This window comes from Streptomyces sp. NPDC051286 (assembly GCF_044455345.1).
Lineage (GTDB): Bacteria > Actinomycetota > Actinomycetes > Streptomycetales > Streptomycetaceae > Streptomyces.
In genome coordinates, this window is sequence record NZ_JBITER010000025.1 from 56814 (window position 1) to 108239 (window position 51426).

At 70.1% G+C, this 51426-nt stretch carries 49 protein-coding genes (1 of these 49 cut by a window edge); 30 read left to right on the plus strand and 19 right to left on the minus strand.

The features are described 5' to 3' along the window. The 7 genes from ACIBB8_RS24155 to ACIBB8_RS24185 all read left to right on the plus strand — a co-directional run. Nucleotides 1-199: the 3' end of a HipA family kinase gene (locus ACIBB8_RS24155; RefSeq protein ID WP_398955328.1), read on the plus strand. Its footprint begins 701 nt before the window's first position; 199 of the gene's 900 nt are visible here — the last part of the coding sequence; its start codon lies beyond the left edge, outside the window; the stop codon is at nt 197-199. Further along, a complete protein-coding gene (locus ACIBB8_RS24160) occupies nt 196-579 on the plus strand; it encodes a DUF3037 domain-containing protein (protein WP_398955330.1) in 384 nt (127 codons plus the stop codon). Before ACIBB8_RS24155 ends, ACIBB8_RS24160 begins: the two co-directional genes overlap by 4 nt. A 202-nt stretch (nt 580-781) precedes the next feature. Beyond that, complete coding sequence (gene fabG, locus ACIBB8_RS24165) at nt 782-1543, plus strand: 3-oxoacyl-ACP reductase FabG (protein ID WP_398955332.1); 762 nt, start codon at nt 782-784, stop codon at nt 1541-1543. 20 nt (nt 1544-1563) lie between these two features. Continuing rightward, nucleotides 1564-2319, plus strand: a complete 756-nt coding sequence (locus tag ACIBB8_RS24170) for an SDR family oxidoreductase (RefSeq protein WP_398955335.1) — start codon at nt 1564-1566, stop codon at nt 2317-2319. A gap of 118 nt (nt 2320-2437) precedes the next feature. Next, on the plus strand, nt 2438-4018 hold the full coding sequence (locus tag ACIBB8_RS24175; RefSeq protein WP_398955337.1) for an ABC transporter substrate-binding protein: 1581 nt from the start codon (nt 2438-2440) through the stop codon (nt 4016-4018). Nucleotides 4019-4095: 77 nt separating this feature from the next. Continuing rightward, nucleotides 4096-4779 carry a uracil-DNA glycosylase gene (gene ung / locus ACIBB8_RS24180; RefSeq protein ID WP_366691524.1) on the plus strand — a complete coding sequence of 228 codons (684 nt, stop codon included), beginning with the start codon at nt 4096-4098 and terminating at the stop codon, nt 4777-4779. 213 nt (nt 4780-4992) lie between these two features. Continuing rightward, the gene (locus ACIBB8_RS24185) at nt 4993-5478 is read left to right on the plus strand and encodes a hypothetical protein (RefSeq protein ID WP_398955339.1); all 486 of its coding nucleotides are present in this window, start codon (nt 4993-4995) and stop codon (nt 5476-5478) included. A 98-nt stretch (nt 5479-5576) separates the two neighbouring features. On the opposite strand, the gene ACIBB8_RS24190 is transcribed toward ACIBB8_RS24185, so the two are convergent. From ACIBB8_RS24190 to ACIBB8_RS24200, 3 genes are all read right to left on the minus strand, one after another. Next, the gene (locus ACIBB8_RS24190; RefSeq protein ID WP_398955341.1) at nt 5577-6023 is read right to left on the minus strand and encodes a hypothetical protein; all 447 of its coding nucleotides are present in this window, start codon (nt 6021-6023) and stop codon (nt 5577-5579) included. Nucleotides 6024-6153: 130 nt separating this feature from the next. Then, a complete protein-coding gene (locus ACIBB8_RS24195) occupies nt 6154-6675 on the minus strand; it encodes a DinB family protein (RefSeq protein WP_398955343.1) in 522 nt (173 codons plus the stop codon). 31 nt (nt 6676-6706) lie between these two features. Next, nucleotides 6707-7363 (minus strand): TetR/AcrR family transcriptional regulator, encoded by a 657-nt coding sequence (locus tag ACIBB8_RS24200; RefSeq protein WP_398955345.1) that lies wholly within the window; start codon nt 7361-7363, stop codon nt 6707-6709. Between the two features lie 76 nt (nt 7364-7439). Here ACIBB8_RS24200 and ACIBB8_RS24205 point away from each other — a divergent pair, with 76 nt between their 5' ends. From ACIBB8_RS24205 to ACIBB8_RS24215, 3 genes are all read left to right on the plus strand, one after another. Then, a complete protein-coding gene (locus ACIBB8_RS24205; RefSeq protein ID WP_398955347.1) occupies nt 7440-8651 on the plus strand; it encodes an FAD-dependent monooxygenase in 1212 nt (403 codons plus the stop codon). Between the two features lie 16 nt (nt 8652-8667). Then, nucleotides 8668-9567, plus strand: a complete 900-nt coding sequence (locus tag ACIBB8_RS24210; RefSeq protein ID WP_398955349.1) for a Gfo/Idh/MocA family protein — start codon at nt 8668-8670, stop codon at nt 9565-9567. Between the two features lie 92 nt (nt 9568-9659). Then, nucleotides 9660-10007, plus strand: a complete 348-nt coding sequence (locus ACIBB8_RS24215) for a hypothetical protein (RefSeq protein ID WP_398955351.1) — start codon at nt 9660-9662, stop codon at nt 10005-10007. On the opposite strand, the gene lnt is transcribed toward ACIBB8_RS24215, so the two are convergent. The 3 genes from lnt to ACIBB8_RS24230 all read right to left on the minus strand — a co-directional run bounded on the left by lnt (nt 10002) and on the right by ACIBB8_RS24230 (nt 13202). Further along, nucleotides 10002-11627, minus strand: coding sequence for an apolipoprotein N-acyltransferase (lnt, locus tag ACIBB8_RS24220; protein ID WP_398955353.1), 1626 nt, complete (start codon nt 11625-11627; stop codon nt 10002-10004). The genes ACIBB8_RS24215 and lnt overlap by 6 nt on opposite strands. A gap of 108 nt (nt 11628-11735) precedes the next feature. Beyond that, a complete protein-coding gene (locus ACIBB8_RS24225; RefSeq protein ID WP_398955355.1) occupies nt 11736-12236 on the minus strand; it encodes a nuclear transport factor 2 family protein in 501 nt (166 codons plus the stop codon). Between the two features lie 102 nt (nt 12237-12338). Then, a complete protein-coding gene (locus ACIBB8_RS24230) occupies nt 12339-13202 on the minus strand; it encodes a universal stress protein (RefSeq protein WP_398955357.1) in 864 nt (287 codons plus the stop codon). Nucleotides 13203-13712: 510 nt separating this feature from the next. Between ACIBB8_RS24230 and ACIBB8_RS24235 the strand changes: the two genes are divergently transcribed. Beyond that, nucleotides 13713-14537, plus strand: coding sequence for a hypothetical protein (locus ACIBB8_RS24235; RefSeq protein ID WP_398955359.1), 825 nt, complete (start codon nt 13713-13715; stop codon nt 14535-14537). Between the two features lie 102 nt (nt 14538-14639). Continuing rightward, on the plus strand, nt 14640-15476 hold the full coding sequence (locus tag ACIBB8_RS24240) for an SDR family oxidoreductase (protein ID WP_398955360.1): 837 nt from the start codon (nt 14640-14642) through the stop codon (nt 15474-15476). A gap of 331 nt (nt 15477-15807) precedes the next feature. Here the strand turns inward: ACIBB8_RS24240 and ACIBB8_RS24245 are convergent, their stop codons facing one another. The 3 genes from ACIBB8_RS24245 to ACIBB8_RS24255 all read right to left on the minus strand — a co-directional run bounded on the left by ACIBB8_RS24245 (nt 15808) and on the right by ACIBB8_RS24255 (nt 18372). Continuing rightward, nucleotides 15808-16116 (minus strand): thioredoxin family protein, encoded by a 309-nt coding sequence (locus ACIBB8_RS24245; RefSeq protein WP_398955362.1) that lies wholly within the window; start codon nt 16114-16116, stop codon nt 15808-15810. A 440-nt stretch (nt 16117-16556) separates the two neighbouring features. Further along, a complete protein-coding gene (locus ACIBB8_RS24250; RefSeq protein ID WP_398955365.1) occupies nt 16557-17429 on the minus strand; it encodes an undecaprenyl-diphosphate phosphatase in 873 nt (290 codons plus the stop codon). A gap of 229 nt (nt 17430-17658) precedes the next feature. Further along, entirely contained in the window at nt 17659-18372 is a 714-nt protein-coding gene (locus tag ACIBB8_RS24255; RefSeq protein WP_398955367.1) for a TVP38/TMEM64 family protein, read from the minus strand. Between the two features lie 49 nt (nt 18373-18421). Between ACIBB8_RS24255 and ACIBB8_RS24260 the strand changes: the two genes are divergently transcribed. The 5 genes from ACIBB8_RS24260 (at nt 18422) to ACIBB8_RS24280 (ending at nt 22434) form a co-directional block, all read left to right on the plus strand. Further along, entirely contained in the window at nt 18422-19138 is a 717-nt protein-coding gene (locus ACIBB8_RS24260; RefSeq protein ID WP_398955369.1) for a DNA alkylation repair protein, read from the plus strand. A gap of 83 nt (nt 19139-19221) precedes the next feature. Next, on the plus strand, nt 19222-19389 hold the full coding sequence (locus ACIBB8_RS24265; RefSeq protein WP_393308047.1) for a hypothetical protein: 168 nt from the start codon (nt 19222-19224) through the stop codon (nt 19387-19389). Nucleotides 19390-19482: 93 nt separating this feature from the next. Next, the gene (gene tuf / locus ACIBB8_RS24270) at nt 19483-20652 is read left to right on the plus strand and encodes an elongation factor Tu (RefSeq protein ID WP_398955372.1); all 1170 of its coding nucleotides are present in this window, start codon (nt 19483-19485) and stop codon (nt 20650-20652) included. Nucleotides 20653-20720: 68 nt separating this feature from the next. Continuing rightward, nucleotides 20721-21566, plus strand: coding sequence for a patatin-like phospholipase family protein (locus ACIBB8_RS24275; protein ID WP_398955374.1), 846 nt, complete (start codon nt 20721-20723; stop codon nt 21564-21566). 22 nt (nt 21567-21588) lie between these two features. Beyond that, a complete protein-coding gene (locus tag ACIBB8_RS24280; RefSeq protein ID WP_398955376.1) occupies nt 21589-22434 on the plus strand; it encodes a spermidine synthase in 846 nt (281 codons plus the stop codon). Here ACIBB8_RS24280 and ACIBB8_RS24285 read toward each other — a convergent pair. Both ACIBB8_RS24285 and ACIBB8_RS24290 read right to left on the minus strand, forming a co-directional pair. Beyond that, nucleotides 22396-23700, minus strand: coding sequence for an MFS transporter (locus ACIBB8_RS24285; RefSeq protein ID WP_398955378.1), 1305 nt, complete (start codon nt 23698-23700; stop codon nt 22396-22398). The genes ACIBB8_RS24280 and ACIBB8_RS24285 overlap by 39 nt on opposite strands. Before the next feature lie 63 nt (nt 23701-23763). After that, on the minus strand, nt 23764-24795 hold the full coding sequence (locus ACIBB8_RS24290) for a hypothetical protein (RefSeq protein WP_398955380.1): 1032 nt from the start codon (nt 24793-24795) through the stop codon (nt 23764-23766). Nucleotides 24796-24964: 169 nt separating this feature from the next. Between ACIBB8_RS24290 and ACIBB8_RS24295 the strand changes: the two genes are divergently transcribed. Beyond that, nucleotides 24965-25402: a DUF4442 domain-containing protein gene (locus ACIBB8_RS24295; protein ID WP_398955417.1), complete on the plus strand. Its 438-nt coding sequence runs from the start codon at nt 24965-24967 to the stop codon at nt 25400-25402. 153 nt (nt 25403-25555) lie between these two features. Then, nucleotides 25556-26215, plus strand: a complete 660-nt coding sequence (locus ACIBB8_RS24300) for a DedA family protein (RefSeq protein WP_398955382.1) — start codon at nt 25556-25558, stop codon at nt 26213-26215. A 43-nt stretch (nt 26216-26258) separates the two neighbouring features. Here ACIBB8_RS24300 and ACIBB8_RS24305 read toward each other — a convergent pair whose 3' ends face one another. Then, the gene (locus ACIBB8_RS24305) at nt 26259-26789 is read right to left on the minus strand and encodes a gamma carbonic anhydrase family protein (RefSeq protein WP_398955384.1); all 531 of its coding nucleotides are present in this window, start codon (nt 26787-26789) and stop codon (nt 26259-26261) included. Between the two features lie 144 nt (nt 26790-26933). On the opposite strand from ACIBB8_RS24305, the gene ACIBB8_RS24310 reads away from it, so the two are divergent. Beyond that, nucleotides 26934-27671 (plus strand): acyltransferase, encoded by a 738-nt coding sequence (locus tag ACIBB8_RS24310; RefSeq protein ID WP_398955419.1) that lies wholly within the window; start codon nt 26934-26936, stop codon nt 27669-27671. A 42-nt stretch (nt 27672-27713) separates the two neighbouring features. On the opposite strand, the gene ACIBB8_RS24315 is transcribed toward ACIBB8_RS24310, so the two are convergent. After that, nucleotides 27714-28580, minus strand: a complete 867-nt coding sequence (locus ACIBB8_RS24315; protein ID WP_398955386.1) for an EamA family transporter — start codon at nt 28578-28580, stop codon at nt 27714-27716. A 92-nt stretch (nt 28581-28672) separates the two neighbouring features. On the opposite strand from ACIBB8_RS24315, the gene ACIBB8_RS24320 reads away from it, so the two are divergent. The 6 genes from ACIBB8_RS24320 (at nt 28673) to fxsT (ending at nt 38323) form a co-directional block, all read left to right on the plus strand. Next, entirely contained in the window at nt 28673-29245 is a 573-nt protein-coding gene (locus tag ACIBB8_RS24320) for a helix-turn-helix domain-containing protein (protein ID WP_398955388.1), read from the plus strand. 56 nt (nt 29246-29301) lie between these two features. Continuing rightward, nucleotides 29302-29865 carry a YbaK/EbsC family protein gene (locus ACIBB8_RS24325; RefSeq protein ID WP_398955390.1) on the plus strand — a complete coding sequence of 188 codons (564 nt, stop codon included), beginning with the start codon at nt 29302-29304 and terminating at the stop codon, nt 29863-29865. Nucleotides 29866-30204: 339 nt separating this feature from the next. Further along, nucleotides 30205-30399 (plus strand): hypothetical protein, encoded by a 195-nt coding sequence (locus tag ACIBB8_RS24330; RefSeq protein WP_398955392.1) that lies wholly within the window; start codon nt 30205-30207, stop codon nt 30397-30399. Between the two features lie 22 nt (nt 30400-30421). Continuing rightward, a complete protein-coding gene (locus tag ACIBB8_RS24335) occupies nt 30422-32851 on the plus strand; it encodes an FxsB family cyclophane-forming radical SAM/SPASM peptide maturase (RefSeq protein ID WP_398955394.1) in 2430 nt (809 codons plus the stop codon). Nucleotides 32852-33027: 176 nt separating this feature from the next. Then, on the plus strand, nt 33028-34380 hold the full coding sequence (locus ACIBB8_RS24340; protein ID WP_398955396.1) for a TIR-like protein FxsC: 1353 nt from the start codon (nt 33028-33030) through the stop codon (nt 34378-34380). Further along, nucleotides 34364-38323 carry an FxSxx-COOH system tetratricopeptide repeat protein gene (gene fxsT, locus ACIBB8_RS24345; protein ID WP_398955398.1) on the plus strand — a complete coding sequence of 1320 codons (3960 nt, stop codon included), beginning with the start codon at nt 34364-34366 and terminating at the stop codon, nt 38321-38323. The genes ACIBB8_RS24340 and fxsT overlap by 17 nt, the downstream gene beginning before the upstream one ends. A gap of 87 nt (nt 38324-38410) precedes the next feature. On the opposite strand, the gene ACIBB8_RS24350 is transcribed toward fxsT, so the two are convergent. The 3 genes from ACIBB8_RS24350 to ACIBB8_RS24360 form a co-directional block, all read right to left on the minus strand. Continuing rightward, entirely contained in the window at nt 38411-39274 is an 864-nt protein-coding gene (locus ACIBB8_RS24350) for an alpha/beta fold hydrolase (RefSeq protein ID WP_398955400.1), read from the minus strand. A gap of 108 nt (nt 39275-39382) precedes the next feature. Then, entirely contained in the window at nt 39383-40207 is an 825-nt protein-coding gene (locus tag ACIBB8_RS24355) for an aminoglycoside N(3)-acetyltransferase (protein WP_398955421.1), read from the minus strand. A 79-nt stretch (nt 40208-40286) separates the two neighbouring features. After that, complete coding sequence (locus ACIBB8_RS24360; protein ID WP_398955402.1) at nt 40287-40709, minus strand: CoA-binding protein; 423 nt, start codon at nt 40707-40709, stop codon at nt 40287-40289. Between the two features lie 59 nt (nt 40710-40768). On the opposite strand from ACIBB8_RS24360, the gene ACIBB8_RS24365 reads away from it, so the two are divergent. The 3 genes from ACIBB8_RS24365 (at nt 40769) to ACIBB8_RS24375 (ending at nt 45957) form a co-directional block, all read left to right on the plus strand. After that, nucleotides 40769-41395, plus strand: a complete 627-nt coding sequence (locus tag ACIBB8_RS24365) for a YigZ family protein (protein ID WP_398955404.1) — start codon at nt 40769-40771, stop codon at nt 41393-41395. Between the two features lie 312 nt (nt 41396-41707). Continuing rightward, nucleotides 41708-42874: an exonuclease SbcCD subunit D gene (locus ACIBB8_RS24370; protein WP_398955406.1), complete on the plus strand. Its 1167-nt coding sequence runs from the start codon at nt 41708-41710 to the stop codon at nt 42872-42874. Next, nucleotides 42871-45957: an AAA family ATPase gene (locus tag ACIBB8_RS24375; protein ID WP_398955408.1), complete on the plus strand. Its 3087-nt coding sequence runs from the start codon at nt 42871-42873 to the stop codon at nt 45955-45957. Before ACIBB8_RS24370 ends, ACIBB8_RS24375 begins: the two co-directional genes overlap by 4 nt. 132 nt (nt 45958-46089) lie before the next feature. Here the strand turns inward: ACIBB8_RS24375 and ACIBB8_RS24380 are convergent, their stop codons facing one another. Next, entirely contained in the window at nt 46090-47775 is a 1686-nt protein-coding gene (locus ACIBB8_RS24380) for a DUF885 domain-containing protein (protein WP_398955410.1), read from the minus strand. Between the two features lie 121 nt (nt 47776-47896). After that, on the minus strand, nt 47897-48403 hold the full coding sequence (locus ACIBB8_RS24385; RefSeq protein ID WP_398955412.1) for an Lrp/AsnC family transcriptional regulator: 507 nt from the start codon (nt 48401-48403) through the stop codon (nt 47897-47899). 59 nt (nt 48404-48462) lie between these two features. Here ACIBB8_RS24385 and ACIBB8_RS24390 point away from each other — a divergent pair, with 59 nt between their 5' ends. Beyond that, complete coding sequence (locus ACIBB8_RS24390) at nt 48463-49674, plus strand: trans-sulfuration enzyme family protein (RefSeq protein WP_398955413.1); 1212 nt, start codon at nt 48463-48465, stop codon at nt 49672-49674. Here ACIBB8_RS24390 and ACIBB8_RS24395 read toward each other — a convergent pair. Continuing rightward, nucleotides 49610-51043 carry a GNAT family N-acetyltransferase gene (locus ACIBB8_RS24395; RefSeq protein WP_398955423.1) on the minus strand — a complete coding sequence of 478 codons (1434 nt, stop codon included), beginning with the start codon at nt 51041-51043 and terminating at the stop codon, nt 49610-49612. The genes ACIBB8_RS24390 and ACIBB8_RS24395 overlap by 65 nt on opposite strands. Nucleotides 51044-51426 lie beyond the last annotated feature (383 nt).

The window sequence follows — 51426 nt, forward strand, 5'->3', positions numbered from 1 at the left end:
GCCGCTGCTGGCGCGCGCCGCCACCATCCACCAGCGGATCTCGATGGACGCGCCCACGAAGTCGACGCCGTCCCGGGCGCCGGGGTGGCTGACCGAGCATCTCACTCCGTGGCCGCACCCCACGAAGAAGGACCGTGCCGAGAAGGCGGCAGCCGACCGGGCCGACGAGGCACAGAGCAGCAAGGACGACAGTCAGTGAGCAAGCGTGATGTCTTCGAGTACGCGCTGCTGCGCGTCGTGCCCCGGGTCGAGCGCGGTGAGTGCATCAACGCGGGCGTGCTGGTGTACTGCCGCGCCAGGTCCTTTGTGGCGGCCCGCACCCATCTCGACGAGAGCAAGCTGAGGGCGCTCGACCCGGACGCCGACGTGGTCGGGGTCCGGGCGGCACTGCGGGCCGTCGAGGGCGTCTGCGGTGGCGGCGACGCGGCCGGCCAGGCCGCCGGTGACGACGCCGGGCGGCGCTTTCGCTGGCTGATCGCTCCGCGCTCCACGGTGGTCCAGCCGAGCGCCGTGCACAGCGGTCTCACCGCCGACCCGGAGGCCGAGGTCGAGCGGCTGCTCGACCTGCTGGTGCGCTGATCCGGCCACCGTCGGTGCCGCGCGCGGACCCTGAGGTCGCGGCGCCGTCCGGTGTGACATGCACTGCTGCGCCTGTGGGCCGTTGACACCGAGTGTCAGGGCTTCTAGCGTCTCGTCTGCTGAAGGTACTAAGCGGTTGCTCAGTTGTCGGGGGCTTCCTGACGTCCGCTGAGCCGCGATCCAAGGGCGAGGAGAGCCGAGCATGTCCACCACCGAGCAGCGTGTCGCCATCGTGACGGGAGCGGCGCGAGGTATTGGCGCCGCCACTGCGGTACGCCTGGCGGCCGAGGGCCGCACCGTCGCCGTACTCGACCTCGATGAGGCGGCCTGCAAGGACACCGTCGAGAAGATCACCGCCGCCGGGGGCACCGCCCTGGCCGTCGGCTGCGACGTGTCGGACAGCGCCCAGGTGGAGGCCGCCGTGGCGCGGGTCGCCACCGAGCTCGGCGCGCCGACGATCCTCGTCAACAACGCGGGCGTGCTCCGCGACAACCTGCTCTTCAAGATGAGCGAGTCCGACTGGGACACTGTGATGAACGTGCACCTCAAGGGCGCGTTCCTGATGGCCAAGGCCGTCCAGAAGCACATGGTGGACGCCGAGTTCGGCCGCATTGTCTCGCTGTCCTCGTCCTCGGCGCTCGGCAACCGCGGTCAGGCGAACTACTCCGCCGTCAAGGCCGGTCTGCAGGGCTTCACCAAGACCCTTGCCAAGGAGCTCGGCAAGTTCGGCATCACCGCCAACGCCGTCGCCCCCGGCTTCATCGTCACCGAGATGACCGCGCAGACCGCGGCCCGGGTCGGCATGGGCTTCGAGGAGTTCCAGGCCGCCGCCGCCACCCAGATCCCCGTGCAGCGCGTCGGTCGCCCGGAGGACGTCGCCAACGCCATCGCCTTCTTCACCGGCGACGACGCGGGCTTCGTCTCCGGCCAGGTCATGTACGTCGCCGGCGGACCGCTCAACTGACCCGAAGGGCGGCAGACATCATGACTGTGCAGGACAGCGGGAAGGTCGCGCTCATCACGGGCGCGAGCCGGGGGATCGGTTACGGAATCGCGGAGGCGCTCGTCGCCCGCGGCGACCGGGTGTGCATCACCGGGCGCGGCGAGGACGCTCTCAAGGAGGCCGTCGAGAAGCTGGGCTCCGACCGGGTCATCGCCGTCGCGGGCAAGGCGCACGACGAGGCGCATCAGGCGGCGGCGGTCGAGCGCACCATGGAGGCGTTCGGCCGCGTGGACTTCCTGGTCAACAACGCCGGTACGAACCCGGTGTTCGGCCCGATCGCCGATCTCGACCTCAATGTCGCGCGCAAGGTCTACGAGACCAATGTGATCTCGGCGCTCGGCTTCGCCCAGCAGACCTGGAAGGCCTGGCAGAAGGAGAACGGCGGAGCGATCGTCAACATCGCCTCGATCGCCGGTATCTCCGCCTCGCCCTTCGTCGGTGCGTACGGCATGAGCAAGGCGGCCATGGTCAATCTGACCCTGCAGCTGGCGCATGAGTTCGCCCCGGTCGTCCGGGTCAACTCGATCGCTCCGGCCGTGGTCAGGACCAAGTTCGCCGCGGCGCTGTACGAGGGGCGTGAGGCGGAAGCGGCAGCCGCATATCCGCTCGGCCGGCTCGGTGTCCCGGAGGACATCGGCGGAGCCGCTGCGTTCCTCACGTCGAGCCAGTCCGACTGGATCACCGGACAGACGCTGGTGGTCGACGGAGGCATCTTCCTGAATGCGGGCCTGAGCTGAGAACAGCCTGCTCCGGTTTGGCCCTGATTGACTCAAGTGCCCCGTCGGGCCTGCGGATTGACCTGGCGGGGCGCTGCGGTATGGTCTGCCGACCCATGGCTGATCGAGGAGCGTGCACGTGTTCTACCGGGCCAGGCTGCAGGCGGCTGCAGCCCTTGCTTCCCTTTCTTTGCTGGCCGGCTGCGGCCTGCTCTCCGACAACGGCTCGGAGGCGGAGCAGAAGATAGTCGTCGGCACCACGAGTGAGCCCTCCACCCTCGATCCGGCGGCGGCATGGGACAACTCGTGGGAGCTGATGCGTAATGTCTTCCAGACCCTGGTGAGCTTTCCCACCGGCAGTTCGAGCCCCGAGCCCGACGCCGCGGACTCCTGTGTGTTCACGGACCGGACCAGCACGGCCTACCGCTGCACGCTCAAGAAGGGCCTGAAGTTCTCCAACGGGGATGAGCTCGACGCCGAGGCTGTGAAGTACTCGATCGACCGGATCACGACCATCAAGGTCAAGGGCGGCCCCCACGGCCTGCTCGGCTCGCTCGACCGGGTCGAGACCAAGGGCGACGACACCGTCATCTTCCACCTGAACAGGCCGGACGCCACGTTCCCGTTCATTCTGGCCACCCCCGCGATGTCCCTCGTGGCACCCAGCGACTACCCGAAGGACAAGATCCGCGAGGACGGCAAGGTCACCGGGTCGGGCCCCTACCTCCTGAACAGCTACGTGCCGGGCGACAAGGCCGAGCTGGTGAAGAACCAGGGCTACAAGGGCTTCGCCAACCGCAAGAACAACGCCGTGACCATCCGGTACTTCACGGGGTCCGACCCCATGGTCGACGCGCTGAAGAAGAACGAGATCGACGCCACCTACCGCGGCCTCACGGCGGAGGAGGTGGTGAACCTCGAGGACAACGAGGACGAGAACAGCAAGCTGCAGCTGATCGAGACCGTCGGCGCCGACATCCGCTTCCTGGTCTTCAACCCCGAGGACCCGGCTGCCGGGAACCCGGCCGTCCGCCGGGCCGTCGCGCAGCTCGTCGACCGGGACGCGCTCGTCGCCAAGGTCTACCAGGGCACCGCCGAGCCGCTGTACTCCATGATCCCCAAGGGTATCGCCGGCCACACCACCAGCTTCTTCGACAGCTTCGGCAACCCGAGCAAGGAGAAGGCCAAGCAGATCCTGGCCAAGGCGGGCATCACCGAGCCGGTCGCGATGACGTTCTGGTACACCACCGACCGGTACGGCTCGTCGACGGAAACCGAGTTCGGTGAACTGAAGCGTCAGCTGGAGGCGTCGGGTCTGTTCAAGATCACGCTGAAGGGCCTGCCGTGGAAGAAGTTCCAGGAGGGCTTCACCAAGGGTCAGTACCCGGTCTTCGGCCGCGGCTGGAACCCGGACTTCCCGGACCCGGACAACTTCATCGCCCCCTTCGTGGGCAAGGAGAGTGTCACCGGGATGCCGTACGACAAGACCGAGATCACCCGGCACCTGCTGCCGCAGACCCGCCAGGAGAGCGACCGGGGCGCGGTCAGCAAACAGTTCGAGCAGGCTCAGAACATCCTGGTCGACGACGTCCGGCTGCTGCCCCTGTGGCAGGGCAAGCTCTATGTCGAGGCGGGCGAGGACATCGGTGGCGGCGAGCGCGCCCTGGACCCGCAGACGGTCATGCAGATGTGGGAGCTGTACCGCAAGACCAGCTGGTAGGACTCGCCCGGCCGGTTGTCAGTGGCCCCCGGTAGGTTCTGTGATCGAGAACCGATTGCGTACCGGAGGTTGTTGAAGTGACTGACACCGACCTGCTGCCCGAGTCCTGGCGCGGCGTCCTCGGCGAAGAGCTGCAGAAGCCGTACTTCAAGGAGCTCACCGAGTTCGTCGAGGAGGAGCGGGCGAAGGGACCGGTCTACCCGCCCCGCGAGCAGGTCTTCGCGGCCCTGGAAGCCACTCCGTACGACAAGGTGAAGGTCCTGGTCCTCGGCCAGGACCCGTACCACGGCGAGGGGCAGGGGCACGGGCTGTGCTTTTCCGTGCGGCCCGGCGTCAGGACACCGCCTTCCTTGCGGAACATCTACAAGGAGATGAATGAGGAGCTCGGCCTGCCGATCCCGGACAACGGGTATCTGATGCCGTGGGCCGAGCAGGGCGTCCTGCTGCTCAACGCCGTGCTGACGGTTCGCGCCGGCGAGGCCAACTCGCACAAGGGCAAGGGCTGGGAGAAGTTCACGGACGCAGTGATCCGCGCGGTGGCCACGCGGCCCGATCCGGCCGTCTTCGTGCTCTGGGGCAACTACGCCCAGAAGAAGCTCCCGCTGATCGACGAGGAGCGCCATGCGGTGGTGAAGGGCGCACATCCGTCACCGCTGTCCGCGAAGAAGTTCTTCGGCTCCCGTCCGTTCACGCAGATCAACGAGGCGGTCGCGGCACAGGGACACCAGGCCATCGACTGGCGCATCCCCGACCTGGGCTGAACTGCCCGGAGCCGCCCGACGGGCCCGGGGGCCTCTGTCGGGTTATGGCCGGCCGCGCCCGACCCGATAGAGGGTCCTAGCCCGAGCCTGAGCGGGATTGCCGGTGCCAGCCGCTAGCGTCGCCGTGACCGGAATCGAACGGGCTCCACCGGGCCCCATCGACGTCGACCGGGGTGAACCGGTAACAGCTGGACACATGCGAGGGAGACCGCGGTGACGGAGCAGCAGGAGGCGTCGACGGATGCCGTCATGACCAGGATCGGCCAGGCGATCATGCTGCTCCACGGCGGCGACCGGGAAGAGGCCCGTAACCGCTTCGGGGCGCTCTGGGCGGAGATCGGTGAGGACGGAGACGCCCTGCACCGCTGTACCCTCGCGCACTACATGGCCGACACCCAGGACGATCCCGGCGACGAACTGGCCTGGGACCTAAGGGCGTTGACCGCTGCCGAGGGGCTCTCCGGCGGGCGCGTCGCGGAACACGGGGACTCGCTCGCGGTGCGGGCCTTCTACCCCTCGCTCCACCTCAACCTTGCGGCGGACTATGTGAAGCTCCAGCGCCCCGAAGCCGCCCGGGTCCATCTGGACCGGGCCCGGAAGGCGTCCGAGGTTCTCGCGGATGACGGGGTGGACGACGGGTACGAGGGAGGGGTGCGCGCGGCGATCGGGCGGCTGGAGCGGCGGCTTCGGGAGCTGTGAGCCGAGGGCTGCCCCGAATCGTCGCGGCCCGCCGGCGACGGACGGGCCGCAACGATCCGAGTCGGCCGGATCCCGGTGGGATCCGGCCGACGGGGCGTTCAATGGCCGTAGGTGTCCTCACAGATCCGGGCTTCGGGGCTGCCCGCGGACCAGCCTCCGTAGGCCCGGCCGAGCGCGCAGACACTTGTCCCGGTGACGGGGACGGCGGGCGGATTCGGCACCCGCGCGGCTGTGGGCGGGGCATGACGGGGCCGGGGCACGCCGACGTGCTCCCGCTCCTGTGACGCGCGAGGCGCGGTGTGTTGGGTGTCCGAGCGCGCCTTCGCCGGTCGGCCGGACGCCTTCGGCGACGGCTTCGGGTCGGGGATCGCCTCCAGGGTGTCCCGGACCGGCGGCCCCACGATCTGGGGCGCCAGGTCCTGGGCTGGCCTGCTGGTCTCGGGCCGGGGCGCAATGGCCGGCCGGGGCTCCACGGACACACATCCGGTGACGGCTGTGACTGCCACGCCGACCAGGAGCTTCACGGTGATACTGGTTCGCTGCACCTGGGCAACTCTGCTGTGCGGGCAGGGCGCCGCGCGAGCCGGCCGGTGATGATTGGCCCTCACGAGTGACCCCGGTCAGCGCAACGCCCCGGCCGGCGGCGCCTGCACGCCGGGCGCCGTGGCGTGCGGGTCAGTCACCGGTCGTGCCGTCGATCCGCTCCCGGACGAGATCGGCGTGGCCGTTGTGCCGCGCGTACTCCTCGATCATGTGGGTGTAGATCCACCGCAGGTTGAACTGCTCGCCCTTGCGGCTGCGGCCGACCGACAGGTCGTCGAGCCCGTGCTTCGCGGCGATCTCCCGGGCCGCGTCGACCTCCGCCCGCCAGGTGGCCCCGGCCTTCTCCCAGCTGTCCGCCTCGGTGGGATGGAAGTCGCCGTCCTCGTCCTCATCGGTGCAGTACAGCGACTTCGCGTCCTCGCCGGCCATGACGTTGCGGAACCATTGGCGCTCCACCTCCGCCATGTGCCGTATCAGCCCGAGCAGGCTGAGCTGCGACGGCGGTACGGACGCCTCCCGCAGCTGGGCGTCGCTGAGCCCCACACATTTCAGTGCGAGCGTGTCGCGGTGATAGTCGAGCCAGCCCTCGAGCATCGGGCGTTCGGCGGCGGTGATGGCGGGTTCGGAACGTTCGTCTGTGGTCACGCCGGTCATTGTTTCCCGGCGATCACGACCTGGCCAGAGGTTATTCGCCGGAGGGTGCCAGCATGCCGCGCAGCAGTTCGGCGAAGCCGGTACGCAGCTCTTCCTCGGTCGGTACGGACCGGTGGTACGACCCCGCGGCGCACGAGAACATCAGCCCTTCGCACCAGGCCACCAGGGAGAGGGCGTGCCGCTCGGGCTCGGCCGAACCGGCTGCCGTCATCAGTGCCACCAGGGGTTCGCGGAACTGTCCGCCCGTCGCGTCGAAGAACTTCCGGAGCTCCGGCCGCCGGGTGGCCTCCAGGGCGAGTTCGTAGCGGCAGATGAGCAGGTGGGGGTGGCGGGTCAGGTATCGGTGCAGGGCATGGGCGAGGCTGCCGACGAGCGCGGTGACGTCGTGGGGCGGCCCGGTTCCGGCGTCCGGTTCGCCTTCCGGCCCGCCCCCGGCTGCGGGCATCGGAAGTTCGCTCGGAGCCAGGACCTGCGCCTCGCGCTCCGCCAGTCGCCGCACCGTCACCTCCAGGAGCGCCTGCCGGGTGCGCGCGTAATTGGACGTCGAGCCCTGGGGGAGTCCGGCGCGTTCGTCGACCGCCCGGTGGGTGAGCCCTCGCATCCCGCGCTCGGCGAGGAGTGCCAGGGCGGCATCGGCGATCAGATCCGGCCGGGAGGCGCCGCCGGTGCGTGTGGTCCTGGTGGCCATGAGATCACCCTACCGTTGCGACTACAGCTGTAGTATGTTGATCTCGTTACTACAGGTGTAGTTTCGAGGAGGCGTCATGGACAAGCCCCATGCGGTTGTCATCGGCAGCGGAATCGGCGGCCTCACCGCCGCCGTGGCCCTCTGCCGTCGCGGCTGGCAGGTCACCGTTCTGGAGCGAGCCGCTTCGCTGGAGCCCGTCGGCGCAGGCATCGGCCTGGCCCCCAACGCACAGCGCGCCCTGGACGTCATCGGCCTCGGCGACAGGATCAGATCCCTGGCAGCCTGGCAGGGCGACGGCGGTATGCGCAGTCCGAGCAGCCGCTGGATGTCCCGGATGGACAGCGCGACGGCGGCCGAGCGGTTCGGCGGGGCGATGGTCCTGCTCCACCGTGCGACCCTGATCGATGCTCTCGTGGCCGAACTGCCCTCATCCGTGATCCGGACAGGAACGACGGCGGAACTCGTGAACCCGGGCACCGTGGGCGGCGCCCGCGCCGTGGTCAGGACGCCCACCGCGGACCTCGAGGCCGACCTCGTCATCGCAGCCGACGGCATCAACTCGGCCGTACGCACGCACCTCTTCCCCGAGCACGCCGGGCCGTCGTACGCCGGCTTCACCACCTGGCGCGTCGTCGTCCCCGCGCCCGAGCGACCCTTCGCCCCGCACGAGACCTGGGGTCGCGGCGCCCTCTGGGGCACCCAGCCGCTCAAGGACGGCCGGATCTACGCGTACGCAGCCGCGGTCGCCCCCGCCGGAGCCCGGGCCGCCGACGACGAGAAGGCCGAGCTGCTGCGCCGCTTCGGCGCGTGGCACGATCCGATTCCGGGGATCATCGCCGCCGTCGAACCCGACCAGGTGCTCCGCAACGATGTGCACCATCTGATCGACCCGCTGCCCGCGTTCCACCGGGGCCGGACCGTCCTGGTCGGCGACAGCGCCCACGCCATGACGCCCACCCTCGCGCAGGGCGGGAATCAGGCCGTCGAGGACGGAATCGTGCTCGCCCACCATGCGGCGCCCGACGCCGACCTCGGGACGGCGCTCGCCGCATACAGCGCGGACCGGCTCCCCCGGACGAGCGCCATCGTCCGCAAGGCCGCCCGGGTGGCCCGGCTGATGCGGATGACCAGCGCCCCCGCCGTCGCGGTGCGCGACACGCTGATGTCCGCCGTGTCCCGGCTCGGGCCGGGACTGGTGCTGCGTACCTTCGACGGCATCGCGGACTGGCAGCCGCCGCAGCACACGTATGCTGCCCGGGCAAAGGGCATGCATATGACACAGCGTTAGTCAGAGGGAGACCCCAGTGAAGGTCGGCTGCATCGGGCTCGGCGACATCGCGCAGAAGGCGTATCTGCCGGTCCTCACCACCCTGCCCGGGGTCGAACTGCATCTGCAGACCCGCACTCCCGCCACCCTCGCCGCCGTCGCCGCGTCCCACCGGATCCCGCCGGAGCACTGCCACTTGGAGCTCGACTCGCTGATCGACCAGGACTTGGACGCCGCCTTCGTCCATGCCCCGACCTCCGTACACCCGGAGATCACCGACCGGCTGCTCCGAGCCGGTGTGCCCACCTACGTGGACAAGCCGCTCGCCTTCGAACTCGCCGATTCCGAGCGGCTGGTCGACCTTGCCGAGGAGCGCGGTGTCAGCCTGGCCGTCGGCTTCAACCGGCGGTTCGCGCCCGGCTATGCGCAGTGCATCGAGCACCCGCGCGAGCTGATTCTCATGCAGAAGAACCGGGTGGGCCTGCCCGAGGAACCGCGCGCCATGGTGCTCGACGACTTCATCCATGTCGTCGACACCCTGCGCTTCCTGGTGCCGGGGCCGGTCGAGCACACCGTCGTACGGGCGCGGATCCGCGAAGGCCTGATGCACCATGTCGTGCTGCAGTTGTCCGGAGACGGATTCACCGCCATCGGCGCGATGAACCGGCTCAGCGGCTCGACGGAGGAGCGGCTCGAAGTCTCCGGACAGGACTCCAAGCGGGAGGTCGTCAACCTTGCCGAGGTGATCGACCACAGGGGACAGCCGAGCCTGCGACGGCGTGGTGACTGGGTGCCGGTGGCCCGTCAGCGCGGCATCGAGCAGTGCGTGCTGTCCTTCCTGGACGCCGTGCGTGCCGGGAAGCTGCTGAGTGCCCGGGACGCGCTGGAGACACACGAACTGTGCGAGCGCATTCTGCTGGACCTGGACTGCGCGTAGCGGAAATCGCTGGTCAGGGCGGGTCCGGATGCGTCCCGCACGGGCCGGATGCAGGCTGGGGGGATGGACCGCCACCCCGTGGAGGTGACCTGGTGAAGCCCCACGACGAGCCACGGGGCTGGGGTGCTCTCCAGCCGCCGCCCGGCTACTACTCGGCGGACGGGCGGCCACCCGACGCGATGCAGCGCGCCCTGATCCTGGACTGGGCGGTCAATCAGCGGATCGCGAGCGGCTGGCGGGTGGAGTCGCGTGCCGAGACGCAGGTCGTCATGGTCCGCGGGCAGCCGCTCAACCATGTGCTGCACGCTCTGCTCATGGTGTTCAGCTGCTTTCTGTGGGGCGCCGTGTGGGTGGCGCTGGCCGTGACGAACAAGGTCGAGCGGGTCGCCCTCACCGTCGACGCACAGGGGCACATCGTCTCGGTCAACGCCCCGTCATAGCCGTGCCGCCGGAGCGGCCGCACCGACCGGCTCCGCCGAGCTCCGCCGCCGGAGGGCCCGTGCACCCTCATAGGCGCAGAACACCGCCAGCACCCCGAGCGCACCCTGCGCCGGCCAGTCGCCCAGCCGGACATAGAGCGTGCTGCCGGTGGCCAGCGGTACGTCGAACACGGCGGCCGCGCTGGTGTCCGTACCGAGCGGGGTACCGATGCGACGCCCCTGCGCGTCGTACACCGTACTGATCCCGGTGAGCGTGGCGTGCACCATCGGGCGGCCGGTCTCCGCCGCCCGAAGGGCGCCCAGCGAGGCATGCTGGGCCGGCGCCCAGCTGTGCTGGAACGTGGACGTCGACGACTGGGCGATCAGCACCTGGGCCCCGTCCTGGGCAAGGCGCCTGCTCATGTCGGGAAACGCCGACTCGAAGCAGATCAGCGGACCTATACGCAGCTTCTCCGCTCCGCCCGGGGACCCTGAGGAATGCACCGGGGACGGCGGCTCGGGAACGGACATCAGCACCTGCCGGGTCCCGCGCAGCCGGTCCTCGCCCGCCGCCTTGCCCAGCGACGTCACCCAGCCGAGCACCGAACGAGCCGGAATGTACTCGCCGAACGGCACCAGACGCATCTTGTCGTAGCGGTCCCCGGTCGGGCCGTCCGGCCCCACCAGCACCGCACTCTTGAAGATCCCCGTCCGGTCCGAGGCGTGGGCCTGCCGGGCATCCATATTGACCAGCACATCCGCGCCGACCTCGCGTGACACCTTCGCGATCCGGTCTGCGAGATCCGGGTGCTGTGACAGGTCCTCGCCGACGCTGCTCTCGCCCCAGACGACCAGGTCGAGCTGCCGGCCCGCCAGCGTGCGGGTCAGCTGCTCGCTGCGTGCGAAACGCAGCTCCACACTGTTCGGCCACTCGACCACGCCGGGTTGCACGACGGCGACCCGGGCCACTCCCGCGGGCTCCGGCTGCGGCGCCCACCTCCATATCGCGCCCACTGCCAGCGCGCCCACCACGATGCCGGCCGCCGCGGCCGTCCGGGCGGCGGACGTCACAAGCAGCAGGGTGACCGCGATGTTCACCGCCACCACCAGGAGGCTCACCAGCCACACCCCTCCGACCGATGCCACCCGGAGCGCCACGGGCACCTGCCACTGGCTTGCACCGAGCAGCCCCCAGGGACCGCCGAGCGCATCCCAGGAGCGGGCCAGCTCGATCATCAGCCAGCCGGACGGGACCACGATCAGGGCCGCCGCGACCCTTGCGACAGACGGCGATCCGCCCAGCAGCCGGGAGACCAGCAGCCCCCACGGCGCCCAGAGCAGACCGAGAAACGCAGCCAGTATCACGAGGAACACATGCAGGCTCGGCAGCAGCCAGTTGTGCACCGCGATCAGGTAGCCCGTACCGCCGAGCCAGCCGTCGAGTGCGGCCCGCCGACCCGTACCTGCCGACCGGATCAGCAGCAGCCACGGCACCAGCGCGACGTACGCGAACCACCACAGAGCCGGAGCGGGAAAGGCGAGCGCGGGCAGTGCACCCGCGAGCAGCGCAGCACCACCGCGCCACCAGGGCGACCGGAGCAGGCGCTCCCCCTGCTCACGCCGAACGGCCGGAATCCGCATGCCGCGCCTCCTCGTCCTGCCCGGTGAGCAGTCTCCCCCTCCTCCTTCCCCAGTGTGGGGGGAGGGGAACGGCCTCGGCCAGAGGGGAAGTGGGGCCCGAGGCGCGGATCAGCCGGGGGCGAGCTCCCCGGTGAGGCTGCGCCACTTCTCATGGACGGCGACGGTACGGATCCGCCAGCCGGTCTCCGTGCGCAACAGCCCGAACGCGTACCGGCCGCCGGAGACGAAGTTCGGCGCCGTGGTGGTGTCCGCGGCCCCGGGGGCGCCGTCGTCAGGCGCGCCCCGCAGCCGCATCGGGTTGAGGTAGTCGGCCTGCACCTCGGCCCGGTCGCCGGGATAGCCCCCCAGGTCCTGGAGGTCGAGCCGGCGGTTGACGATCAGATGCTGTCGTACGGGGAAGAGGCGCATGGTTTCCGCGAGCCACTGCGCTACCTCGGCGGCGGTCCCCTCGATGCCGCCCGCGCTGCGATAGTCGGCGCGGCCGTCCGGGGTGAACAGCTCCCCGTAGTCCTGCCAGGCGCTGTCGTCCACCGCCACCGCATAGCCGGTGATCACTGCATCGATGGACAACTGGTCCATCACGGTTGCGAGAGCCACGCGCTGCGTCATGCGGTCAGTGTGTGCCCGCCGACCGCCGAGGCCAAGGGCCGTGCACGCGCGGCGGCGGTCCGGTCCTGATCCGGATGCCCGGTGCACGGCACGGTGCGTGCCTCAGCAGGGGACCACGGCCACCGGGCCGAGCGCGTGCGTGAGCGTTGTCTGCGCGACCGGGGACAGCCCGAACCCGAGCTCCTCGCCGCCCTTGCGCCGCCCGATCACTGTGAGCGCGGCGGTTGCCGACGCCGTGACCAGGGTGCGCGACGCGGAGCCATGGATCGGCTCCAGCACGAGCTCGACCTGCGGGTACTTCTCGCCCCGGCCTGCGGTGAGCTCCCCGAGAGTCCGCTCGGCGGCGCCCGCCGCCGCGTCCCGGTCGAAGACGGGTCCGCCGGCGAGCATCGACGAGAACATCGTCCAGCCGTGCACGATCCGCAGCCGCGCGCCGGGCCGGGCTGCTGCCGCCTCGAACGCGAAATCCAGTACCGCTTCGCTGCTCTCGTCGGCAGCCACTCCCGCAACGATGTCCGGAAATGTCTCCGTCGCCTCCACCGCGTCGTCGTCCCCCCGACCGCTGTGGATGACGACGACCGGGCACGCGGCCATCGAAGCCGTCGCAAGGCTGTTTGAGCCGATCAGCAGGGACCGGAATCCGCCCAGACCGCGGGAGCCCAGCACCAGCAGCGACGCGTTCTGTCCGAGCGAGGTCAGCGCGGACACGGGGAAGTCGAGCGGGCTGAGCGTGGCCGGGTGCAGGTCCGGAGCGATCAGCGACACCCGCCGTACGGACTCCGTGAGCAACTCCTCGGCCTGTCGCTGCTGCGCCTCCTGGACGGTACGCCGGGCGGGGGTCCGGGCATGCACGATCGTCAGCGGAAGTCCTCGCCGGACGGCTTCGCGCGCCGCCCAGTCGAGGGCCTCGTAGCTGTGCGACGAGCCGTCGACGGCGGCGATCACGGGAAGCTCGGCGGTGGTCATGGAGTCCTCCAGAGTCCGGGGGGTGCATGTCCCAGGCTGGTATGCGAACGCAGCATCCGGCAGGGCCTTTCGGCCCCTTTCTACCCTGTCCGTCCGAGGGCCGGCCCGGCGGGTGCAGGCCCGGTCGCTTTCCGGTGCCGGGCGGAAGCCGGTCCCGGACCGCCGCTGGGACTTGTTCCGTACGCTACGGCCGGTCGCCCTCCGGCGCTCCGGCACTCCGGCGCGAGCCTGCGCGGCGGTTCCGGCCGCCGGCCGGGGGTGCTCCACGGAGGCCGGGGACTTCGATGTCCTCCTGGCGCAGGATTTCGGACCGGAGGCGGTCACACGCGCGACGCGATGGGCAGCGACAGGTCGGCGCCGGGAAGCAGGTCGTTCAGACCGAGGCCGCTCGTCGTCGTGCTCAAGTCGCGCCACCGGCAGGTGGGTTGACGACCGGTACTCCGACGGGCGTACGTGAGCTGCCTTCCGATGTACGACGACGCCGGGCGCTTTCCGAGAGATGCTCCGGGCATGGAGAACCAGCCCGCACGGGCCATCACGACAGAGCCGGTGCGCGGTAGCGCACCGGGCTCCTTGCCGACCGCGCCCGTGTGGCGGAATGTGCGCCCGGTGGAGCGCCTCTGCTACGTGACTGGCGCGCTCCTCGTCGTCTCCGGGCTGCTGCATCTGATCGTCTTCGCCGTCGACGGCGGCTCCTGGGACGGCCCGGTGTCCTGGCGCAAGCCCGTCACCTTCGGGGTCTCGTTCGGACTGACGCTCATCGCGCTCTGCTGGGTGGCGTCCTACCTGCGCATACGCCCCCGCACGCGTACCGTGCTGCTCGCGCTGTTCGCCGTCGACTGCGTGCTGGAGGTCGGCGGCATCACGCTCCAGGCGTGGCGTGGCGTACCGTCCCACTTCAACATGGAGACCCCCTTCGACACGGCGGTCTCCATGACGTTGGCCGTCGGCGGGGGAGTGCTGGTCGTCATCGTCACCGCCCTCGCGGTCGCCTCGTTCCTCCGGCGCCCGGACGGACCGACGGGCATGGCGTTCGCTCTGCGGGCGGGTTTCGCGATCCTGCTCGTCGGGCTGCTGTCCGGAGCGGCGATGATCGCTCGTGGCGTCTATCTGACACGCACCGGCCATCAACTGGCCGGCTACGACTCCACGGCCTCGGTGAAGCCACTGCACGGAGTGAGCCTGCACGCGATCGTGGTGCTGCCCCTGCTGGCCGGAGTGCTGGCCAGAACATCGTGGAGCGCCCGCACCCGTCGTACCGTCCTCCGCGCCGCTGTGGGGTGTTATGCGGCCGCCGTGGGCGGGGCGCTGGTGTGGGCGGTCGTTGCGTACTGACGACGGCGGTGCAGGCAGCCGGGCGGTGAGGAGGCGGACTCGGAGTACCTGATGCAAGCTGCGGACAAGGCAACGGGCCGGGGCGAACCGCGAAAGGCGATCATGAGCACGAGGGATACGAACGTCCGAAATGCCGGGGCCGTGGCTCCGGTCGGCACAGCGGCGGCCACCGGTGCAGCCGAACCGGCCGAGGCAGCGCTGTCCGGTTGCGCGGCGCTGGTGACCGGCGCCTCCAGCGGCATCGGGGCGGCCACCGCCCTGGCACTGGCCCGGCAGGGCGCGGCTCTCGCGCTGGTCGCCCGTCGAGCCGACCGGCTGGAGGACCTGGCCACCGCGATCCGGGACCGGGGCGGCACGTGCGTCGCCCTCATGGCCGACCTCCGCGAGGCGACACAGGCCCGTCGCGCCGTCGAGGACGCTGCGGACCGGTTCGCACGGCTGGACGTGCTGGTGAACAACGCCGGATACGTGGCGATCGGCGCCGTGGAGGAAGGCGACCCCAAGGAATGGGATCGGATGGTCGACCTCAATCTCAAGGCCGTCCTGCACATGTCGCAGGCAGCGCTGCCGCACCTGCTGCGCGCGGCCGCTGACGGCCCGCGCCGGGTCGCCGACCTGGTGACCGTCAGCTCGGTCGCGGGCCGGCTGGCCCGTAAGAACAACAGTGTCTATTCGGCGACGAAACACGCGGTCGGAGCATTCAGCGAGGCCCTGCGCCAGGAGGTCACGGGGCGCGGTGTCCGGGTGGGCCTCGTCGAGCCGGGCATTACCACGACGGAGATGTCGACCGGCGCCGGGTTCGCGGCCGCGCATGATCTGCCGCAGAGCACCTGGCTGGACGCCGAGGACATCGCCCGGGCCATCGCCTTCATGGTCACTCAGCCCCGGCACGCCGCGGTCAACGAGATCATGGTGCGTCCGACGGCCCAGGAACACTGAACCCTGGGATCCGTCGACCTCGCTGATGTCCAGGGAGCGGCCCGTGACGGGGCCGTCGCCTGTTCCCGCCAGATCCTGTCGTCATCGCCCGGAGGCTGGTGTGCGTGCCAGACGCCGCGCGGCAGACGGCAGTTCGACGACAGGACCTGGCCCGTCGACCCGTCGGCGTCTGGGCTCAGCACGCCGGCCGCCACCAAGGCGACCCCCGATGCCGTCGATCCATCCGGTTCGACAGGCGCCCCGGGTCCGGACGGTCCGTTGTCTGCAGTTGGACCCGTTGGCGCGAGTGGATTCCAGGGATCGTCGCAACACAGGGGGTGTTGCGACGATCTCAGGGCTCGCCGTTGAGTGCCCGGACGAGTTCATCGACTGCGGGTGCGCCGGCGAGCCCCTCGGGCGTGGTGTAGACGCGGCAGGTCAGCCCGTAGGTTTCGGCTGCGGCCGGGAAGGGATCGTGGCCGTTGACGCGGATGGTTGGCGATCCGGGAAAACGTAGGGCCTGGGCCTGTTCGTCGGTTTCCACGGCGAGCAGGCTGACGTGGTGCCCGGGGTTCCCGGTGATCGTCAGAGCCTGGGCGAGGTGCTCCTGGGCGAGGTGCCAGTTCGGGCAGCCGCCGAAGTACAGCAGTTCGATATCCATCTCTTCATGATGCTCCAGGCCCGAGGGGTGTTCAGCATGCACCGCTGAGGACCTGAGCGAGACGCTGAGCCGGGGTTTCCCGGCTCAGCGTCTCGCGTGTGCCGGTACGGCGGTTGATGCCGACGACCTGCCACGTTTTATTGACGTGCGGGTCCCGAAGGCCATCGGGTCCCCAGAGGTCGGGTGTCGTGATGACCGCTGGCACTGGGGCCGACGTCGGAGGGGCATCTGGTTGTGCAGGAGTGCCCATGCCGTCGCCGCCCCGTTGTCATACCGGCCCGGTACCGTGAAGGCATCACATTCGCGCCTATGGCTGGGCGCAGCTACCGAGCCGCCCCGCCCCCGGAACAGCGCCTGGGAGCGGGGCGGACGCACGTCAGTCATCGAGCACGGGATCCTTCCGGCGGATTCGCAGCGGAAGACCGCTCCCGGAAGCCCGGCTAGCCCGTCGGCTCACCCGCGTGGGGGCTCAGGGCACCGGTCGCCACCAGGGCGAACAGCACCAGGCCCAGCAGAACACGGTAGATGACGAACGGCATGAAGCTCTTGGTCGTGATGAACTTCATGAACCAGGCGATGACCGCGTATCCGACGCCGAAGGCGATGAACGTCGCGAAGATCGTCGGCCCCCACGACACATGCCCCTCGCCCGCGTCCTTCAGCTCGAAGACACCCGAGGCGAGCACCGCCGGGATCGCGAGCAGGAACGAGTAGCGTGCCGCGGCCTCGCGGGTGTACCCCATCAGCAGACCGCCGCTGATCGTGGCGCCCGAGCGGGAGACGCCGGGGATCAGGGCCATCGCCTGGCAGAAGCCGAAGATCAGGCCGTCCTTGACGCCGAGTTCCTTGAGGGACTTGCGCTCCCTGATCGCCCGGTGCTTGCCACCTATCTCGTCGCGGGCGGCGAGGCGGTCGGCGATGCCGAGGACGATGCCCATCACGATCAGGGTGGTGGCGATGAGTCGCAGGTCGCGGAACGGGCCCTCGATCTGGTCCTTGAGGGTCACGCCGAGGACGCCGATCGGAATGGAGCCGACGATGACGAGCCAGCCCATCTGCGCGTCGTGGTCGCCGCGCATCGACCGGTTGGTCAGCGAGCGGAACCAGGCCGAGACGATCCGGACGATGTCCTTCCGGAAGTAGATGAGGACTGCGGCCTCCGTGCCGATCTGGGTGATGGCGGTGAACGCCGCCCCCGGGTCTTGCCAGCCGGCGAACGCTGCGGTGAGCCGCAGATGCGCGCTGGAGGAGATCGGCAGGAACTCGGTCAGTCCCTGAACGAGGCCCAGGACGAACGATTCGAACCAGCTCATGGGGCTTTGGCCATCCCGGAAGTGATCGTGCATCGGTCGACGGCCTCCAGGGCCGTCGACAGCGTGCGGATTGCGGTCATATGAGGGACGGGCCACGTCGGGCCCGTGATCGTCTGTGGTGCGCGGGCAGCGTATCGCCCCTGGGTGAACAGGGACACGACTGCCCCCGCACCCACCCCGAACCCCCGGTGATGTCAGGGGGCGCTGGACCGCAGACCGGCATACAGGCTCAGTCCGCAGGGAGACGGTGCCGCTTGCGCCAGGCGACGACGGCCGCACCGACGCCCGTCAGCACGATGAAGCCCATCGCCGCCAGGAACGCGGGCGATGTCGGGGACGAGGCCTCACTGCCCGCGACGACGTAGGCGGCGGTGTTCGGGATCGAGCCGAGACCGGTGGCCACCAGGAACGGCGAATACCCCATCCGTGAGACCGCGGCGCAGTAGTTGGCGGCGGCGAACGGAACCCCCGGGAAAAGCCGCAGCGCCAGCATCGAACGGAAGCCGTGCCGGCTCAGCTGCCCGTCCGCAGCCGTCAGCCAGCGTCCGCGCACCAGCGTACGGAGCGCGTCCTGCCCCAGCAACCTGCCCAGCCCGAACGAGATGCCCGCGCCGAGCACCGTGCCCGCCAGGGCGGCTGCCAGACCGGCCTGCGACCCGAACAGCGCACCCGCGGCGAGATTGAGCAGCGGCCGCGGCACGAATGCCACAGTGGACAGGCCGTATGCGAGGCCGAACAGCAGGACCGCTGCGCCGCCACCGCTGAGCTGCGACGGCCAGCCATGGGCCAGGAGGCGCTGCGGATCGAGGAGCAGCGTGGTCGCTGCGGCGGCCAGCAGCATGGCCACGAGCAGCGAGAACCGGGACCAGGGCGAGAGCAGCGCCCTCGTACAGCGCACGGCGAGGCCGGTGGCGGGCCGGGCGGCGGGGACGGGGTCGAGCATTCGGGGAGAGTAACCGACATCTGCTGGTGATCGCCGTAATGTGCACCGTATGAGCCCCGCAGCCGAAGCCGCTCCCGGCGTGCCGCCGAGCGAGCTCGCCGACACCGTGCTGGCGCGTCTGACGCTCCTGTTTCCCACGGCCGCCGATCGTGGGCGGGCCGCCTCCGCGGCCGTGTACATGAAGCACGTCGCCCCGTTCCTCGGCATCCCCACCCCGCAGCGCCGGGCCCTGTCACGCACGGTCCTGGACGGCACCGGGCGTCCCGACGAGGTGGACTGCGCGGCCGTCGCCCTGCGCTGCTGGCAGCTGCCCGAGCGGGAGTACCAGTACTTCGCCGCCGACTATCTGCGCCGCCACGTGCCCCGTTGCTCCTCCCGGTTCCTGCCCGTCGTACGGCACCTCGTCTCCACCGTCCCCTGGTGGGACACCGTCGATGTGCTCTCCGCCCATGTCGCAGGACCGCTTGTCGCCGCCGACCCGGAGCTGAAGGCGGTGATGGACGAGTGGATCGAGGACGACAACCTGTGGATCGCCCGCACCGCCCTGCTGCACCAGCTGCGTTACCGGGATGCCACCGACACCGAACGGCTCTTCGGCTACTGCCTGCGCCAGGCGGATCATCCTGACTTCTTCATCCGCAAGGCGATCGGCTGGTGTCTGCGCGAGTACGCCAAGACCGATCCGCGGGCTGTCAGGGGCTTCGTCGACGGCGCCCGGGACCGGCTCTCGCCGCTGTCCGTACGCGAAGCCTTGAAGCACCTCTGAGGCGCGGTCGGCTCCGAACTCCCTTTCCGGGCCCGGTGGAAAACCACTCGACGGGGCCGCGGCCGTCGGCCATGATCGGACCCATGTTCCGGTACGCCTTCCTCGCAGCGCAGTCCGCAGTCGCGGACGCGCCGAAGGCTGCCGTCATCCCTTCCTTCCTCGCTGCCGCCGCAATCACCGCGGCAGCAGCCGCAGTCGACGCAGCAGCGTTCACCGCTGCCGCAGCGCCCATCGGCGGCGCCCGAAGCTGACCCTCCCCCGACAGTCCGGCGGACCCCGTAAGGGGAGGGTCGGCGGGGCCCTGGGGTCTTCTCTCTCAGCTTCGAGTTTCCAAGGAATGAGCCATGCCCAAGACGGCATACGTGCGCACCAAGCCGCACCTCAACATCGGCACCATGGGCCACGTCGACCACGGCAAGACCACCCTGACAGCCGCCATCACCAAGGTCCTCAGTGACCGCGGCACCGGCACGTTCGTCCCGTTCGACCGCATCGACCGGGCGCCGGAGGAGGCACAGCGCGGCATCACCATCAACATCGCGCACGTCGAGTACGAGACTGACACCCGGCACTACGCGCACGTCGACATGCCCGGTCACGCCGACTATGTCAAGAACATGGTCGCCGGCGCCGCGCAGCTCGACGGGGCGATTCTCGTCGTGTCCGCGCTCGACGGAATCATGCCGCAGACCGCCGAGCACGTCCTGCTGGCCCGTCAGGTCGGCGTCGACCACATCGTCGTCGCCCTCAACAAGGCCGACGCGGGCGACCCGGAGCTGACCGACCTGGTCGAGCTGGAGGTCCGCGAGCTGCTCTCCGCGCACGGCTACGGCGGCGACACCGTTCCCGTCGTCCGCGTCTCGGGACTGAAGGCGCTGGTCGGCGACCCACGCTGGACCGCGTCCGTCGAGGCATTGCTGGACGCCGTCGACACGTACGTACCGATGCCGGTGCGCTACACCGACGCGCCGTTCCTGCTGCCGGTGGAGAACGTCCTGACCATCACCGGCCGGGGCACGGTCGTCACCGGTGCCGTCGAGCGCGGCACCGTACGCGTCGGCGACCGGGTCTCCGTGCTCGGCGCGGACATCGAGACGGTCGTCACCGGCCTGGAGACCTTCGGCAAGCCGATGGAGTCCGCGCAGGCCGGTGACAACGTGGCGCTGCTCGTACGCGGGGTGGAGCGCGACCGGGTCCGCCGCGGCCACGTGGTGGCGGCGCCCGGCAGCGTGACGCCGAGCCGTCGATTCACCGCGCAGGTGTACGTCCTGTCGGCGCGGGAAGGCGGCCGGACCACGCCGGTCACCACCGGCTACCGGCCGCAGTTCTACATCCGTACCGCGGACGTCGTCGGTGACATCGACCTCGGCGAAGCGGCGGTGGCGCGTCCCGGCGACACGGTCACCATGACCGTCGAACTGGGCCGCGACACCCCGCTGGAGTCCGGGCTCGGCTTCGCGATCCGCGAGGGCGGCCGGACGGTCGGCGCGGGCACCGTCACTGGCCTGCTCTGATCCGGACACCGGGCCCGCCAACCGACCCCAAGGGAGGCGGGCCCGGCGCCATGCGCGAAACTGACGGCATGGCAGACATTGCACTGGTACTTGGATCAGGCGGTGCCACCGGCGGCGCCTGGGAGACCGGAATCCTGGCCGGGCTCGCCGAGGCGGGCGTCGACCTGTCCACCGCGGACCTCGTCATCGGAAGCTCCGCCGGGGCCCTCGTAGGCGCCCAGCTCGCCTCCGGCCTGCTCGGCCTCCCGGAACTGTACGCACGTCAATTGGCCGATCCACAGGGCGAGATCGGCGGAAAGCTCGGCACGGCCAACATCATGCGCTACGCCCGGGCGGTGCTGACCTCGCGTACCCCGGAGGCGTACGGGCAGAAGCTGGCCCGGATGGCGCGGGAGACCCGGACCGCCATCACCGCGGCCGAACGGCAGGAGCTGATCGCGAGCCGGCTCCTGTCGCCCGACTGGCCCGAGCGGCAGCTGCGGATCACCGCCGTCAGCGCGGACACGGGTGAACTCCACATCTTCGACAAGGACAGCGGTGTCCCGCTCGCCGACGCCGTCACCGCCAGCTGCGCCGTCCCCGCCGTCTGGCCGGTCGCCACCATCAACGGGCAGGGCTGGATCGACGGCGGGGTGTACTCGCCGGGCAACGTCCATCTGGCCGCAGGGTATGAGCGCGTCGTCGTCATCGCACCGACGGCCAGTGGCAACAAGGTGATCGTCTCCCCCCGGTCCCAGGCCACCGACCTCGAAGCGAAGGGTGCCCGGGTCGCGGTCATCACCCCGGACGCGGCCGCCAAGAAGGCATTCGGCCGCAACGTGCTCGACCCGAGCCGCCGGGCGGCCGCCGCCCGCGCCGGACTCGCGCAGTCCGCGGCGCACACCGAAGCGGTCGCCGCGGTCGTCGGCAGCTGAACCGGCACCCCACAATGGGGGAGTGAACGAGCCGATACCCGTGATCCGAGACGTGGACCAGGGCACCGCCAGACTCCTTCCCGACGTGGACCGGGACCGGGCCTGGCTGCTCACGGTCGACGGCGCACCACAGTCGTACGTCGACCTCGACGATCCGGTCCACCTGGAGTTCGAGTACGCCCGGCGGCTCGCTCATGTCCTCGACTGTGCCGCGGAACCGGACGCGCCTCTCGACGTACTCCACCTCGGCGGCGGCGGCCTCACCCTGCCCCGCTATGTCACCGCGACCCGGCCGGGTTCCCGGCAGGTCGTCGCCGAGGCCGACCTGGGTCTGCTCGCCCTGGTCGCCGAGCAGCTGCCACTCCCCGACGGCAGCGGCATCACCGTGCACGGCACCGACGCCCGCGGACTGCTGGAACAGACGCCGCCCGGCACCGTCGACGTCCTGATCGCGGACGTCTTCGGCGGATCGCGCGTGCCCGCGCACCTCACCTCCGTCGAGTACGCGCAGGCGGCCGGGCGGGCTCTGCGGGACGACGGTATCTATGCCGCCAACCTCGCCGACGGCGCGCCCTTCGCATTCCTCCGCTCGCAACTGGCCAACTTCGCCGCCGTCTTCGAAGAGCTCGCGCTGATCGCCGAACCGGCGGTGCTGCGGGGCCGGCGCTTCGGGAACCACATCCTGGTCGCCTCCCGCAGCCCCCTCGACACCGCGGCCCTGGCCCGCCGCTGCGCCGCAGACGTCTTCCCCGCCCGGGTCGAGCACGGCGCCGGTCTGGCCCGGCTCATCGGCGCGGCACGGCCGGTCGGGGACGCCGACGCGGTCGCCTCACCCGAGCCGCCCGACGGTTCCTTCGGTATCGGCTGACAGCGTCTTCCCTGACGCAACCTCGATGGTTGCCGTCCGGCGGGTCAGGTTGCGTACGTCGGGTACGAACAGCACGGCCCCCGTGCAGAGCACGACCAGCGCCGCACAGCCCCACAACGCCTGACCGCGCCCGACCAGGTCCTCCACCGGACCGGCTACCGCGGTGGCCAGCGGCAGCATCGCCACCGATCCGAACCAGTCGTAGGCCGATACCCGCGACAACTTCTCCTCCGGGATCTCCTGATGGAGGGCCGTCATCCAGGAGACGCCGAACACCTCGATGGTCACGCCGCTGACGAACATCACCGCGCTGAGCCCGGCCACCGGCAGCGGCACAGCCAGCGCCGCCGACGGCAGGGCCAGCGGGAAGACGCAGAGCGTCCCCGCGAGCAGGAGCCGCCGGGGTTTCCAGCGCATCATCAGTAGCGCCCCGCACAGCGTGCCGACCCCGAACGCGGCGAGCGCGAATCCCCAGGGGCGGGCGCCGCCGAGCTCGTCCCGGGCGACCAGTGGCCCGTACACCGACTCGGCGGCACCGACCACGGCGACCACCACCGAGAACTGCGCCACGATCGACCACAGCCAGGGGCGGCCGATGAACTCCTGCCAGCCCTCGCGCAGATCGGACAGGAGTCCGCCACCCGGCTCCCGCGCCGGGATGTGGGCGACATCCAGGAAGGCGCGCAGCGCGCCGGCCACCGCGAAGGCCGCCGCGTCGACGGCCAGCACCCAGCCCGGATTCATCGCCGCGATCATGGCACCGCCGAGCGCGGCACCACCGATGGCGGCCCCGTGCATCGACATCCGGAAGAGTGCGAAGGCGCGGCCGGCCTGTTCGCCACTGACACTGGACATCAGCATGCCCTCGGCCGCCGGGTTGAAGAACGCCTGCCCGGTACCGCACAACGCGGTGAGCAGCATCATCTGCCACAGCTTCGGGTCGCCGGCCAGGACCAGCCAGGCGAACGCGGCCTGCGAGACACAGTTGAGCGCGTTCGCCGCCACCATCACCCGGTGGCGTGGCACCCGGTCCGCGATGGCGCCGCCGATGAGCAGGAACAGCACCAGCGGCGCGGTACGGGCGGCTGCCACCAGGCCGACGTCGCCGCCGTCGCCACCGGACTGCAGAACGGCGAACGCCGCCGCGATCAACGCACCGTGGGTACCCAGGCCGGTGATGATCGCGGCGGCGGTCAGCAGACTGTAGTTGCGGCCGGCCCAAGCGGGACGGCGGATGCGGGGACGGGGGATGCCGGCAGGAGTCACCGGGGAACTATCGCTGCCGGGCCCCCGTCCTGCCAAGTGCTTTGTCGGAGCAGGGGGAGCAGGTCAGGAGGCGGTGACCTCGGTCAGCCGCACCGTGCTGAGGATCTTCATGATCGTGGCGTCCGGGAGTTCGTCCTTGACGGAGTCGGCACCGTAGAGGACCCAGGACGAGAAGTCACCGTTCTTGTTCTTGAAGGTGAAGGCGAAGGTCTTGCCGTCGGAGTCGCACTTCTTCTTCTTGGTGACATTGGGGGCGGTGGCCGTCACGAGGCTGCCGGTCAGACCCGACTGGGTGGTGTACTTCTTCGCCTTGCTGATCTTGATCGTCTTCTGCGGCATGTGCTGCGCGTAGGCGGCCCATGCCCAGGTCCCGGCCTCGCTGTGGGCGTTGGCGTCGGCGTCCGTGGCGCCCTGGGCGCCGCGGGTGCCCGCACTGGCCAGGCTGTACTCCTCCTTGGTGCCGTCCTTGTCCTCGTCGTCGACGCACCACTTTCTCTGGACGTAGGTCGGCGCGGAGAAGCCGATGAGCGGCGAGCCGTCGCCCTTCTTGTCGTCCTCGAAGTACGAGAACGTCCCGGGCGCCCCGACCTCCCAGTCACCGGGTACGTCGAACTGGGTGCCCCACTTGGGGTTGGTGACGACCTTCCAGCCGGCGACGAGAGGCTTGGCGTCCCCATCGGTGCCCCGCGGGTTCGGCGCAGCGGAGGACGTGTCGGCGGACGGCTTCGCGGGGGACGACGACGACCCGTCGTCGGCGACGTCGCTGCCGCCCTTGTCGTCCTTGTTCATCACGACGACGCCGGTGACCACGGCGGCCACGACCACAGCGGTGGCTGCGACGATCGCGACGACGGTCGTCTTCTTCTTGTTGTTGTCGCCCCCGGGCTGCGGTGCACCGGGCGGGCCCGAGACCGCGTACTGCGGCACGGTGGGCTGCTGGTACGGGTTCGGCTGCTGGTACCCCGGCTGGCCATGCTGCTGGTATCCAGGCTGCTGATAGGGGTTCGGCTGCTGGTATCCCGGCTGCTGGTACGGGTTCTGACTTTGGTTCTGCGGGTTTTGCTCGCCCCCGGGCGGCTGCTGTCCTGGCCACATGGCCAGTAACCATAGAGGGACGGTGGCCGGTCGACTACGCCCGCCCCCGTGAAGGAACGGTCAAGGCGGTGGCCACGCGGATGCCGAGGGGGAGATCGTGCGGGCGTGATCCGGGGATGGCCAAACGCTCCTACCCGTGAGTAACCTTCGGTTCATGAGCACTGAACAGATGACAGTCGGAGACATGCTCCTCGCGACGGTTCCGATGGCCAGGACCCTCAACCTCGAGTTCCTCGAGACGACCTCGGAGCGCGCGGTCGTCCGGATGCCGGACCAGGCCGACTACCACAACCACGTCGGCGGACCGCACGCCGGAGCGATGTTCACGCTCGCGGAGTCGGCCAGCGGTGCGATCGTCATCGCCGCCTTCGGGGACCAGATGTCCGGCGCCGTACCGCTCGCCGTGAAGGCGGAGATCGGCTACAAGAAGCTCGCGATGGGCGTCGTCACCGCCACCGCGACCCTCGGCCGGCCGGTGGCGGACGTCGTCGCCGAACTCGACGCGGGCAAGCGGCCCGAATTTCCCGTCGCCATCGAGATCCGGCGTGCGGACGGCGCGGTCACCGGCGAGATGACCGTCGTGTGGACGCTCCGCCCGAACGCCTGAGCGGCCTGCCTCCCCAGCTGGGCCGTCCCACCCCAGGGGGTGCGGGGCGGCCCATCGCACTGTCCGGGCGGATGGCACGACAGGTAGGCTGCCCGCCGTGCGCCGAGGAGTTGCCCGACGGGTGACGGCACATCAGCACGGGAGGAACCGGCGTTGCACATCCAGGAGTGGCTGGAGACAGTCCCCGCGGTCAGCGTGTACGTCCTGGTGGGCGTCGTCATTGGTCTGGAGAGCCTGGGCATTCCGCTGCCGGGCGAGATCGTCCTCGTCAGCGCGGCGCTGCTCGCCGCCGGACACAGTGGCATCAACCCGGTGATCCTCGGTGCGTGCGCCACCGCCGGGGCGGTCATCGGGGACTCGATCGGATACGCCATCGGCCACAAGGGCGGCCGGCCGCTCCTCGCCCGGCTCGGCGGGAAGTTCCCCAAGCACTTCGGAGTGGACCAGATCGCCTTGGCGGAGCGGTCGTTCCAGAAGTGGGGCATGTGGGCGGTGTTCTTCGGCCGCTTCGTCGCGCTGCTGCGTATCTTCGCCGGACCGCTGGCCGGCGTCCTGCGCATGCCGTACTGGAAGTTCCTGATCGCCAATGTGCTCGGCGGCATCGTCTGGGCGGGCGGGACCACGGCGGTCATCTACTCGGTCGGAGTCGTCGCCGAGGCATGGCTCAAGCGCTTCTCCTGGCTCGGCCTGGTGGTCGCCGTACTGGTCGGGCTGACCTCGATGCTGGTCCTCCGGAACCGGGCAAAGAAGGCGGCGGCCCAGTCCGGTGAACGTATCGTGGCCGAGCCGGGGACGGTACCGGCAGCGGACTGAGCCCGGGCGGCCCGGCTCACCGGGCCGCCCGCTCGTTTGTCACTCAGCCCTCGTGCGCCTGACGGTGCGCCTTGGCCAGCTCCACGTACCCGACGGCATTGAACGTGATGCCCTCGAGCTCCTCCTCGGTCAGCTCGCGCTTGACCTTGGCGGGCACGCCCGCGACGAGCGAGCCCGGCGGCACCCGCATCCCCTGCGGGACCAGTGCCTGGGCCGCGATCAGCGAACCGGCGCCGATGTGCGCACCGTTGAGGACCGTGGCCCCCATGCCCACGAGAACATCGTCCTCGACGGTGCAGCCGTGCAGTACGGCGTTGTGCCCGACCGAGACGCGCTCGCCGACCCTGACGGGGAACCCTGGGTCGGTATGGACGCTGCAGTTGTCCTGGATGTTGCTGCCCGCACCGATGGTGATGGGAGCGCAATCGGCCCGCAGCACCGCCTGGTACCAGACGCTGGAGCCCGCGGCCAGGGTCACCTCGCCGATCACGACCGACGTCGGCGCGGTGAATGCGTCCGCGTCGATGTCCGGCTCGTGGCCGCCCATGCCCGTGATCAACGCCTGCTCTGCCATCGCCCGTTCCTCCGTGTCTGCGACCGTCGTTGTCCGTTCGCGCCAGGGGAACCGTATGTGACAGCCGGGCGGCCGCCGGTGAGTGGGGTGAACATCACAAGGGGCCACGGCGACCGGCCCGGGTATGCCTACTACGGTGAGCGAGTGCCCAAGAACAGCAACACGTTCTCCTCCCTCACCGCCTGGCGACGGCGCCTCCTGTCCCGAGCCGTCCACCGCGGCTGGCGTGCGGTACAGGAGGCCGGCGCGATCACCGCGGAACACCCGGGCGGGCTGCGGTTCGGCCGAATCGGCGAGGGGACCCGGCTGGCGTTCCCCCAGGGCACGGTCTTCGGGGAGCCGTGGATCGAGCTCGGCGACCACTGCATCATCGGCGAACAGGTCACCCTGACCGCCGGACTCATGCCGGACCTGGACCTCGGCTCGGAACCCATCCTGACCCTGGGGGACGGCGTGGTGCTCGGCCGCGGCAGCCACGTCGTCGCCGACACCACGGTGGCCATCGGGTCCAACACGTACTGCGGACCGTACGTCTACATCACGTCGACGAACCACAGCTACGACGATCCGCACGAGCCGGTCGGCCGGCAGTGGCCGCGCATGGAGCCGGTCACCATCGGACCCGGCTGCTGGATAGGCACGGGTGCGGTGGTCCTGCCGGGAGCCAGGCTCGGGCGCAACGTGGTGGTCGCGGCGGGCGCGGTGGTCCGTGGCGAGGTGCCCGACCATGCGGTCGTGGCCGGTGCGCCCGCACGCGTCGTACGCAGCTGGGACCCGGAAAAGGGCTGGCAGCCGCCCCTGCGTACACCCGCCCCGGTGCCGATCCCCACGGGCGTGACGCCCGAGCAGCTGCTGGCCGTCGCGGAACTGGAAGAAAGCTAGCACCCCTCCCGGCAAGGCTTGCCCCGTGCACGAGTCCGCCGGCTACCCGGTGGCGAGCAGCACCGTTCCCACCAGAGCCAGACCGGCCCCCGCCGCCTGCACGGTGCGCAGCCGCTCACCCAGCACCCCGCGCGCGGCGAGAGCCGTGACCACGGGGTAGAGCGAGGCGAGTACCGCGGCCACGGTGACCGGGCCGTGCTGCGCGGCGATCGAGTACGTGCCGTTGGCCGCGACATCGGCGAGGCCGACGAACGCCAGGGCGGGCAGCGAGGCCCGGATCACGGCCGCCCCTCCCTCCTCGGGCAGCGCACGTCCTCCGCGGCGCACCGATACGTACAGGGCAGTACCGCCGACCGCGATATTGGTGAGGCGCTGCACGAAGAGCGCCAGGAACAGCACGGAGACCGTCGTGGAAGCCTCCGCGATCAGCGACATCACCGTCCCGAAGCCGAACGCCGCCACCAGGGTGAGCATCACCGCCCGACGCCGGACCGGCGCCCCGCGCAGCTCCGGCCCGCCCGCCAGCACGATGCCCACGACCGCCACGGCAACGCCCGCGAACTGCAGCAGACCGGGACGCTCGCCGACGATCAGCCCGACACTCACCGGCACGGCGACGCCCAGCGATCCGAGCGGGGAGACGACCCCCATCGGACCGAGCGCCAGCGCCTTGTAGAAGCTCAGCATCGCGACCGGCCCGACCGCGCCCGCCGCGACGGCGAACCAGAGTTGTGGTCCTGCCTCGCTCCAGCCTCCGGTCGCGACCACGACGACGCCCAGCACGAGGGCTGCCAAGGTCTGCGAGACGACGACCACCGTGAGTGCGGGCACACGTCGCGTGAGCAGCCCGCCGCCGAAGTCGGCCAGCCCCCACAGCAGGCTGGTGGCCAGGGCGAACAGTGCTGTCATGGATGCCTCGCAGTACAGTGCGATGAACGAGTGGGTGCACCACACCGTAGTGCAGTATTTTCGACTCTGTCATCCAGAATATTGGACGGAATGTGTCTGACCTCGACCAGCTCACGCAGTCGCTCGCGCGCAACCTCAAGCGCTGGCGCGGCGAACGCGGCTTCACCCTGGACACCCTTGCCGCCCGCGCGGGCGTCAGCCGAGGCATGATCATCCAGATTGAGCAGGCGCGCACCAACCCGAGTGTCGGCACCACCGTCAAGCTCGCCGACGCGCTGGGTGTCAGCATCACCACCCTGCTCGACTACGAACAGGGTTCCCATGTGCGGCTGGTGCCCGAGAGTCAGGCGGTGCGCATGTGGTCCACCGAGGCGGGCAGTTCCACGACCCTCCTCGTCGGTACGGAGGCCAGGGGTCCCCTCGAGCTCTGGTCCTGGCGCCTGATGCCCGGCGAGGGCAGCGCCTCCGACCCGCATCCCGAAGGCACCGTCGAACTCCTGCACGTCACCACGGGCGTACTCACCCTGGTCGTCGACGGTGAGGCGCACTCCGTACCCGCAGGCACCTCCGCCACCTTCGAGGCGCACCACCCGCACGCCTACCGCAACGACGGCGCCGAGCCCACCGAGCTCACCATGGCGGTCTCCATCCCTCCGGTGCGCTGAGTTCACCGGCTGAGACGGTCAACCGGGCCCCGCGCAGGCCTTGTTAAGTTGCATCCATGCGCGCACCCATCGGCTCCTTCGAGAACGCAGGCCCCGCCGTCGACCGCCTCGGCCTTCTCACCCCACCGGTCGCCAAGGCCGTGAGCGAGGGGTGGGGCGACGTCCCCGCCGACCGGATCCTGCACGTCGACACGGACCCGGCGATCGCGGACACGGCCGCCTTCGTCGAACACCACGGTGCCGAGCTGCTCGACAGCTCGGCCAACTGTGTCGTGGTGGCCGGCAAGCGTGGTGGTGACGTCACCCTGGCCGCCTGCGTCGTCCTCCCGCGCACCCGCATCGACGTGAACGGGGTGGTCCGCAAGCAACTCGGCGCCCGCAAGGCATCCTTCGCCCCCATGAACACGGCGGTCGGCGAGACCGGCATGGAGTACGGGGGCATCACCCCGATCGGACTCCCGGACGAATGGCCCCTGCTGCTCGATCTCGCGGTGGTCGACCGGGAGTGGGTCCTGATCGGCAGCGGGAGCCGCCGGGGCAAGCTGATTGTCCCGGGCAAGGCCCTGGCGTCGCTGCCGAACGCGGTGCTTGTCGAGGGGCTCGGCGTGGAGGTGGGCTGAGTCCGAAGACCTTCGGTGATTCGGTTCAACGATTTGGCTCAACCGGCTGACCCGGCCCGCGCTCTGCGGGAGGCTTGGTCGAGTCGTGTGCCGTGTTCGGGTCCGGTTCCTTGTGGGCCGAACGGTGGCTGACCGCTAGCTCGAAAGGGTGCGATGCGTTCTCGGCCGAAACCCGGGAGTCCAGCCGGGAGTTTGCGTGCCGGAGACATGCGCGCACGCATATCAATGCGCCATTTGCCCGTCTTTAATCATATTTACCCCGGTAATGGGGAATGGAGATCTGCACCCATCGGTGACATGCGTGCCGCCGATGGGTCTCCATCGACATGAGAGGTTTAGATGAACACTACACTCGTCTCGGCGGCCGTCAGGCCGGGACTCACCCCGCGGCTTCCGGTCGCGCCTCGGGTGCCGCTCGCCAAGCGGGCGGCCGTCCAGAGCGGCGGGGCCCTGCCCGCATCGCTCAGTCGGCTGCTGTCGACCGACGCCGGGGCGAGCCCACTGGTGATCGCAGCCTTTCAGTCGTCGGTCTGAGTAGCCGGGACAGAATTTCGCCATGGACCGGCCGTCGCCCTCGCTGAGCCAATTCGTACTGAAGATGCACAGTCGCTGTGATCTCGCGTGCGACCACTGCTATGTGTACGAACATGCGGACACGAGTTGGCGCGGCCGGCCCAAGGTGGTGTCCGAGGACACTCTGGTCAGGATGGCGGACCGGATTGCTGAGCACGCCCGGGCACACCGGCTGCCGGCCGTCCATGTGGTGCTGCACGGCGGGGAGCCGCTGCTGGCCGGCCCGGACCGACTGCGCCGCGCGGCCGACGAGCTCTGCCGAGCACTGGACGGCGTCAGCGAACTCGATCTGCGTATTCACACCAACGGTGTGCTGCTCGACGAGAACTTCTGCGAGCTGTTCGCCGAGCTCGGCATCAAGGTCGGCGTGTCGCTGGACGGCGACAAGACCTCCAACGACCGTCACCGCCGCTACGCCGACGGTCGCAGCAGTCACCCCCAGGTGTTGCGAGCCGTCGAGCTGCTCAACCGGCCCGCCTACCGGCGGCTTTTCGCCGGTCTGCTCTGCACCGTCGATGTGCGCAACGACCCGATCGCCGTCTACGACGCACTGATCGCTCTCGACCCGCCACGTATCGACTTCCTTCTGCCGCACGCGACGTGGGACGTGCCGCCGCTCCGCCCCGGGGACTCGGCAACGCCTTACGCGGACTGGCTGATTACCGTCTACCGGCGCTGGGACGCAGCGGGTCGGCCGCTCCCTGTACGGATCTTCGATTCCGTTCTGCGTACCCTGCGCGGCGAGAGCAGCCTCACCGAGTCCCTCGGCCTGGCACCGGCTGATCTCGTCGTCATCGAGACCGACGGCACGTTCGAGCAGGCGGACAGCCTGAAGACGGCCTACGACGCCGCGCCCGTCACAGGCATGGATGTCGTCGCCAACACTCTCGACGACGTGCTCCGCCATCCCGGCATGCGCGCCAGGCAACAAGGCCTCCAGCAGCTGAGCGACGAGTGTCGCGCCTGCCCGGTCGTCAACTCCTGTGGCGGCGGCCTCTATGCCCACCGCTACCGGACCGGCAGCGGCTTCGACAACCCGTCCGTGTTCTGCCCCGATTTGTTGGAACTGATCACGAACATTCGCGACCGGGAGGCCTTGGCGCCCACCCCGTCGGCGGGTTGTACGGAGTCCCTCAATGCCGTCCAACTGGACGAATTGGCCTCTGGTTTCGGTAGCGCGGAGACGGTGAGCCGGCTGGCCGCCGCCCAGTTGGAGCTCAACTGGGACCTGCTGGCCGCGGTGAGCGAGCGCGCCCCGCGGACCGACCGGACAGCCACGACAGCATGGCAGCTGATGGTCGACCTGGACGTCAGAGCGCCCGAGGCACTGGACGCGGCGGTGGCTCACCCGTACACGCGGCCCTGGGCCCTGCGTATTCTGGAGGGCCGAGCTCCGCAGACCATCGCGTCCGGCCTCGCGGAGATCGCAGCTGTCGGTGCGATGCGTGCGCGCCAGGGTGACACGGTCGCGGTGCCCGTAAGGGGCGGGCTGCTTCGGCTTCCGAGCCTCGGGTCGGTGATCGTCCCCGAGGAGGCATCCGTCGCCGAGGTGACGGCGGACCCGGACGGTTTCACGGTCCGGGCGGTCGGCCGCGAGGTGCGCGTCGGCTGGGACGAAGGCCTGGACGGCCTCATCCCGCACTGGCAGCCGGTCCGGATCGTGGAACGGCCCGGCTGGTCCGTCGCTCTGGAGGACACGGACCCCTTGCGTGACAGCCATCAGTGGCCGGTCTCCGACCGGCTCTCCGTGGCCGAGGCGAAGGTGTGGGCGGAGGACCTGGCCGAGGCCTGGTCACTGATCCAGCGCGAACTGCCTGGTTACGCACCGGGAGTGGCAGCAGGGCTCCGGGTCCTCACCCCTCTCCGCGCGCCGGACGGCAGCGATGTCAGTGCCGCCTCCAAGGAGGCGTTCGGGGCGGTTGCGGCGGCGCGGCCCGAGACGCCCGATCTGCTGGCCCTACTGATCGTCCACGAGTTCCAGCACGTCAAGCTGGGAGCGGTCCTGGACAGCTTCGACCTGCATGAGCCCGTTGGCGACCATCGGTTGTTCTACGCCCCCTGGCGCGACGATCCTCGACCGCTGGACGGTCTGCTCCAGGGGGCGTACGCGCATATCGCGGTGACGGACTTCTGGCGCGTAAGGAGAATGACCACGCAGGGACAGGCGGCGCGCAGGGCCGAGGCCCGGTTCGCCCGGTGGCGGGAGCAGACCATCGGCGCCGTCCAGGTGCTTGCCGGGTCCGGCCTCCTGACACCTCTCGGCGACCGCTTCGTCGCCGGGATGGCCCGCACGGTCGAGAAATGGTCGACGGAGGACGTCTCGCCCGCCGCCTCGGCCGAGGCGAGACGCTCCGCCGCACGGCACCGCGCCGACTGGGAGGCGCGCAATCCGGCGCATGTCACGCACCACTGACCGCACCTGGCTGCAAAAATGACGGATATGGCGGTAATTGATTGATCGACAGCGGCATTTGCATGGCCGGATCAACAATTAGGCGCGTTAGTGCGGTTCCGCCGGTGATTCTCTCCTTCCTAGACTGAGGTCCTACACGTGGACCGGGGGAGACGTTGGATCTTGAGGCAGCGGGGGTGCGGGGAGCTGAGCCAAGACCGTACTTCTTTCTCAGTTACGCCCATACGCCCAGGAACGATCCAAAGGACAAGGACCCGAATCTCTGGGTCGAGCGTTTCTACCGGGACCTGTGCGCCCATGTTCTGCAACTGACGTCGCTGCCCGCCGGGGTGCCCGCCGGCTTTCTGGATCAACAGATGCAGCCGGGCGAAGGATGGCAGGAGCGGCTCTCCGAGTCCCTTGCGTCCTGCAGGGTCTTCGTGCCGCTCTACTCGCCCCGCTATTTCCTGAGCGAACAGTGCGGACGTGAGTGGTACGCATTCTCCAGCCGCGCGGTCCACAATCAGGCGGTACGGAGCAACGGCAGTCAGATGTCCGGAATCGTGCCGGCGCTCTGGGTTCCCGTACCGCCGCGTCAGCTGCCGCAACCTGCCGAGCGGCTTCAGTTCAACCATGCGACCTTCGGCGACGACTACGCCGACGAGGGGTTCTACGGACTGATCAAGCTGCGCTATCTGCGCGACCAGTACGAACGCGCCGTCTATCTCCTGGCCAAACGCATAGTCAAGGTGGCGGAACAGACCCGGATGCCCGAGGGGGATCCCCATCAGGACTACGCCTCCGTGCCCAGTGCATTCGGGCCACCGGGGCGGGCGCGGCAGATGGAGATCTCGGTCCTTGCCTGCTCCCATTCCGATCTTCCGGCGGACCGTGCCCCCGACTGCTACGGACCGGCCCAGCGCGACTGGAACCCCTACCACCCCAAGTTGTCGAGGCCGCTGACCGACCATGCGGTCGACCTCGTTCGCAATCTCGACTACCAGGTAAGGGTAGGGGACTTCGAGACCGAGGCGGAACGGCTGCTGGGGAGCGACCGCCCGACGGCCCCCGGCCTGCTCCTCCTCGACCGCTGGGCCCTCGACGCGCCCCACCGCAGGGAATTGGTGCGGCGGTTGGGCGAGGTGGGACGGCCCTGGATCAGCGTCATGGTGCCCTGGAACCGCGACGATCCCGACTCCGGCCGTCGCGAGTCAGAACTGCGTGCCGTGACCGAAGAGGCGCTCGAACCGCGTTCCGAACAGGAGAGCGGCCACCGGTCCCACGGCGGAGGTGTTCCCACGCTGGAGGCGTTCAGCCAGGAACTGCCCGGCGCGGTGAAGGCCGCCGAACGGCACTACGCGGCCCACGCGGAGACCTTCCCTCCGCCGGGTGAGCGCGGCGGGATCCCCAGAATCCTGCCGAACGGCGTCGGTTATGGCTCAACGAACGATTCCGTTCCACCTGTTCACGGAAAGGTCCACGACAAGGGCGGCGCCGACGACGGCGAAGCCTCCGAGGGGGAGGATCCATCGAATGACCGAGAACCGTGACGGGACCGTCGTCACCTTTTACTCATACAAGGGCGGCACCGGCCGCACCATGGCACTCGCCAATACCGCCTGGATCCTCGCGGCGAACGGCTATCGTGTCCTGGCTGTCGACTGGGACCTCGAAGCGCCCGGACTGCACCGGTTCTTCCATCCCTTTCTCGATCTTTCCGATCTGGCGGCCACACCCGGGCTGATCAATCTGATCACCGAATACCAGGAAGAGGCCCGCAGGCCCGCGCCGCGTGATCCGGACTGGCACCGTGAGTACGCTCGGGTCAGACCGCATGCGACCTCGCTCAACTGGGCATTCCAGCACGGTGGAAGCCTCGACTTCCTTTCCGCCGGCCGTCGCAACCGAGACTATTCGTCGACCGTCGGCAGGATGGACTGGGACGATTTCTACGAGCGTTACGGCGGCGGCCAGTTCTTCGATGCCATGCGCGCCGACATGCAGAAGCACTACGACTTCACCTTGATCGACAGCCGGACCGGCCTTAGCGATATCGCCGACATCTGCACCGTTCAGATGCCTCAGGTACTCGTGGTCTGTTTCACTCTGAGCGACCAGAGCATCGAGGGCGCGTCCGCCGTGGCCCGCGACATCGAGGAACGATTCCACGACAAGCACATCCGCATCCTTCCCGTGCCGATGCGGATCGATGACGGGGAGAAGGAGAAGGCCGACGCCGGACGGGCACTTGCGAAGGACAGCTTTCCCGGCTTCCCCAGCGGACTCGGCAAAGAGGAACTCGCCAACTACTGGGGAACGGTGGAGATCCCTTACCGGCCCTTCTACGCGTACGAGGAGATCCTGGCCACCTTCGGGGACGCCCCCAACATCACCAGCTCCATGCTCACCGCCTGCGAGCGGCTCACCTCGGTGCTCACCGAGGGACGGGTGAACACGCTGCCGCCCATCGACGAGGCGGAACGGCTGGCCTATGTGTCGGCCTACACCCGCCGCAGGCCGGTGCCGCCGTCGAACATCGTCCTCACCTATGCGGCGGAGGATCAGATGTGGGCGGACTGGCTGGAAGCTGTGCTGCTCCGCGCCGGGTTCAATGTCATGCCCGTCGACGTCCGTACCCCCCATACGGCGTGGACCGAAGCGGAGTGGGCGTCGGCCGGCGCCTACCGGATCGTGCCGGTCGTCTCGCAGGCGTACCAGAGTTCGAGTCTTGCCCGGAGCCTGTGGGAGTCGGTCCTGGGCTTCGACCCCTCGGACAGCCGACGCCAGCTCGTCCCGGTCCGGATCAGTGACGTACGGCTGACGCTTCCGCTCAACAACCGGGGCATCGTCGATGTGGCCCGGCTGGACGAACGCGAAGCGGCCACCGCGGTGCTCACCGCCCTGGACCGGCCCGAATCCACCGACGGGCCCCCGGTCGCGCCCGGCGGGCCCCGATTCCCCGGAGCCGTCCCCGGGGTGTGGAACGTGCGGCCCCGGCACGCCTGGTTCACCGGACGTGGCTCGGTCCTGGAACGGCTGCGCGACCAATTACGCGGCAGCGGCCGCTCGAACCAGCATCTGCCGCAGGTCCTGTACGGCCTCGGTGGCGTCGGCAAGACGCAGGTGGCGCGGGAGTACGCGCACCGGTTCCGGGCCGACTACGACCTGGTGTGGTGGGTCGAGGCCGAGCAGCCCGACCGGGTGGTGTCGTCACTGGCGGAACTGGCCGAGCGGATGGACCTGAGGGCCGGTGAAGTGGTCGCCGAAGCGGCCAGGGCGGCGTTGAACGCCCTGCGCACTGGAGCGCCGTACGCCCGCTGGCTGCTGGTCTTCGACAATGTCGAGGACCTCGACCAGGCGCTCGCGCTCTTTCCCGAGGAGACCGGTCCGCTCTCCTCGGGTCTCTACGGTCACATTCTCGCCACCTGCCGCAACAAGCCGATATCCAGCCGGGTGGAGGCGGTGGAGGTCGAGGTCTTCACTCGCGCCGAGTCCGTGGAACACCTCTGCCGAAGGGTCCGCAAGCTGCCCGCCAGCGACGCGGACCGGGTGGCCGAAGCAGTCGGCGACCTGCCCCTCGCGGTGGAGGTGGCGGCAGCCTGGCTCGCCGAGACAGCGACCCCGGTCGACGCCTACGTCGAACAGCTCAAGGAGCAGAGCACCAAAGTGCTCTCGCTCGGCAGGCCCGAGGACTACGCGCAGAAGATCGGCGCGACCTGGAACATCTCGATCGCCCGGCTGCGCAAGGAGTCCAGAGCCGCTGCCCGCCTGCTGGAACTGTGCTCGTTCTTCTCCGCCGAGCCGATCTCGATGACGCTCATCGGCAGCGACTCGATGTTCCGGTCCTTGCTGCCGTACGACCCCGATCTCCGGGAGCGGTACATGCTCGGCAGGGTCATCCAGGCACTCAACCGCTTCGCCCTGGCCAAGGTCGACCCGGCGGACAGCAGCATTCAGATCCACCGCCTCGTCCAGGCCGCCGTCCGGGCCGGGCTGAGCGCCGAGGAGCGCGACACGGCGGTGCACGAGGTGCACCGCATCCTGGCGGAGGCCCGCCCAGCGCAGGGAGCGGACCAGGACAACCCGGTCAACGATCCCCAGAGCTGGCCGGCCTTCGAGTTGATCTGGCCGCACCTCGGTCCGTCGGGGATCGCCGACTGCGACGAGGCGGAGGCCCGGCAGCTCATGGTCGACCGGATCCGATACCTCCTCAAGCGAGGGGATCTGGAGAGCGCGCGGGTGCTGGGCACCCAGCTCAACACTGCCTGGACCCAGGAGCTGGGCGAGGACGACCTGCAGACCCTGAATCTCCGCTTCGAACTGGCCAACGCCCTCCGTGCCCAGGGCCGCTACCAGGAAGCGCGGACGATGGACGAGGACACCCTCGCCCGGCAGGCCCGACTGCTGCGCGAGGACCACCCCAGCCTGCTGATCACCACCGGCAGCCTGGCTGCCGACCTCCGGGCACTCGGCCGGTTCGACGAGGCGCTGGCCCGGGACCGGAAGATCCATCACGTCATGGGCGAGACGTTCGGGGACATCCACCCTCGCACCCTCGTCGCCGCCCACAACCTGGCCATCGACTACCGCCTGACCGGCGACAGCGAAGCGGCGCGCAGGCTCGACGAACTCACGGTGGAGCGCCGCAGCACGCTGCTCGGGGTGGACCATCCGTACACCCTGACCACCAAGGGACACCTGGGCCGGGACCTGCGGGAGACCGGGGAGTACGCGTCCTCGGTACAGATCCTGCGCGAGGTCAAAGCCGCATTCGAGCGAGTTCTCAACGCGGATGTGCCGGAGGCGCTGCGTACCGCGAAGAGTCTTGCCGTCTCGCTTCGCAAGGCCGGCCAGCCGCACGAGGCGAAGCGGCTGACAGAGGAGACGTACAACCGCTACCGCGAGCGCTACGGAACGAAGGTTCCGGACGCTCTGGCCTGCGGGCTGAACCTTGCGGCCGACTTCTCCGCCCTCGGTGACAAGCAGGCGGCGCTCGATCTCGCCAATCAGGCGCTCGACGGTTACCGCAACACGCTCGGCGACGAGCACCCGTTCACCCTGGCCTGTCGTAACAACGTCGCCATCTACCTGCGCGGCATGGGCGCGGCCGGGGAGGCGGCGGAATGGGGCGAGGAGGTCCGGGCCGCTCTGGAGGAGAGCCTCGGCGCACACCATCCGTTCACCCTCTGCGCCGCGATCAACCTGGCCAACGCCTATGGCGACCTGAACCGGCCAGACCTGGCCGAGAGGTGGGAACGGGCGGCTCTCGAAGGGCTGTTGGACCGGTACGGGCCGAACCACCCGGACGTGCTGGCCTGCCGCTCCAACCTGGCGAACACCCTGCGCGCGCTGGACAGGGAGAGCGAGGCCGACCAGCTGCGCGCTGAAGTTGTGTCCCTGGCCGTCGAACACCTGGGTGTGGACCATCCCATCGCGGTGGCAGCCCGCACCTGGCGGCGCATCAACCGGGATCTGGAGCCGCAGCCTGTGTGAGCGCGGGGCAGGGGGCAGGAGCCGCGAGGACGGCCGGTTCGTGCGGTACGGACCGGGTCGTCCCAGTCGCCGATGCGGCGGTCGGGGTCACCCGGTGGCCCAGCTGAGCACGCGCGTCAGCACCCGCAACGCGCCGAAGTGCGCCGCACCGCGCTCCACCACCAGCTCCGCACCCGGGATGCGCTCCGCCAGCCACCGGGTGTGTTGCACCGGGGCGAAGACATCGTCCTCGCCGTGCCAGAGCAGCACGGGTGAAGTGATGTCCTCAGGACGGAACTCCCAGTCCTTACTGAACGACATGACATCGTCGACCCAGCCGTCGGCGGAGTTGCGCAGACCCTCGGCGAAGTTACGGACCAGCATGGCCCTGATCCCAGTGTCCGACACGATCCCGCGGTCCGAATCGGGCAGCCTGCGGTGCATATCGGCGACCGAACCCATCGGGTCCGCCCGGATCGACTCGGAACGGCGCTCCAGTGCGGCCGTCAGCTGGTGGTGGCCCGCTGCGGCGTTGATGTATTCACGCACGTTGGATTCGGTCATTCCGTCGAACCAGTCGAGTCCCTGGGCGTCACGCGGCGCCAGGCCCACCAGCGCGGCGGTGCGCGCCGTGCGATCCGGCAGCAGCGCGGCACAGGCGAGCGCGTGCGGCGCCCCACCGGACCGGCCGACCACGGCGAACCGGCCGATGCCGAGGGCGTCCGCGATCGCGGTGACGTCGGCGGCTACATGGGCCACCGGCCGCCCCGGTAATCGGTGCGAGGCGCCGTACCCGGGACGGTCGTAGGTGATGAGATGGATGTCCAGCCGGTACAGGACGGAGCTGCGCGGGGCCGGACCGAGTCTGCTGCCCGGCGTGCCGTGGAGCAGGAAGACAGGCCTGCCGTGCGGATTTCCGTAGTGCTCCACGGCCAAAGCGCGACCGTCCTCCGTGTGGATCAGCTGCTCCATCCGGTGCCTCCCCGTAAGGCCGATACGCGGCAAGTATGAGCGCAGGCTGACGCGTTGGTATATACGCGCACAGGCCTTCTGCCCAGTTGCGGCCGTGCCGACGCGCCGCTACGCCCGCGCCCCCCGCACCGACGGCAGCCGGCGGGTCGCGAAGTCGACCGCGTCGGTGAAGTCGAAGAGGTGGGCGGTTGCCGAGCCCACCGGGCCGGTGCGTACCGCCGCGCCGTTGTCAGTGCGGGTGAACTCCGCCCCGAGCGCGGCGAAGTCGCTGTCGTCCAGTGCCACGTCCTCGTACTCCCACCAGTGGTGTCTGCCCCGGGTGGTCACCACGCAGCGGTAGGTGCGGCGTGGCGGGGTGGGGACCCGGTACTCGCCGAGGTGGAACGCGGTGCAGGAGTCGAAACCGGTGCCGAGCAGCAGCACTTGAGCCCGTACGTCGTAGAGGCAGGCCAGCGGTGACTCCTCCCCGAGGTGACAGTCGGGACGGTGGTGCGCGACCAGCTTGTCGGCGAGAGGGCCGAGGGCGGCGAACGAGGTCTGGGGGTGGCTGCTGCGTGCCGCCCCCGGGGTCAGCCGTACGGTCTCCGCGAGACGGCCCATCGACGGTGCGGCCGTGGTGGCGGGGTCGAACGGTGGCATGCTCGCGCGGACCGCCTCCCGGGCGTGGTCGGTGAGGCCGCGGACCCGGTTGTGGTACTGGGGGGAGGTGTCGGAGTTCTCCGGCGTGAACGACGGGACGATCAGGGTGCCGTCCTCGCCGAGCGCGTCCCGCAGCGCACCGATCACGGCACCGGTCCCGCCGCTGACCGCTCCCACCGCTCGCATCGACGCATGCACCAGGAGGACGGCGCTCCGCTCCACGCCGAGCCGGGACAGCTGACCGGCCAGCCGGCTTCGGCGGTGGGCGACGTTCACGGCACTCGGCGTACTGATGGCAGTCACGAGGGGGCATTCTCCCAGCGGAGTGTCAGGTGTGATACCCCGCACATTCGGCCGAGGGGTGGTATGTCACTTATCGGTCTAGAAGGGGTATTTCAATCGCCGGGCAGTGGTCCATCACCATGTCGAGTCCGGCCGCCCGGGTGCGTTCGTACGCAGCGTCGTCGATCACGCCGAGCTGGAACCAGACTGCCTTGGCGCCGATCCTGACGGCCTCGTCCGCGACGGCGCCCGCCAGTCCGCCGTTGACGAAGACGTCCACGACATCGACCGGGAACGGGACGTCGGCCAGCGACGCGTATCCCTTCTCGCCGTGCACCCGTTCCGCCTTGGGGTGCACCGGGACCACGCGCTTGCCGAATTGCTGGAGGACCGCGGCGACGCGGTAGGCCGCGCGTGACTCGTTGCCGGACAGTCCGACCACGGCCCAGGTGTCGCCCGTGTCCCGGAGAATTCTGCGGATCGTCTCTGCGGTTTCTGCTGCGTCTGCGTACATGATCCGGACAACGGACTGCGGCCGCGGGCCATTCCCGCTGCTGCGCATAGGGTGGACGGATGCAGGAGCAGTACCGGACAGTCGCCCGAGCGGGCGTGCACGAGACCGAGATCAACCGATCGCGCTTCATCTGCGCGCTCGCCCCCGCCGCCACCGAGCAGGAGGCACAGGACTTCGTCGCACACATCCGCAGGGAACACCCGACCGCCACCCACAACTGCTTCGCGTACGTGATCGGCGCCGACGCCTCCGTACAGAAGGCCAGTGACGACGGGGAGCCCGGCGGCACCGCGGGCGTGCCCATGCTGCAGATGTTGATGCGCCGGGAGATGCGGTACGTCGTCGCCGTCGTCACCCGCTACTACGGCGGGGTGAAGCTCGGCGCCGGAGGGCTCATCCGGGCGTACGGCGGAGCGGTCGGCGAGGCGCTCGACGAGCTCGGCACGATCACCCGGCAGCGGTTCCGGCTCGCCACGGTCACCGTCGGCCACCAGCGGGCGGGCAGGCTCCAGAACGATCTGCGCGCCACCGGACGGGCCGTCCGGGAGGTCCGGTATCAGGAAGCGGTGATCATCGAGATCGGGCTGCCGGACGCGGATGTCGAGGGCTTCCGGCGCTGGCTGGCCGATACGACGGCGGGTGAGGCGCTGCTGGAGCTGGGCGGCGAGGCGTACGGGGACACCTGAACGCGCTCGGCGGGGAGGGACGGCCCGGCATCGGAACGTGGATCGGTCTTCTTCGCCGAACGCGTCGGAGGCGGTGCGCGGCGATGGGAGACTGTGAGCTGTGAGGAAGCCGGTTCGTGAGGGATCAGGGGCGCAACGGCGTTAGGGCGTGTTTCGAAAGGAGCGGCGCCTGGCAGGCGGGACTTTCGAAACACGCCCTAACGTGGCCGGTGCCGACCGTGTGCTCCTGCGCCGGTCCGGTGCGGCTCCCGGGCACGGCAGGCGCGGACGCTGGGTGCGAAGGAAGAGAAACATGCAGGTCGGAGCCAGGTCTTGAGGATTCTGCACACATCGGACTGGCACCTGGGGCGGTCGTTCCACCGCGTCTCGCTGCTGGAGGCCCAGGCCGCCTGCCTCGATCATCTGGTGGCGGCCGTCCATGAGCGCGAGGTCGATGCGGTCGTCGTTGCGGGTGATGTGTACGACAGAGCCGTGCCTCCGCTCTCCGCCGTCGAACTCTTCGACCGGGCCCTGCACAGGCTCGCCGACGCGGGCGTACCCACGGTGATGATCTCCGGCAACCACGACTCGGCCCGCAGGCTCGGCGTCGGTGCGGGACTGATCGGACGGGCCGGTATCCATCTGCGTACCGACCCGGCGGAGTGCGCCACCCCCGTCGTCCTGCACGACGAGCACGGCGATGTGGCGTTCTACGGGCTGCCCTACCTCGAACCGGCCCTCGTCAAGGACGTGTTCAAGGCGGAGCGGGCCGGACACGAAGCGGTGCTGACCGCCGCCATGGACCGGGTCCGCGCCGACCTCGCCACCCGGCCGGAGTCCACCCGCTCCGTGGTCCTCGCCCACGCCTTCGTCGCGGGCGGCGAACCCAGCGACAGCGAGCGCGACATCACCATCGGCGGTGTGGCCGCCGTACCTGCCGGAGTGTTCGACGGCGTCGACTACACGGCGCTCGGCCATCTGCACGGTTCCCAGGCCGTCACCGACCGGGTGCGCTACTCCGGCTCACCCCTCGCGTACTCCTTCTCCGAGGTCGCCCACCGCAAGACCATGTGGCTGATCGACCTCGGAGCCACCGGAACGATCACCGCCGAGCGGATCGACTGCCCAGTGCCCCGCCCGCTCGCCCGCCTCCGCGGCCGCCTCGACACCCTGCTCGAAGATCCCGCGCTGGCCCGGCACGAGGAGGCATGGGTGGAGGCGACCCTCACCGACCCGGTCCGTCCGGACGAGCCCATGGCCCGCCTCCTGGACAGGTTTCCGCACACCCTGAGCCTCGTCTTCGAACCCGAGCGGACCCCCGAGGACCCGTTCGCCTCGTACGCACAGCGCCTCAGGGGGCGCGACGACCAGCAGATCGCGGAGGACTTCGTGGCGCATGTCCGGGGCGGGAACGGGGCGGACGACCAGGAGCGCACGGTGCTGCGCGGCGCCTTCGACCACGTACGGGTGGACGACGGCGTGCGCGAGGTGAACCGTTGAGACTCCACCGGCTCACCCTCACCGCCTTCGGCCCGTTCGGCGCCACCCAGGAAGTCGACTTCGACGCGCTCTCCGCCGCCGGGCTCTTTCTGCTGCACGGACCCACCGGAGCAGGGAAGACCTCCGTCCTCGACGCCGTCTGCTACGGGCTGTACGGCGCGGTGCCCGGAGCCCGCCAGAGCCCTGGCACCTCACTGCGCAGCGATCATGCCCCGGCCGGCCTCCCCACCGAGGTCCGGCTGGAGCTGACCGTCGGCGGACGGCACCTGGAGATCACCCGGCGCCCGGCCCAGCCCCGCCCCAAGAAGAAGGGCGAGGGCTTCACCACCGAGAAGGCGCAGAGCTGGCTGCGCGAGTACGACCCCGAGCACGGCTGGCGGGCGCTCAGCCGCTCCCACCAGGAGATCGGCGAGGAGATCACCCAGCTCGTCGGGATGAGCCGGGACCAGTTCTGCCAGGTGGTGCTGCTCCCGCAGGGCGACTTCGCACGCTTCCTGCGCGCCGATGCCGAAGCCCGCGGCAAACTGCTCGGCAGACTCTTCGACACCCGCCGATTCGCGGCCGTCGAGGAGCGGCTCACCGAGCTGCGCCGCACCACCGAGACACAGGTCAAGGCCGGGGACGAGCAGATCCTCGGGACCGCCCAGCGGATCGCCCAGGCCGCTGGACCGGCTGCCGGTGAACTGCCCCTGCCGGACGCCCGGCCCGGCGATCCGGGACTCGCGGACGGCGTACTGGAGTGGGCTGCGGCGGCCCGCAGCAACGCCCGGGAACGGCTCGACATCGCCGAGTGCGTACTCTCCGCCGCCGAGAGCGGGCAGGCCCTCGCCCGCCGCGAACTCGACACCGCGCGCGAACTCGCCAGACTCCAGCGGCGGTACGAGGAGACGCGTCGCCGCGCCTCCGAGCTCGAAGCCCGCCGCCCCGAGCGCGACCGGCAGCGCGAGCGGCTCGAACGGTCGCGCAAGGCAGAACTCGTCGCCCCCGCACTGGAGTTGCGCGACGACGCCGAGTGTGCCCACCGGGCTGCCGGAGGGGCCTGTGAGCGCGCCCGCGCCCAGCTGCCCGACACCCTTGTCGACGCGGGTGCCGAGCAGCTGGCAACCCTGGAACGCAGGCTCCGGCAGGAGCTCGGCGGTCTCGACGCCGCGCGTCGTGCCGAGCGGCGCAGCGCGGAGATCGACACCGAGCGGGCCGAACTGGAACGCCAGGCCCGCGCCGACGACGAACTGGTCCAGGAAGCGGAAGGCTGGCTGGCGGGCTGGGAGTCCACCCGCCGCGGACTGCAGGAACGCATCGAGACGGCCCAGGAGTCCGCGACCCGCGCCGAACACCTTGCGGGACGGCTTGAGCCGGCCCGCCGCCGCCTGGACGCGGCCCGTCGCCGCGACGCCTTCGCGGCCGAGGCGACGGATGCGGCCGACCGGCTGGCCGCGGCCCGCGAGCATGCCCTGGGGGCACACGAGAGGTGGCTTGGGCTGCGCGAACAGCGGCTGCGCGACATCGCCGCCGAGCTCGCGGCGGAACTCGTCGACGGCGAGGCCTGCAAGGTCTGCGGGTCGGGCGACCACCCGGAGCCCGCGCGTGCGGCGGACGGGCATGTCGACCGGGCAGCCGAGGAGACGGCTCTCGCCGTGTACCGGCGGGCCGAGCAGGCGCGTACGGAGGCGGATCGGGAGCTCGGAGCCGTACGGGAGAAGCACGCGGCGGCGCGTGCCGCGGCGCTCCCTGTGGTGGGGGCCGCTGCCGATGATGCCACTGCCCCCGGAGCTGGCGGGACTGCCGATGACGGGCCCCATGCTACTGAACCCGCCGTTGTCGAACTTGAGGCGCTGGTATCCGAGTTGGCGGCCGAGCATGCCCATGCGCACCGTACCGCCGCCGGAATGCACGCCGCGCGCGAGGCCCTTGCGGTGGCCGAGCGGGAGCAGAGCGAGAGGCTCGAAGCGCGGCAGCAGGCCGAGCGCCGCTCCGCCGCCCGGATTTCGCGGCGGGAAGGGCTCGATCGGGAACAGGCGGGACTAGAAGCCGAGCTGACGGCTGCTCGCGGCGAATCCGGCAGCGTCGCCGCGCACGCCGCCCTGTTGGAACGCCGGGTGGCCCTGCTCGCCGACGCCGCCGAGGCGGTGCGCGCCGAGGAGCTGGCGGCGCGGCGTAGCAAGGAGGCCGACGGCCGGCTCGCGGACGCCGCGTTCCGGGCCGGGTTCGACACCCCTGAGGCTGCCGCTGCCACCCTGCTCACGGACGCTGAGCACCGCGACATCCAGCACCGGATCGATGCCTGGCAGGCCGAGGCCGCAGCCGTCGCCGAACGGCTCGCCGAGCCCGAGACCCGCGCCGCCGCCGAGCACCCAGAGGCCGACCCCGACGCCGCACAGGCCGCGTACGACGCGGCCGAGGGGCGGCTGCGCAACGCCGCCGCCACGCTCGCCGCCGCCCGGGAGCGCTGCGCCGAACTCGGCCGGCTGTCCCGCCGCGCGGCGGAGGACGTGCGCACGCTGGGACCGCTGCGCGACGAGTACGACCGGGTGGCCCGGCTGGCCGGGCTCACCGCAGGCACCTCCGCGGACAACGAACGGAAGATGCGGCTGGAGTCGTACGTTCTTGCCGCCCGGCTCGAACAGGTCGCCGCCGCCGCCACCGCACGGCTGCAGCGGATGTCCTCGGGCCGCTATACGCTCGTCCACTCCGACGCCCGCACCGGAGGCCGCCGGTCCGGCCTCGGACTGCATGTCGTCGACGCCTGGACCGGCCGTGAGCGCGACACGGCGACGCTCTCGGGCGGCGAGACGTTCTTCGCCTCCCTGGCCCTGGCGCTCGGTCTCGCCGACGTTGTCACCGACGAGGCGGGAGGGGTCCGGCTGGACACACTCTTCATCGACGAGGGGTTCGGCAGTCTCGACGACCAGACCCTGGACGAGGTTCTCGACGTACTGGACTCGCTGCGCGAGCGGGACCGCAGCGTCGGCATCGTCAGCCACGTCGGCGATCTGCGCCGCCGGATCCCCGCCCAGCTCGAAGTGGTCAAGGAGCGGCACGGGTCGGCGGTGCTCCACCGCGCGGCCGGCGGGGTCCCGCGCTGAGTGGTTCCGGCAACGCCGCCAAGGCCAGCGACGCCGTGAGCGCCGCCTTTGTCTCGTCGCCGGAGGCACTGGGGGAAGCGGTCGGGGCCACCGAACCGGGCCCGACCGCCTTCCTGTCGATAACCGTCCGGGTCAGAGCTTCGACAGCTCGTCGACCAGATCGTCCAGACCCAGCGGCCCCTGCGACAGGGCGGCCATGTGCCAGGCCTTCGCATCGAACGCGTCGCCGTGCGCCTTGCGCGCGTTCTCCCGGCCCAGCAGCCAGGCACGCTCGCCCAGTTTGTAACCGATGGCCTGCCCCGGCATGGACAGGTAGCGGGTCAGCTCGCTCTCCACGAAGTCTGCCGGCCGGCCGCTGTGGTTGCCGAAGAACTCCTGCGCCAGCTCGGGTGTCCACCGCTCACCGGGGTGGAAGGGGGAGTCCGCGGGGATCTCCATCTCCGCGTGCATGCCGATGTCCACGATCACCCGGCAGGCACGCATCATCTGCGCGTCGAGGTAGCCGAGGCGGCGCTCCGCGTCGGGCAGGAAGCCGAGCTCGTCCATGAGCCGCTCCGCGTACAGCGCCCAGCCCTCTGCGTTGGCGCTGACGATGCCGATCGACGCCTGGTAGCGGGAGAGACCGTCGGCGACATGGGCCCACTGGGCGATCTGCAGGTGGTGGCCCGGGACACCCTCGTGGTACCAGGTGGAGACCAGGTCGTACACCGGGAAGCGGGTCTCGCCCATGGTGGGCAGCCAGGTGCGGCCGGGACGCGAGAAGTCCTCGGACGGACCCGTGTAGTACGGGCCCGCGGCGCCGCCGGGCGGTGCGATCCGGGACTCCACCTTCCGTACCCGCTCGGCGAGTTCGAAGTGTGTGCCGTCGAGGGCTTCGATCGCCTCGTCCATCAGGCCCTGCAGCCAGGCCTGAACCTCGTCGACACCCTCGATGTGCTTGCCGTGCACATCGAGATGGGCCAGCGCCTCCCAGGGGCCGACCCCGGGCAGTACCTTCTCTGCCTCGGTCTTCATCTCGCCGAGCAGCCGGTGATACTCGGACCAGCCGTACGCGTACGCCTCGTCGAGATCCAGATCGGTACCGTTGAAGTAACGGGACCAGCGGGCGTACCGCTCGCGGCCCACTGTGTCGGGCGCACCCTCGATCGCGGGGGCGTACACATCGCGCATCCAGTCACGCAGCGCCTCCGTGGCCTCCGCGGCCTGCCGGGCGGCGTCGTCCAGGTCCGCGCGCAGCGAGTCCGGGCCCGCGGCAACGAATCCCTGGTAGAACCCTGTTCCGTCCTGCCCGATCCACTCGTTCAGCTGGCCGATGAAAGTGGCGGTGGCGCGCGGACCGCCGTACAGCTTCCGTTCCAGGCCGAGCGCGAGCGAGGCGCGGTACCCCTCCAGGGCTCCGGGAACCGCGAGCAGCCGCTCCACGACCGCCGCCCAGTCCTCATCGGTCTCGGTCGGCGTCAGCATCAGCACCTGGCGGACGCTGTGCGCCGGTGACTGCAGGTTGGAGACGGCCCGCAGGCCCTCATCGGCCTCATGGACAGCGATCTCCGCGGTCAGCCGCTCGCGCAGCAGGCGGCCACAGCGGCGCTCTGCGTCGCTGTCCGCGCCCGGGAGCTGCTCTGCGGCGTCGAGCTTCACCAGGGTGGCGCGGGCGAGTTCGGCAAGGGCTTCCTGCCCGGCGGGGGAGAAGTCGGGAAGACGGCGGGAGCTTTCCGCCGCACCGAGGTAGGTGCCTGAGATGGGGTCGAGTTCGATGAGCGCGTCGACATAGGCGTCGGCGACCTGGCGGGGCAGTGCGCTGTTCGTAGTGTCTGACATGCGGACATCTTCGTACGGCCAGGGGGCCGGCGTCACTATCAATGGAACGCAGGGAATTGACACAGTTCATTCCGGTTCGGCGTGGAGGACGCGGATCACCTACCGCAGTGGCCGGAACCGGTCATTCGGATTCTGCGGTCCTTCCGGGCGCCGCGGCGGCCGGCGGCAACAGCGGCCCGCACTCCCACTGTTGGAATATCAGCCGCGTCTCCACCCGGGCCACTTCGCGCCGCGAGGTGAACTCGTCGAGCACCAGCCGCTGCAGATCCGCGGTGTCGGCAACGGCCACGTGGACCAGATAGTCGTCGGGGCCGGTCAGATGGAAGAGCGCACGGGACTCCGGCAACGCCCTGATCCGCTCGACGAACGGGCCGATGAGCTCCCTGCGGTGCGGGCGGACCTGCACCGAGAGCAGCGCCTCCAGACCACGGCCGATCTTGGCCGGGTCGAGACGCAGCTGGTGGCCGAGAATCACGCCTGAGCGGCGCAGCCGGGCCACCCGGTCCAGACAGGTGGACGGTGCGACCCCGACCTCGGCGGCGAGCTCGCGGTACGTGATCCGGGCATCGTTCTGCAGCAGCCGCAGAATGTGCAGGTCCACCGGGTCCAGAACGACGGAATCGGCCATTCGCCGAACGTAGCACGGTGCTTCGACGTCACGGTCCGGCACCTGTTCAGAGTGGTGTCATGGACACCGAAGCCTCGATGCGGCCCTCGACGACACCCCGGTCCAGGGCGCTGGCCACTGAAGCCGTGCACGCCGGACGCGACGACCTCGCTGCACTCGGCCTGCACGCCCCGCCGATCGATCTGTCCACGACCTACCCCTCGTACGACTCCAGGGGAGAGGCGGAACGGATCGACACCTTCGCCACCACCGGCGCCCGGCTCGACGGGCCGCCCGTCTACGCCCGGCTCGACAATCCGACCACGGCCCGGTTCGAAACGGCTCTGGCCCGACTCGAAGGGACCGAGAGCGCTGTGTCGTTCGCCAGCGGAATGGCGGCGCTCACCGCGATTCTGCTGGCCCGCGCGAGCATGGGACTGCGCCATGTGATCGCCGTCCGTCCGCTGTACGGCTGCAGTGACCATCTTCTTGGTGCCGGGCTGCTGGGCACCGAAGTCACCTGGACCGATCCGGCGGGCATCGCGGAGGCGATCCGTCCGGACACCGGCCTGGTCGTGGTCGAGACACCGGCCAACCCGACGCTCGCCGAGGTCGACATCCGGGCAATCGCGCACTCCTGCGGGTCGGTTCCGCTGCTCGTCGACAACACCTTTGCCACCCCGGTCCTCCAGCGGCCCGTCGAGCACGGCGCGCGGATCGTTCTGCACAGCGCCACCAAGTACCTGGGCGGGCACGGCGATGTGATGGGCGGCGTCGTCGCCTGCGACGAGGAGTTCGCGGCCCGGCTGCGACAGGTGCGCTTCGCCACCGGCGGGGTACTGCATCCGATGGCCGGATATCTGCTGCTGCGGGGTCTGTCCACCCTGCCGGTACGGGTACGTGCCGCCTCCGCGAGCGCCGCCGAACTGTCCCGTCGGCTGGCCGCCGACCCGCGCATCGCCAGGGTCCACTACCCGGCGGTGGGCGGGGCCATGGTCTCCTTCGAGGTGTACGGGGATCCGCACCGGGTGATCTCCGCCGTACGGCTCATCACTCCCGCGGTGAGTCTCGGCAGTGTGGACACGCTGATCCAGCACCCGGCCTCCATCAGCCACCGCATCGTGGACGAGGGAGACCGGCAGGCTGCCGGTGTCGGAGACCGGCTGCTGCGTATGTCGGTCGGCCTGGAGGACGTCGAGGACCTTTGGGCCGACCTCTGTCAGGCGCTCAGCGACCCGCCTGCTCGTACGGCGGCAGGGAGCGTACCGCAGTCGCGTCCAGCCGGGCGGTGATGACGAGCGTGCCCTCCTCGATCTGGTAGTCGAGGGGCAGTCCGAGGGCTCGCATGGCGGCGACCATGCCGGTGTTGGAGGCCTGGGTGACGGCGTAGACGTTGTCGCAGCCGGCCTCGACGGCGAGCGTCACCAGGCGGCCGAGCAGCTCCGAACCGATGCCCCGGCGCTGCCAGTCGTCCTCGACGAGGAGGGCCACCTCGGTCTCGTCACCGTCCCAGAGGAGGTGTCCCAGGGCGACCAGGCGGCCGGAGGCCGTCTGGACGGCCAGGGTGCGGCCGAACCTGGGGCTCAGCAGGTGGTCCAGGTAGCGGTCGGCATCGCGGACGGGACCGTGGTAGCGCAGCCGGAGCGTCTGCTCGGAGCAGCGGTTGTGCAGGGCGCGTGCGGCGGCCAGGTCGCTCCCGTCCGCGCGGCGGACGGTGATCTCATTGCCCTCGGGGAGCGTGAGCACGTGCTCGCTGCGTGGGACGCGGGGGCCGAGTCGGGCGTCGAACTCGACCAGGGCGCGGGCCCGGGCGAACTCGGTCGGGGTGAACGGCAGATAGGGCCGCTCGATGGTGATCGCACCGCCGGACGGGTCGCGCAGTCGCATCACTGTCTCATCAAGCATCCCTTCGACCGGCGCGCTCTCTCCGGTCGCACGGCCGGTGAGTGAGACGGCGGGCAGCGAGTGGATGGTGCAGCGCCCGAGCAACTGGCGAAGAGCGAGCGGGAGTTCAGCGGCGTCCAGAGCGGTGCGGGTGGCGAGTTCCAGGATCCGGGTCGGGGCGTCCACCAGGTCGTGCGCGTCGGCTCGCTCGATCCAGGTGGAGTTGCCGCCCGCTGCGGAGATCGCCCGGCTCAGCTGCCGGACCTGGAGCGAGGCGGGGGCGCGCAGCAGGAACTCGTCGACCGTGCCCTGTGTCAGCGGATGTGTCTGCAGAGTGAGGATGTCGGTCCGGTGCCGGGCGAGCGCGATGCAGAGCGCGGCGAGGCTGCCGGGGGTGTCCCGGACCGTGGTGCGCATCCGCCACAGCACCGTTTCCTCGTCGGACGGGGCCGGACCGGAGGCGGCGGGCGCGGTCACCGACAATGCGGCAGCAGTGGCCGCCGCATTGTCGGTGACCGTGTGGTGGGACAGGTCCACGCTGGAGTCGACGGTGGTCGGCGGCGGGGCGTGACTGTGTCGCCGTGCCCACCAGGTGTGGAACGCGGCCGTCGCCGCGAGGGCCAGGGCCGAGGCGATCAGCAGATACGGTCCGTCGGGCTGGTGCCCGATCATGTTGACGATCGCGTCGGCCACCGCGACGGCGGTGAACAGGGCGGCCAGCTCGATCAGGTCCCGTCGCCAGTGGTGCGGGCGGCGGGCACTCTTCGCGGAGGTCACATCAGTCATGAGTTCACTGTGACGGAGCGGTGTTGCCTGATCACGAACGCCTTGTGACTGATGGGTTAAGTATGGATCTAGTCCTTTATCACCCGTTTTTGCTGGTTGCTGCCGTGGATGACTGCGACGGCTACAGAGTTTGAGGCGGGACCGGTCGCTTCGAAGGCGGAACGGGGACGGGTCATGGTGGGGCGTGACCCGCCGCTGCGGGTTACGGCAGGATGTCGTCGGTCGTCGTCCCCGCCCCCTTTTCCGGCTCTTCGGTCGCTTCCGTGGGCGGGGTTATGCGGTTTGACGGCTTGGTAGGTGGGGGCGGTGTCCGCCGAGGGTGAGCATGGCGAGGGCGATGAGGGCGGTGGCGTCCTTGAAGCCGAAGGCCATAC

Coding starts and splice junctions, on each gene's coding strand:
- fabG (WP_398955332.1), top strand. CDS start 782: ATGTCCACCACCGAGCAGCGTGTCGCCATCGTGACGGGAGCGGCGCGA.
- ACIBB8_RS24170 (WP_398955335.1), top strand. CDS start 1,564: ATGACTGTGCAGGACAGCGGGAAGGTCGCGCTCATCACGGGCGCGAGC.
- ACIBB8_RS24195 (WP_398955343.1), bottom strand. CDS start 6,675: ATGACCGGCGTGACCACAGACGAACGTTCCGAACCCGCCATCACCGCC.
- ACIBB8_RS24200 (WP_398955345.1), bottom strand. CDS start 7,363: ATGGCCACCAGGACCACACGCACCGGCGGCGCCTCCCGGCCGGATCTG.
- ACIBB8_RS24205 (WP_398955347.1), top strand. CDS start 7,440: ATGGACAAGCCCCATGCGGTTGTCATCGGCAGCGGAATCGGCGGCCTC.
- lnt (WP_398955353.1), bottom strand. CDS start 11,627: ATGCGGATTCCGGCCGTTCGGCGTGAGCAGGGGGAGCGCCTGCTCCGG.
- ACIBB8_RS24225 (WP_398955355.1), bottom strand. CDS start 12,236: ATGACGCAGCGCGTGGCTCTCGCAACCGTGATGGACCAGTTGTCCATC.
- ACIBB8_RS24230 (WP_398955357.1), bottom strand. CDS start 13,202: ATGACCACCGCCGAGCTTCCCGTGATCGCCGCCGTCGACGGCTCGTCG.
- ACIBB8_RS24235 (WP_398955359.1), top strand. CDS start 13,713: ATGGAGAACCAGCCCGCACGGGCCATCACGACAGAGCCGGTGCGCGGT.
- ACIBB8_RS24240 (WP_398955360.1), top strand. CDS start 14,640: ATGAGCACGAGGGATACGAACGTCCGAAATGCCGGGGCCGTGGCTCCG.
- ACIBB8_RS24245 (WP_398955362.1), bottom strand. CDS start 16,116: ATGGATATCGAACTGCTGTACTTCGGCGGCTGCCCGAACTGGCACCTC.
- ACIBB8_RS24250 (WP_398955365.1), bottom strand. CDS start 17,429: ATGAGCTGGTTCGAATCGTTCGTCCTGGGCCTCGTTCAGGGACTGACC.
- ACIBB8_RS24255 (WP_398955367.1), bottom strand. CDS start 18,372: ATGCTCGACCCCGTCCCCGCCGCCCGGCCCGCCACCGGCCTCGCCGTG.
- ACIBB8_RS24260 (WP_398955369.1), top strand. CDS start 18,422: ATGAGCCCCGCAGCCGAAGCCGCTCCCGGCGTGCCGCCGAGCGAGCTC.
- ACIBB8_RS24265 (WP_393308047.1), top strand. CDS start 19,222: ATGTTCCGGTACGCCTTCCTCGCAGCGCAGTCCGCAGTCGCGGACGCG.
- tuf (WP_398955372.1), top strand. CDS start 19,483: ATGCCCAAGACGGCATACGTGCGCACCAAGCCGCACCTCAACATCGGC.
- ACIBB8_RS24275 (WP_398955374.1), top strand. CDS start 20,721: ATGGCAGACATTGCACTGGTACTTGGATCAGGCGGTGCCACCGGCGGC.
- ACIBB8_RS24290 (WP_398955380.1), bottom strand. CDS start 24,795: ATGTGGCCAGGACAGCAGCCGCCCGGGGGCGAGCAAAACCCGCAGAAC.
- ACIBB8_RS24295 (WP_398955417.1), top strand. CDS start 24,965: ATGACAGTCGGAGACATGCTCCTCGCGACGGTTCCGATGGCCAGGACC.
- ACIBB8_RS24305 (WP_398955384.1), bottom strand. CDS start 26,789: ATGGCAGAGCAGGCGTTGATCACGGGCATGGGCGGCCACGAGCCGGAC.
- ACIBB8_RS24315 (WP_398955386.1), bottom strand. CDS start 28,580: ATGACAGCACTGTTCGCCCTGGCCACCAGCCTGCTGTGGGGGCTGGCC.
- ACIBB8_RS24325 (WP_398955390.1), top strand. CDS start 29,302: ATGCGCGCACCCATCGGCTCCTTCGAGAACGCAGGCCCCGCCGTCGAC.
- ACIBB8_RS24330 (WP_398955392.1), top strand. CDS start 30,205: ATGAACACTACACTCGTCTCGGCGGCCGTCAGGCCGGGACTCACCCCG.
- ACIBB8_RS24335 (WP_398955394.1), top strand. CDS start 30,422: ATGGACCGGCCGTCGCCCTCGCTGAGCCAATTCGTACTGAAGATGCAC.
- fxsT (WP_398955398.1), top strand. CDS start 34,364: ATGACCGAGAACCGTGACGGGACCGTCGTCACCTTTTACTCATACAAG.
- ACIBB8_RS24350 (WP_398955400.1), bottom strand. CDS start 39,274: ATGGAGCAGCTGATCCACACGGAGGACGGTCGCGCTTTGGCCGTGGAG.
- ACIBB8_RS24360 (WP_398955402.1), bottom strand. CDS start 40,709: ATGTACGCAGACGCAGCAGAAACCGCAGAGACGATCCGCAGAATTCTC.
- ACIBB8_RS24365 (WP_398955404.1), top strand. CDS start 40,769: ATGCAGGAGCAGTACCGGACAGTCGCCCGAGCGGGCGTGCACGAGACC.
- ACIBB8_RS24380 (WP_398955410.1), bottom strand. CDS start 47,775: ATGTCAGACACTACGAACAGCGCACTGCCCCGCCAGGTCGCCGACGCC.
- ACIBB8_RS24385 (WP_398955412.1), bottom strand. CDS start 48,403: ATGGCCGATTCCGTCGTTCTGGACCCGGTGGACCTGCACATTCTGCGG.
- ACIBB8_RS24390 (WP_398955413.1), top strand. CDS start 48,463: ATGGACACCGAAGCCTCGATGCGGCCCTCGACGACACCCCGGTCCAGG.